At 70.6% G+C, this 44609-nt stretch carries 38 protein-coding genes and 1 pseudogene (1 of these 39 only partly in view); 23 read left to right on the forward strand and 16 right to left on the reverse strand.

Features of this window, described 5'->3' with window-relative positions:
- A protein-coding gene (locus tag IE075_RS13930) for a 4'-phosphopantetheinyl transferase family protein (protein WP_189457678.1) crosses the window boundary here: on the reverse strand, positions 1–77 show its start. 493 nt of this gene lie to the left of the window's left edge; the window shows 77 of its 570 coding nt (coding positions 1–77); its start codon is at positions 75–77; its stop codon lies off the left edge, out of view.
- Between the two features lie 109 nt (positions 78–186).
- Here IE075_RS13930 and IE075_RS13935 point away from each other — a divergent pair, with 109 nt between their 5' ends.
- Both IE075_RS13935 and IE075_RS13940 read left to right on the forward strand, forming a co-directional pair.
- Complete coding sequence (locus IE075_RS13935; protein WP_189457680.1) at positions 187–1551, forward strand: AMP-binding protein; 1365 nt, start codon at positions 187–189, stop codon at positions 1549–1551.
- Between the two features lie 138 nt (positions 1552–1689).
- Positions 1690–1962, forward strand: a complete 273-nt coding sequence (locus IE075_RS13940) for a GlsB/YeaQ/YmgE family stress response membrane protein (protein WP_189457748.1) — start codon at positions 1690–1692, stop codon at positions 1960–1962.
- A 69-nt stretch (positions 1963–2031) separates the two neighbouring features.
- On the opposite strand, the gene xth is transcribed toward IE075_RS13940, so the two are convergent.
- Complete coding sequence (xth, locus tag IE075_RS13945; RefSeq protein WP_189457682.1) at positions 2032–2808, reverse strand: exodeoxyribonuclease III; 777 nt, start codon at positions 2806–2808, stop codon at positions 2032–2034.
- A gap of 76 nt (positions 2809–2884) precedes the next feature.
- On the opposite strand from xth, the gene IE075_RS13950 reads away from it, so the two are divergent.
- From IE075_RS13950 to IE075_RS13990, 9 genes are all read left to right on the forward strand, one after another.
- A complete protein-coding gene (locus IE075_RS13950; protein WP_189457685.1) occupies positions 2885–3844 on the forward strand; it encodes an alpha/beta fold hydrolase in 960 nt (319 codons plus the stop codon).
- A 13-nt stretch (positions 3845–3857) separates the two neighbouring features.
- Positions 3858–5531, forward strand: a complete 1674-nt coding sequence (oleC, locus tag IE075_RS13955) for an olefin beta-lactone synthetase (protein WP_189457687.1) — start codon at positions 3858–3860, stop codon at positions 5529–5531.
- A gap of 33 nt (positions 5532–5564) precedes the next feature.
- Positions 5565–6557 (forward strand): 2-alkyl-3-oxoalkanoate reductase, encoded by a 993-nt coding sequence (gene oleD, locus IE075_RS13960; protein WP_189457689.1) that lies wholly within the window; start codon positions 5565–5567, stop codon positions 6555–6557.
- Positions 6558–6633: 76 nt separating this feature from the next.
- Positions 6634–7278 carry a ubiquinone biosynthesis accessory factor UbiJ gene (locus IE075_RS13965; RefSeq protein ID WP_189457692.1) on the forward strand — a complete coding sequence of 215 codons (645 nt, stop codon included), beginning with the start codon at positions 6634–6636 and terminating at the stop codon, positions 7276–7278.
- Positions 7275–8966 (forward strand): ubiquinone biosynthesis regulatory protein kinase UbiB, encoded by a 1692-nt coding sequence (gene ubiB, locus IE075_RS13970; protein WP_425489380.1) that lies wholly within the window; start codon positions 7275–7277, stop codon positions 8964–8966. The genes IE075_RS13965 and ubiB overlap by 4 nt, the downstream gene beginning before the upstream one ends.
- Positions 8967–8992: 26 nt before the next feature.
- On the forward strand, positions 8993–9730 hold the full coding sequence (locus IE075_RS13975) for a pseudouridine synthase (protein WP_229792544.1): 738 nt from the start codon (positions 8993–8995) through the stop codon (positions 9728–9730).
- 107 nt (positions 9731–9837) lie between these two features.
- A complete protein-coding gene (gene arfB / locus IE075_RS13980) occupies positions 9838–10257 on the forward strand; it encodes an alternative ribosome rescue aminoacyl-tRNA hydrolase ArfB (RefSeq protein ID WP_229792537.1) in 420 nt (139 codons plus the stop codon).
- 62 nt (positions 10258–10319) lie between these two features.
- The gene (locus tag IE075_RS13985; RefSeq protein WP_189457749.1) at positions 10320–10871 is read left to right on the forward strand and encodes a lysophospholipid acyltransferase family protein; all 552 of its coding nucleotides are present in this window, start codon (positions 10320–10322) and stop codon (positions 10869–10871) included.
- Positions 10872–10943: 72 nt separating this feature from the next.
- A complete protein-coding gene (locus tag IE075_RS13990) occupies positions 10944–12179 on the forward strand; it encodes a glycosyltransferase family A protein (protein ID WP_189457701.1) in 1236 nt (411 codons plus the stop codon).
- Here IE075_RS13990 and IE075_RS13995 read toward each other — a convergent pair.
- Complete coding sequence (locus IE075_RS13995) at positions 12149–13108, reverse strand: LysR family transcriptional regulator (protein ID WP_189457703.1); 960 nt, start codon at positions 13106–13108, stop codon at positions 12149–12151. The genes IE075_RS13990 and IE075_RS13995 overlap by 31 nt on opposite strands.
- A 118-nt stretch (positions 13109–13226) precedes the next feature.
- Here IE075_RS13995 and aceB point away from each other — a divergent pair, with 118 nt between their 5' ends.
- From aceB to IE075_RS14010, 3 genes are all read left to right on the forward strand, one after another.
- Positions 13227–14864, forward strand: coding sequence for a malate synthase A (aceB, locus tag IE075_RS14000; protein ID WP_189457705.1), 1638 nt, complete (start codon positions 13227–13229; stop codon positions 14862–14864).
- 153 nt (positions 14865–15017) lie between these two features.
- On the forward strand, positions 15018–16343 hold the full coding sequence (gene aceA, locus IE075_RS14005) for an isocitrate lyase (RefSeq protein WP_189457708.1): 1326 nt from the start codon (positions 15018–15020) through the stop codon (positions 16341–16343).
- Positions 16344–16668: 325 nt separating this feature from the next.
- Positions 16669–17682: a GGDEF domain-containing protein gene (locus IE075_RS14010; RefSeq protein ID WP_189457710.1), complete on the forward strand. Its 1014-nt coding sequence runs from the start codon at positions 16669–16671 to the stop codon at positions 17680–17682.
- Positions 17683–17787: 105 nt separating this feature from the next.
- On the opposite strand, the gene IE075_RS14015 is transcribed toward IE075_RS14010, so the two are convergent.
- Positions 17788–19299, reverse strand: a complete 1512-nt coding sequence (locus IE075_RS14015) for a YifB family Mg chelatase-like AAA ATPase (RefSeq protein ID WP_189457712.1) — start codon at positions 19297–19299, stop codon at positions 17788–17790.
- Between the two features lie 10 nt (positions 19300–19309).
- Positions 19310–19600, reverse strand: a complete 291-nt coding sequence (gene ubiK, locus IE075_RS14020; RefSeq protein WP_189457714.1) for a ubiquinone biosynthesis accessory factor UbiK — start codon at positions 19598–19600, stop codon at positions 19310–19312.
- A gap of 174 nt (positions 19601–19774) precedes the next feature.
- Here ubiK and IE075_RS14025 point away from each other — a divergent pair, with 174 nt between their 5' ends.
- Entirely contained in the window at positions 19775–20113 is a 339-nt protein-coding gene (locus IE075_RS14025; RefSeq protein WP_189457716.1) for a P-II family nitrogen regulator, read from the forward strand.
- A 248-nt stretch (positions 20114–20361) separates the two neighbouring features.
- On the opposite strand, the gene IE075_RS14030 is transcribed toward IE075_RS14025, so the two are convergent.
- The 3 genes from IE075_RS14030 to speE form a co-directional block, all read right to left on the reverse strand.
- Positions 20362–22362, reverse strand: coding sequence for a GGDEF domain-containing protein (locus IE075_RS14030; RefSeq protein WP_189457717.1), 2001 nt, complete (start codon positions 22360–22362; stop codon positions 20362–20364).
- Entirely contained in the window at positions 22359–24179 is a 1821-nt protein-coding gene (locus IE075_RS14035) for a GGDEF domain-containing protein (RefSeq protein WP_189457718.1), read from the reverse strand. Before IE075_RS14035 ends, IE075_RS14030 begins: the two co-directional genes overlap by 4 nt.
- A 170-nt stretch (positions 24180–24349) precedes the next feature.
- Positions 24350–25204, reverse strand: coding sequence for a polyamine aminopropyltransferase (speE, locus tag IE075_RS14040; protein ID WP_189457719.1), 855 nt, complete (start codon positions 25202–25204; stop codon positions 24350–24352).
- Positions 25205–25387: 183 nt separating this feature from the next.
- Between speE and speA the strand changes: the two genes are divergently transcribed.
- Positions 25388–27298 carry an arginine decarboxylase gene (gene speA, locus IE075_RS14045; RefSeq protein ID WP_189457720.1) on the forward strand — a complete coding sequence of 637 codons (1911 nt, stop codon included), beginning with the start codon at positions 25388–25390 and terminating at the stop codon, positions 27296–27298.
- A gap of 141 nt (positions 27299–27439) precedes the next feature.
- Complete coding sequence (locus tag IE075_RS14050; protein ID WP_189457721.1) at positions 27440–28294, forward strand: NAD(P)-dependent oxidoreductase; 855 nt, start codon at positions 27440–27442, stop codon at positions 28292–28294.
- A 9-nt stretch (positions 28295–28303) separates the two neighbouring features.
- On the opposite strand, the gene IE075_RS14055 is transcribed toward IE075_RS14050, so the two are convergent.
- The 4 genes from IE075_RS14055 to radC all read right to left on the reverse strand — a co-directional run bounded on the left by IE075_RS14055 (position 28304) and on the right by radC (position 32035).
- The gene (locus IE075_RS14055) at positions 28304–28768 is read right to left on the reverse strand and encodes a hypothetical protein (RefSeq protein WP_189457722.1); all 465 of its coding nucleotides are present in this window, start codon (positions 28766–28768) and stop codon (positions 28304–28306) included.
- Positions 28765–29565 carry an SPOR domain-containing protein gene (locus tag IE075_RS14060; protein ID WP_189457723.1) on the reverse strand — a complete coding sequence of 267 codons (801 nt, stop codon included), beginning with the start codon at positions 29563–29565 and terminating at the stop codon, positions 28765–28767. Before IE075_RS14060 ends, IE075_RS14055 begins: the two co-directional genes overlap by 4 nt.
- The gene (gene argS, locus IE075_RS14065) at positions 29566–31254 is read right to left on the reverse strand and encodes an arginine--tRNA ligase (protein ID WP_189457724.1); all 1689 of its coding nucleotides are present in this window, start codon (positions 31252–31254) and stop codon (positions 29566–29568) included.
- A 106-nt stretch (positions 31255–31360) separates the two neighbouring features.
- Positions 31361–32035, reverse strand: coding sequence for a RadC family protein (gene radC / locus IE075_RS14070; RefSeq protein WP_189457725.1), 675 nt, complete (start codon positions 32033–32035; stop codon positions 31361–31363).
- A gap of 194 nt (positions 32036–32229) precedes the next feature.
- Here radC and coaBC point away from each other — a divergent pair.
- The 3 genes and pseudogenes from coaBC to IE075_RS14085 all read left to right on the forward strand — a co-directional run bounded on the left by coaBC (position 32230) and on the right by IE075_RS14085 (position 36397).
- Positions 32230–33464 (forward strand): annotated as a pseudogene (gene coaBC / locus IE075_RS14075) (bifunctional phosphopantothenoylcysteine decarboxylase/phosphopantothenate--cysteine ligase CoaBC).
- Positions 33465–33516: 52 nt separating this feature from the next.
- The gene (dut, locus tag IE075_RS14080) at positions 33517–33984 is read left to right on the forward strand and encodes a dUTP diphosphatase (RefSeq protein WP_189457726.1); all 468 of its coding nucleotides are present in this window, start codon (positions 33517–33519) and stop codon (positions 33982–33984) included.
- 37 nt (positions 33985–34021) lie between these two features.
- Positions 34022–36397, forward strand: coding sequence for a phosphomannomutase/phosphoglucomutase (locus tag IE075_RS14085; protein ID WP_189457727.1), 2376 nt, complete (start codon positions 34022–34024; stop codon positions 36395–36397).
- Positions 36398–36492: 95 nt separating this feature from the next.
- Here the strand turns inward: IE075_RS14085 and IE075_RS14090 are convergent, their stop codons facing one another.
- Both IE075_RS14090 and pyrE read right to left on the reverse strand, forming a co-directional pair.
- On the reverse strand, positions 36493–37161 hold the full coding sequence (locus IE075_RS14090) for a hypothetical protein (protein WP_189457728.1): 669 nt from the start codon (positions 37159–37161) through the stop codon (positions 36493–36495).
- A gap of 108 nt (positions 37162–37269) precedes the next feature.
- On the reverse strand, positions 37270–37935 hold the full coding sequence (gene pyrE / locus IE075_RS14095) for an orotate phosphoribosyltransferase (RefSeq protein WP_189457729.1): 666 nt from the start codon (positions 37933–37935) through the stop codon (positions 37270–37272).
- A gap of 136 nt (positions 37936–38071) precedes the next feature.
- Here pyrE and IE075_RS14100 point away from each other — a divergent pair, with 136 nt between their 5' ends.
- On the forward strand, positions 38072–38854 hold the full coding sequence (locus IE075_RS14100; RefSeq protein WP_189457730.1) for an exodeoxyribonuclease III: 783 nt from the start codon (positions 38072–38074) through the stop codon (positions 38852–38854).
- Positions 38851–40164: an AmpG family muropeptide MFS transporter gene (locus IE075_RS14105; RefSeq protein WP_189457731.1), complete on the forward strand. Its 1314-nt coding sequence runs from the start codon at positions 38851–38853 to the stop codon at positions 40162–40164. Before IE075_RS14100 ends, IE075_RS14105 begins: the two co-directional genes overlap by 4 nt.
- Positions 40165–40382: 218 nt before the next feature.
- Here the strand turns inward: IE075_RS14105 and IE075_RS14110 are convergent, their stop codons facing one another.
- Entirely contained in the window at positions 40383–41543 is a 1161-nt protein-coding gene (locus tag IE075_RS14110; protein WP_189457732.1) for an anhydro-N-acetylmuramic acid kinase, read from the reverse strand.
- A gap of 3 nt (positions 41544–41546) precedes the next feature.
- Positions 41547–42992, reverse strand: coding sequence for a peptidoglycan DD-metalloendopeptidase family protein (locus tag IE075_RS14115; protein ID WP_189457733.1), 1446 nt, complete (start codon positions 42990–42992; stop codon positions 41547–41549).
- 174 nt (positions 42993–43166) lie between these two features.
- Between IE075_RS14115 and tyrS the strand changes: the two genes are divergently transcribed.
- Entirely contained in the window at positions 43167–44405 is a 1239-nt protein-coding gene (gene tyrS, locus IE075_RS14120; protein WP_229792538.1) for a tyrosine--tRNA ligase, read from the forward strand.
- The last annotated feature ends 204 nt before the right edge of the window (positions 44406–44609 follow it).

Genomic DNA, 44609 nt, shown 5'->3' on the forward strand with positions numbered 1-44609 from the left:
GCGACCGGCTCGGCCGCGGCCGGCGCGCGGTGTTCGAGCACGGCCGCGGCGACGGGCAGGTCGCCGATTGCGGGCATGGGGGGCGGGACAGGGGCGGGCGCGTGCATTGCGAGACGTGCGTGGGCCGGACGCGCGAGCGTAAGCTACCCACGGGGCGCGGCCGAAGCCGCCACGCACGGCATCGACATGTCCGCTGTCATCGATCTCAGTCCACCTGTCGTCACGCCCGCGCGGCCGGCCCTGGCGCCGCTCGTCTACGGCGATGGCGCCCGCATGATCGCGTTTGGAGGCGGCCACGCTGTTTCGCGCGCCCAGTTCGAAGCCGAGGTGCGCGCCGTGGCCGCCGGCCTGCCCGATGCGCGCCACGCGGTGAACCTCTGCGACGATCGCTACCGGTTTCTCGTCGCGTTCTGCGCCGCCGCGTCGCGCGACCAGATCACGTTGCTCCCGCCGTCGCGCGCGACCGCTGTCGTCGGCGACACGCTCGCGCAGCACGCGGCCTCGTACTGCCTCGCCGACACCGCGCTCGACCCCGAGCCGCCAGCGCTGCACCGGTTGCCCGCGTGGCTGCCCGCGCTCGACGGCGCGGCGCTCGCGATCGACGATGCGGCCTGCGCGGCGATCGGGTTCACCTCCGGCAGCACCGGGCAGCCCAAGCCGAACCCAAAGACCTGGGCCGGCTTCCGCACGAGCACGGCGCAGAACCTGGCTGCACTGGCCGACCTGCTGCGCGCGCCGGTCACGCCGCTCGTCGCGACGGTGCCGCCGCAGCACATGTACGGCATGGAGATGTCGGTGCTGCTGCCGCTGCTGGCGCCGTTTGCGGTGCATACCGCGCGGCCGTTCTTTCCCGACGACGTCGCGCGCGCGCTCTGCGACGCGCCGACGCCGCCGCTGCTCGTCACCACGCCGGTGCACCTGCGCGCGCTCGTCACCGCCGGCGTCGCGCTGCCGCCGCTCGCCGGCATCGTATCGGCGACCGCGCCGCTGCCGGTCGAGCTCGCGATTGAGGCCGAAGCGCGCTTCGGTTGCGAAGTGCGCGAGCTGTTCGGCTCGACCGAAACCTGCGTGATCGCGCGCCGTCGCACCGCGGTGGAAACGGCATGGACGCCATTGCCCGGCGTTCTGCTCGCACCGCAGCCCGACGGCACCGCGGTGCACGCGCCGCACCTGCGCGAACCGATCGCATTGGCCGACCTCATCGAGCTGTTGCCCGACGGCCGCTTCGAGCTGCGAGGGCGCCACGCGGATCTGCTCGAAATCGCCGGCAAGCGTGCGTCGCTCGGCGACCTCACGCGCAAGCTGCTGGCCGTCCCGGGCGTGATCGATGCCGTGGTGGTGCAGCTCGATGCCGCCGACGGCGCCGGCGTGCGCCGCATCGCCGCACTCGCGGTCGCGCCGGGTCTCGTGCCCGAGGCGATCCTGCATGCGTTGCGCGCGCAGATCGATCCGGTGTTTTTGCCGCGGCGCCTGCGTTGCGTCGATGCATTACCGCGTAACGAGACCGGCAAGCTGCCGCGTCACGCGGTGCTCGCGTTGCTCGGCCGTTGATGAATGTGCAGCGCGCTCCCCGCAATTCCTGACACGTCCGTCACGGTTTGCGGCCGAGACTGATCCCGCCCCATCCAGGGGTGCGCGGATGACCGCGGCATGATTCACCTCTGACCGATCGCAGGAGACGCGGACATGATGGACATCATCGTTTGGCTGATCGTCGGCGGCATCATCGGCTGGCTTGCCAGCAAGATTATGCGGACCGATGCGCAACAAGGGCTTTTCCTCAACATCGTCGTCGGCATTGTCGGCGCGTTCCTCGGCGGCTGGCTGGGCGGCATGCTCGGCGTCGGCGGCGGCGACATCAACCAGGGCGATTTCAGCCTCTCCGGGCTGCTGATGTCGCTCGTGGGCGCGGTCGTGCTGCTTGCCATCGTCAATATGTTCCGCCGCGGTCGCGTGCGCTAAGCATTGCGACAAGCGTCGACGCAAAAAGGCCCGGCATTGCCGGGCCTTTTTCGTTGGGGCAAACGCGACTCAGTCCGCGAGTTCCACCCACGCCGGCGTGTGGTCGCTCGGGCGTTCCCAGGTGCGCGGCTCGCGGTCGATCCCTGCTGCAACGCAGCGCGCGCGCAGTGCGTCCGACACGAGCGTGAGATCGATACGCAGGCCGTTGCCGCGCCGGAACCCGCCCTGCCGGTAGTCCCACCAGCTGAACATGCCCGCCTCGTCATGGTGCAGGCGGAATGCGTCGTGCAGGCCGAGCGCATACAGGCGCTGCAGTGCAGCACGTTCCGCCGTCGAGGTCAGGATGTGGCCGTCGTGCCAGACCTTCGGGTCGTGCACGTCGCGCTCGTCGGGCGCAATGTTGAAATCGCCGAGCACGACCATGTCCGGATGCGCGCGCAATTCGCTTGCAAGCCAGTCGTGCAGCGCCTCGAGCCAGCGCAGCTTGTATTCGTACTTGTCGCTGCCGACCGACTGGCCGTTGACCACGTACAGGTCGACGATGCGCACGCCGCCGACGGTGGCCGCGATCACGCGCTTCTGCTCGTCCTCGAAGCCGGGGATGCCGATCTGCACGTCGTCGATCGCCAGCGGCATGCGCGCGAGAATCGCGACGCCGTTGTAGGTCTTCTGCCCCGCGAACACGCTGCGGTAGCCGGCGGCGGCGAGTTCGGCGTCGGGAAAGCGCGCGTCCTCGAGCTTGGTTTCCTGCAGCGCGACGACGTCGGGCATGGCCTGTGCAAGCCAGGCCTCGAGGTGCGGCAGGCGCACATTGAGCGAATTGACGTTCCAGCTGGCGATCTTCATGCGGGCAGTCTAGCCGGCGGCGCGTGCGGGTCGGTGCGTAGAATGCGCGGCCCCTTCGCGCGCGTGCGCACGACCGATGCCGATCCCGACTGCACTGCCCGATTACCCGTTCACGCCGCGCCGGATCGAGGTGCGGCCGGGCATCGCGATGAGCGTGGTCGACGAAGGCCCGCGCGACGGCGAAGTCATCGTGATGCTGCACGGCAATCCGTCGTGGAGCTACCACTGGCGGCGGCTCGTTCTGGGCTTGCGCGATCGCTACCGCTGCATCGTGCCCGACCACGTTGGCATGGGGATGTCGGACCGGCCCGACGACGCACCCGACGCATCGCCGCGCTACGAGTACACGTTGCAATCGCGCATCGACGATCTCGAGACCGTGCTCGCCGAGCTCGGCGTCGCCGGCCCGGTGACGCTCGCCGTGCACGATTGGGGCGGCATGATCGGCTTCGGCTGGGCGCTCAAGCGGCGCGAACGCGTGCGCCGGCTCGTGATCCTCAACACCGCGGCGTTCCCACTGCCGGCCGCGAAGCCGATGCCGTGGCAGCTTTCGCTGGGCCGCGATTCGCGCGTCGGCGGCTTCATGATCCGCGCGTTCAACCTGTTCGCGCGCGGCGCGGCGCACTTCGGCACCACACGGCCGTTGCCGCCCGCGGTGCGCCGCGCGTACGCCGCGCCGTACGACGGCTGGCGCGATGCGATCGCGACGCTGCGCTTCATGCAGGACATCCCGCTGCACGAAGGCGATCGCGCCTGGCCGCTCCTCGAAGCAGCGGGACGCGCGCTGCCGGAGTACGCCGACCGCCCGGCGTTCATCGGCTGGGGCCTGCGTGACTTCGTGTTCGACCGGCATTTCCTTGAAGGTTTCAAGAATGCGTTGTCGCAGGCCCAGGTGCACGCATTCGAAGACGCGGATCACTTCGTGCTCGAAGACAAGCACGAGGTGCTCGTGCCGGCGATCCGTGCGTTCCTGGATGGGAATCCGCTCGATGCACGTCCGTTCGATGCGGCACGCCCGCGCGCTGCGGGCCAGTGACCCATTCGATGCGATGAGCGCCGACATCTGCAACATCGCTGCCGCATTGCCACGACTCGCGCGCGAGGCGCCGGACCGCGTTGCGATGCGCTGCCCCGGTCGGCGTGGCCGCGATGGCCTCGCGCGTTACGACGTCACGCTGACCTATGCGGAGCTCGACGCGCGCAGTGACGCGATCGCGGCGGGACTCGCCAAGCGAGGCGTCGTGCGCGGCACGCGCGCGGTGGTGATGGTGCGGCCGACGCCGGAGTTCTTCCTGCTGATGTTCGCGCTGTTCAAGGCCGGCGCGGTGCCCGTGCTCATCGACCCGGGCATCGATAAGCGCGCGCTGCGCCAATGCCTCGATGAGGCGCAGCCGCAGGCGTTCATCGGCATCCCGCTCGCGCACGTCGCGCGCATGCTGCTCGGCTGGGCGCGTTCGGCGCGCGTGCGCATCACGACCGGTGCGCGCGCGCGGCTCGCCGATGCGACGCTTGCGCAGGTCGAACGCGACGGCGCCGACGCAGGCCCACAACTCGCCGACACGCAGCCTGACGACGTGGCGGCGGTTTTGTTCACGAGCGGCTCGACCGGCGTGCCGAAGGGCGTCGTGTACCGGCACCGGCATTTCGTCGCGCAGATCGAACTGCTGCGCGACGCGTTCGGCATCGCGCCGGGCGGTGTCGACCTGCCGACGTTTCCACCGTTCGCGCTGTTCGATCCCGCGCTCGGGCTCACCTCGGTGATCCCCGACATGGACCCCACGCGCCCCGCGCAGGCCGATCCAAAGCGCCTGCACGATGCAATCGCGCGTTTTGGTGTCGATCGATTGTTCGGTTCGCCTGCGCTGATGGCCGTGCTCGCGCGCCACGGCGCGCCGCTGCCGGGCGTACGCCACGTGACCTCGGCGGGTGCGCCGGTGCCGGCCGAGGTTGTCGCGCGCATGCGCGAGTTGCTGCCGGCCGATGCGCAGTTCTGGACGCCGTACGGGGCCACCGAGTGCCTGCCGGTCGCGGTCATCGAAGGGCAGGAACTCGAGGCCACGCGCGAAGCGACCGAAGCGGGCGCCGGCACCTGCGTGGGCCATGCGGTCGCGGCAAACACCGTGCGCATCATTGCGATCACCGACGAGGCGATTGAGCACTGGCGCGACGTGCGCGAGCTGCCGGCGCATGCGGTTGGCGAGATCACCGTCGCCGGCCCGACCGCAACGGACACCTACTTTGAGCGCGAGGCGCAGACGCGGCTATCGAAGATCCGCGAAGCGCTGCCGGGCGGCGACGAGCGCATCGTGCATCGCATGGGCGACGTGGGCTATTTCGACGATGCCGGGCGGCTGTGGTTCTGCGGGCGCAAGTCGCACCGCGTCGAGACCGCGCGCGGGCCGCTGTACACCGAACAGGTCGAGCCCGTGTTCAACGCACATCCGCAAGTGCGCCGCAGTGCGCTCGTCGGCCTCGGCGTGCGCGGCGCGCAGCGGCCGGTGCTGTGTGTCGAACTCGAGCCGGGCACATCGCGTGCGCAGTGGGTGCGCATCGAGCAGGAATTGCGGGCGCTGGGCGCCGCGCATGCGCACACCGGCGGCATCGATGCGTTCGTGCGACACCCGCGGTTTCCGGTCGACATCCGCCACAACGCGAAGATCGGCCGCGAGGCGCTCGCGACGTGGGTCGCGAAGCGCTTTCCTGCGCTCGTGCCGCGAGCCTGACCGACCCATGTCGCTGACCGGGAATCCGGACCTATGAAGCTTCTCGTCACCGGCGGCGGCGGTTTTCTCGGCGCTGCGATGTGCCGCCTGCTGCGTGCGCGCGGGCACGAGGTCGTGAGTCTCGCGCGCAACCGCTATCCCGCGCTCGATGCGCTCGGCGTCGCGCAGGTGCAGGGCGATCTGGCCGACCGCGATGCGGTGCTCGCGGCGGCGGCCGGCTGCGAGGCGGTGATCCACAACGCCGCAAAGGCCGGTGCCTGGGGCGCATACGCCGACTACGAGCGCGCGAATGTGCTCGGCACGCGGCACGTGATCGACGCATGCCGCTCTCTTGGCATCGAGAAGCTCGTGTACACCTCGACGCCGAGCGTCACCCACCGCGCGACGCACCCGGTCGAAGGCCTGGGCGCCGACGCCGTGCCGTACGGCGAGGACCTCAAAGCGCCGTATGCGCGCACGAAGCGCATCGCCGAGGAGCTCGTGCTCGCGGCGAACGGTGCGTCGCTTGCCACGGTCGCGCTGCGACCGCGGCTGATCTGGGGCCCCGGCGATCCGCACCTGCTGCCGCGGCTTGCGCAGCGCGCACGTGCGGGCCGGCTGCGCCTCGTCGGCAGCGGCGACAACGTCATCGACACGACCTACGTCGACAACGCCGCGCAGGCGCACGTCGATGCGCTCGAGCATCTTGAGCCGGGCGCCGCATGCGCGGGCCGCGCGTACTTCATCAGCAACGGCGAGCCGCGCACGATGCGCGACACGCTCAACGCGCTGCTCGCCGCGGCCGGCGCGCCGCCGGTCACGAAGACCGTGCCGCTGCCGGTCGCGTACGCGATCGGCGCGGTCTGCGAAGGGCTGTGGCACGCGCTGCCGATGCGCGGCGAGCCGCCGCTCACGCGCTTTCTCGCCGAGCAGCTCGCGACCGCGCACTGGTACGACATGGGCCCGGCGCGCCGCGACTTCGGTTACGTGCCGCAGGTGACATTCGACGAAGGGCTGCGGCGGCTGCGGGACGCCCACGAACGCTGACGCCGCAAGCGCGGCCGTCGGGCGCTGCCGCGCGAGTGTCCCGCGCCTTTTTCGCCCGCCGTCCTAGAATGCCGCGATGAACGATCAACGCTCACCGCTGGACGCGCTCAAGCCGCTTGCCGGACGCACGCTCGAGTCCGCGCTCAACCGCGCGCTCGCCCTCGACCCCGAAACCCGCGACGGCCTGCGCGCGCTCGACGGGCGTCGCGTCGTGGTGCGCATCGCCGCACCGGCGCTCGCGCTGCAGATCACCGTCGACCGCGATCAGCTGCGCGTCGGCCCCGTCGACGACGGCGCCGAGCCCGACCTCGCGGTGCGCAGCACGCTCGGCGGTCTCATCTCTCAGCTGCCGTTCCTGCGACGCGACGACGCGCCGCCGGTCGGCAAGCTGCGCATCGAAGGCGATGCCGACCTCGCGCGCCGCCTGCAGCGCCTCGCCGAACGCTTCGACCCGGACTGGCAGCAGCCGTTCACCGCCGTGTTCGGCGACGTGATCGGCGTGCAGGTCGCGAAGGCGTTCGCGGCCGCATTGCGGCAGGCGCGTGTCGCCGCCGGCACGGTGGCTGCGAGCGCCGCCGAGTACGTGACCGAGGAATCGCGCGACGCGGTCGCGCGCGGCGAGCTCGAGGCGTTCTACGACGACGTCGACGACGTGCGCGACGGTGTCGAGCGATTGGCCGCGCGCATCGCGCGGCTGCAGCGCGGGGCGGGCGGCGGATGATCGGCCCGGTGCGGTCGACCGCGCGCGCGTGGCGCATCGGCCGCGTGCTGCTGCGCTACCGGCTCGATTCATTGCTCGATGGCACGCCGGCCGAGCGCTGGTTGCGGCTCGCGCGCCCGTTCGTGCCGCGTGCGTCGGCCGACATCGCCGCGCAATCGCGCGGTGCGCGGCTGCGGCTGGCGCTGCAGGAGCTCGGCCCGATCTTCGTGAAGTTCGGCCAGATCCTGTCCACCCGCCGCGACGTCGTCGCGCACGACATCGCCGAGGAGCTGGCCGCGCTGCAGGACCGCGTGGCCCCGTTCGACGGCGAGGAAGCGCGCCTGATCGTGGAGGCCACGCTGGGCCGGCCCGTCGCGGAGGCATTCACTTCCTTCGACACCACGCCGCTCGCATCGGCGTCGATCGCGCAGGTGCATGCAGCCACGCTCGCCGCACGCGACGGCGAGCCCGCGCGCGAGGTGGTGGTCAAGGTGCTGCGGCCGGGCATCCGCCGGCAGATCGCAGGTGACATTGCGCTCCTCAATGCGGTCGCCGCACTCGTCGAGCGCACGCACCCGGCTGCCGACAAGATCCGCCCGCGCGCGGTCGTTGCCGAGATCGAACACACGCTCGCCGCCGAGCTCGACCTGCAGCGCGAAGGGGCGAACGCGAGCGTGCTGCGCCGCTTCTGGCAAGACAGCGACGATCTGTACGTGCCCGAAGTGATCTGGTCGCACACCGGCGAGCGGGCGCTCACGCTCGAGCGCGTGCGCGGCATTCCCTCCGACGACATCGCCGCGCTCGACGCGGCGGGCATCGATCGCCATGCGCTGGCCGCGAAAGGCGTGCGTGTGTTCTACACGCAGGTGTTCCGCGACAACTTCTTCCACGCCGACGCGCACGCCGGCAACATCTGGGTCGACGCCGACCCGGCCCGGCGCGACAACCCGCGCTTCATCGCGCTGGATTTCGGGATCATGGGCCAGCTCTCGACCGAGGATCAGTACTACCTCGCCGAGAACTTCATGGCGATCTTCAACCGCGATTACCGCCGCATCGCCGAACTGCACGTGCAGGCCGGGTGGATGCCGTCGTACATCCGCATCGACGAGCTCGAAGCCGCCGCGCGCGCGGTCTGCGAGCCGTACTTCACGCGGCCGCTCAGCGAGATCTCGCTCGCCGAGGTGCTCGTCAAGCTGTTCCGCACCGCGCAACGTTACGAGCTCACGCTGCAGCCGCAGCTGATCCTGTTGCAGAAGACGCTGCTCAACATCGAGGGCATCGGGCGCCTGCTCGATCCGAAGATCGACATCTGGGCGGTGGCGCGACCGGTGCTGCAGCGCATCCTCATCGAGCGCTACAGCCCCAAGCGCCTGCTCGGTGAGTTCCAGAAGCAGTTGCCGGAGCTCGTGACGCGCGCGCCTGAGATGCCGCGGCTGCTGCATGCGTGGCTGAGCCAGCAGGTCGCCGGCGAGCAGCGGCTGCAGATGCAGTCGACCGACCTGCGCGAGCTCGGCCGCTCGGTGCGCGACCTGCAGCGGCGCATGGTCGCCTCGATCCTCGGCACCGGCCTGCTCATCGTCGCCGCCGTGCTGTACGGGCTCGATGCAGGCGGGCCGCAGCTGTGGTCGATCCCGGCGCCGGCCTGGGTGGCCGGGCTCGGCGGGCTTGCGACCTTGCTCGCGGCGTGGCCGCGGCGCGGCGCATGAGCGAGGCGGATTTGATCGGCGATCCGATGATCGACACGACGGAGGCCGCGCCGGCGCCGCTGCGCGTGCTGTTCGAAGACGAGGCGCTCGCGGTCATCGACAAGCCCGCCGGCCTGATGGTCCACGACAGCGCGCTCGCGCGCGGCGAGACGGACTTCGCCGCCGACCGGCTGCGCGAGCAGTTCGGTCGGCCGATCTTTCTCGTGCACCGGCTCGATCGCGCGACGAGTGGCTGCTTGCTGCTCGCTTTCGATCGCGACACTGCGTCTGCGCTCGGCAAGGTGCTGATGTCGCACGAGGTCGAGAAGACCTACTGGGCCGTCTGCCGCGGCTGGCCCGAGGCCGAGTTCACGATCGACCACGCGCTCGACGGCGGGCCCGGCAAACCGGTCAAGAAGCCGGCGGTCACGCAGTTCTGCACGCTTTCGACCTGCGAGCTTGCCTGGCCGTCGGCCGGGTTCGAAACGTCGCGCTATGCGTGGCTCGAGGCGCGGCCGCTGACGGGGCGATTCCGTCAGATCCGCCGCCATCTCAAGCACGTCTCGCATCATCTGATCGGCGACACCAGCCACGGCGACGGCCGCCACAACCGCGCGTTCCGCATGCAGGGCATTCACCGCATGCTGCTGCACGCGCGGCGGCTCGCGTTCGTGCATCCGCATCGGGGCGATGCGGTCGAAGTCGAGGCGCCGGTCGATGCCGAGTTCGCACGCGCTCTCGCGTTGTTCGACGTGGCGGCGGACGCGACTCCGTCGATCGACTGATCAATGAGTACGTCGCGCGGCAACGCGCGGCGCCGACCGTGACGGGGATGCACGCGAGTCCCGCCAGCTCGGCCGTAGAATCGGTCGGTCGTTTCAGCCGTCTGCCCATGTCCGAGTCGTCGCCCTCCATTGCGATCCCAGAAAGCGAGCTCGTCGAGCGCTTCGTGCGCGCGACCGGGCCGGGCGGGCAGAACGTCAACAAGGTCGCGACCGCGGTCGAGTTGCGCTTCGACGTCGCGCAATCGCCGAGCCTGCCCGAGCCGGTGCGCGCGCGGCTGCTCGCCAAGCGGGATCGGCGGCTCACCGACGACGGCGTGTTCGTGATCAACGCGCAGCGCTTTCGCACCCAGGACCGCAACCGCCAGGACGCCCGCGAGCGGCTCGCGGCGTTCATCGACAGCGGCCTGCACGCGCCGGTGCCGCGCATCGCGACCAAGCCCACGCGCGCCTCCAAGCGGCGCCGGCTCGACGCCAAGCGCGAACGCGGGTCGATCAAGCAATCGCGCACGCGCAAGGACTGGGACTGAGCGTGCACCCGCCGTTCCACGGCGACGACGCGGTGCCACCGCTGCCGCCGAACGCGCCGCGCATGCGGCCCAACCGTTTCGCCCGCGGACTCGGCCGCGCGGTGCTCCGGCTCGGCGGCTGGCGCGTGGCCGGCGCGTTCCCGGACCTGCCGAAGCTCGTGCTGATCGGCGCGCCGCACTCGTCGAACTGGGACGGTGTCTGGGGCATCGCCGTGAAGCTCGCGCTCGGGCTCGACGTGCGCATCCTCGGCAAGCACCAGCTGTTCTGGGGGCCGCTTGGCCCGCTGATGCGCGCGCTCGGCGTGATTGCCGTGAACCGCAACGCGGCGCGCGGCGTGGTCGATCAGGTCGCGGCGCGCTTCCACGCATCGGACCGGTTCTGGATTGGTATCGCGCCCGAGGGCACGCGCAAGCCCGTGGAGCGCTGGAAGACGGGCTTCTGGAAAATTGCTCACGAGGCGGGCGTGCCGGTGTTGCCGGTGTACTTCCACTACCCGGACCGCGTGATCGGCATCGGGCCGCCGTTTCAGACCGGCGACGATCTCGAACACGACCTCGCGCAGCTGCGCGCGTTCTACCGGCCCTGGCAAGGCAAGCACCACGGCACGCCTTAGCGGCACTGGCACGCATCGTGCGTCTATCCGGCGGTCGCGCCGCAGGCGCTGCGCTCCGGAGTGCCGCCGCCCATGCCATCGCCTGCCGCTTCCGCGCGTTTCGTGCTCGCGCCGGCCGCGCTCGCCGGGGCGGCCGGCTGGCTGCGCCGTGCGGCCGCCACGATGCCGGTCGATGCCTCGGCGGTGCAGGTCGATGTCGTGATCCACGCCGGCCGCGACCGCGCGTCGATCGCCTACTGCCTGGCCGGCCTGTGCGCGCAGACGTTGCGGCCACGCCGCGTGCGTCTGGTCGAAGACGCGGCCGTGCTGCAGGACGGCACGGCCACGATCGCGCGCGAGTTCGCGCGCATGCACGGGCTGCGGCTGGAAACCGTGGCGCTCCACGGCGCCGGTGGAGCGGTCTCGATCGCCGGGCTGCAGGCGAACGCGCTCGACGGCGACGTGCTCGTGGTGCTCGATGCGCGCACCGTGCTCGATTCGCCGGACTGGCTCGCGCGCTGCGTGGACGCGCTGCAGCGCGATCCCCGCGCCGCGGCCGCGTGCGGCGTGCGGCTGCCGCTGGGGGACGCGGATCGCCGCAGGTGGGCGCAGAGCGACCCGTTCCGGCGCTGGCTCGGCGGCGATGACTGGCGCGATCCGCTCGCCGCGCGCGATGCATTCGCCCGGGTGTCGCGTCGCCTCGCCGACGCCCACGGCGAGTGCGCCGGCCTCGTGCAGCGGCGCTTCGTCGAAGTCGGGCACGCGCGGCTGTTCGGCGGCATCGGCCGGCCCAGCGGCGCGGTCGCGTACCGGCGCCGCGCGCTCGCGGCGGTCGCCGCATCGATGCCGCACGCCGCGGTCGATGCGTTCTCGCTCGGTGCCGCGTTTGCGAGCGCCGGCCTGCGCATCGTGCCGGTGCCGGGCGCGGTCGCCCGCGAGCACGGCGCGCATGGGTGCATGGGAACGATGCGCGCGCGGTATCAGGACACCCAGGCGCTGCTCGGCGCCGTGTGGCCGCCTGCACGGCGCGCACCCGGCCGCGGCGTGCTGCGCGCGCTCGCATTTGATCGCATCGCCGTGCCGGCGGTCGCGCTCGCGTTGCTGCTGGCGGGGCAGGGCGCGCTGCTCGTCGCGCTCATGGCCGTCGAGGCGACGGTCTGGCTTGCGGCGTTGGCCGTCGTTGTGAGCGGGCCGCGCCGTCGTGCGCTCGCGGCCGGGCTCGCGGCCCTGCCGCTGCGGTGGCTCGACCTGGCGATCGACTCGGTGGCGGCCGGCGCATTCGCCTGTCGCCGGCTGCGTCAGCGCTCGGAGTGGCCGGTGGCGTCATAACCCCGGCGCACGAACAGCTCGGGTTTGATGAGCTCCGTAAATGCGCGAGCTTGGGGTGAGAGGTACTTGCCCTTGCGCACGACCACGCCGTAGCTGCGCGACGGGAAGTACTGCGCAAGCGATCGCGCCGCGAGTCGTGCACGGTCGGCCTCGCCGAGGCAGATCGCGGTGACGATGCTGATGCCCAGCCCCATCGCGACGTACTGCTTGATGATCTCCCAGCCACCCACCTCGAGCGCGACGGTGTACGGCACGCGCGCGCGCTGGAACACCAGATCGACCATCCGGTACGTCGTGAGCCGCTGCGGCGGCAGGATCAGCCCGTACGGCGAGAGGTCCTCGAGCGTGAGCTCGGGCTTGGTCGCGAGCGGGTGGTCCGGCGGCGTGATCAGCATCGGCTCGAAGCGGTAGACCGGCGCGTAGTCGAGGTCGGCCGGCACGTCGAGCATGGAGCCGACCGCAAGGTCGACGCCGTCGGACCGCAGCAGGTCCAGCCCGCCCGCGCCGGTCACGTTGTGCAGGCTCACGCGCACCTTCGGATGCGCCTCGCGGAACGCTTCGATGATCTTCGGCAGGAGGTAGAGGATGGTCGAGCTGCCGGCCGCCACGTTGAGCTCGCCGGCGTCGAGCCCGCGCACGCGCTCGCGAAAGGTGGTCTCGAGGTTGTCCATCCCCTCCACGAGTGGCCGAGCCAGCTCGTACAGCGTCTCGCCCTCGCGGGTCAGCGTGAGGCGGCGACCGCTGCGCTCGAGCAGCCGCGCGCCGTATTCGCGCTCCAGCGCCTGCAGCTGCAGGCTCACCGCGGGCTGGCTCAGGAACAGCGCCTCGGCCGCTCGCGACACCGAGCCCAGCCGTGCGACCTGGCAGAACGCGCGTAAAGGCTTGAGCCGACTGCCTTTATACGAAAAACGAGGGGTTGCATAAGTCATTCTGGGGGTGACGGCCGCGTGTATTTGAGGAACTTATAAAGAGCATTGACAAATCTCGTTTGTCGTATAGCACACGGCAGCGCATGGTCGACGCAACCGACTTTGCAGGAGCGTTCGCATGGCAGCTGTACTCGAACTGGATTCGGACCCGCAGCGCGGGGCCACCCTTACCGCGGCGCAGGGCGCCCCCGGCGATCTGCTCTCGCCGGCGGCGATGGACTTCCTCGCTGCGCTGCACCGCACGTTCGAGCCCGTCCGCCAGGCCCGCCTTGCCGCCCGCCGCGAGCGCCAGGCGTTCTTCGACGCCGGCCATCTCCCCGACTTCCGTTCTGACACCGCCGCGATCCGCGAAGGCGGCTGGCGCGTCGCGCCGCTGCCGGAGGCCCTGCTCGACCGTCGCGTCGAGATCACCGGCCCGGTCGACCCGAAGATGGTCATCAACGCGTTGAACTCGGGCGCGAAGGTCTACATGGCCGACTTCGAGGACAGCACCACGCCGACCTGGGACAACCTTGTGGCCGGCCAGCAGGCGCTGCGCGGCGCGGTCGCCGGCACGCTCACGTTCGACGCGCCGAACGGCAAGCACTACGCGCTCAAGCCGTTCGACGAGCAGGCCGTGCTCATGGTGCGCCCGCGCGGCTGGCACCTCGACGAGAAGCATGTGCTCGTCGACGACGTGCCGATGTCGGGCAGCCTGTTCGACGCGGGCCTGTTCGCGTTCCACAACGCGCACGCGCTCGCGGCGAAGGATCGCGGCCCCTATCTCTACCTGCCCAAGCTGCAGTCGATGGAAGAGGCGCAGCTGTGGAACGACGTGCTCGGCTTCATCGAGCGCGCGCTCGGGCTCAACCCCGGGCAGATCAAGGTCACCGTGCTGATCGAGACGCTGCCGGCCGTGTTCGAGATGGACGAGATCCTGCACGCGCTGCGCAGCCGCATCGCCGGCCTCAACTGCGGGCGCTGGGACTACATGTTCAGCTACCTCAAGACGTTCCGCGCCCACCGCGACAAGGCGCTGCCCGAGCGCAGCCAGGTCACGATGACGCAGCCGTTCCTGCGCGCGTACACCGACCTGCTCGTGCAGACCTGCCACAAGCGCGGCGCGCATGCGATGGGCGGCATGGCTGCGGTGATCCCGGTCAGCGGCGACGAGGCCGCGACCGAAGCCGCGTTCGAGAAGGTGCGCGCCGACAAGCTGCGTGAGGTTCAGGCCGGCTGCGACGGCACCTGGGTCGCGCACCCGGCGCTCGTGTCGGTCGCTCGTGACGTGTTCGACGCGCACATGCCGACGCCGCACCAGCACCACGTCACCCGTGACGAGGTGCGTGTCACCCAGGCCGAGCTCGTCACCCCGCCGCGCGGCACGATCACGCGCGCCGGGCTCGAGAACAACGTCGAGGTGTGCGTGCGCTATCTCGCGGCCTGGCTCGACGGCCTCGGCTGCGTGCCGATCCACGGCCTCATGGAAGACGCGGCGACCGCCGAGATCGCGCGCGCGCAGCTGTGGCAGTGGATGCACCACACGAATCCGCCGACGCCCGATTGCCCGAGCGGGCTGTGCCTCGACGACGGCACGCCGGTCGATGAGTGCCTGTTCGAGCAGGCGCTGATCGGCCTGCCGAGCCGGCTGGCCGCGCAGCCGAACCTGCCCGGTTCCGGCCGCGTCAACGAGGCGATCGAACTGCTCGACACGCTCACGCGCGCTGACACGCTCGAGGACTTCCTCACGCTGCCGGCGTACGCGCGACTCGAGTAACGCCGCACCGGGCCTGCCGCCTCAGGCCCTCCTGTCCCCGATTCGCCCTGCGGCTTCGCGCCGCAGCGGCCCGCTGCACCCGCGTTTTCTCAGATCCGGCCGCCAACGGCCATCCAATCCCCGATACGACTACCCATACGAAAGGAGTTCGCCATGACCACTTCCCTCCCGACCGCCGAACAGCTCGAACAGCAGTGGGCCAACGACGCCCGCTGGAGCGGCATCACGCGCCCGTACTCGGCGGCCGACGTCGTGCGCCTGCGCGGCACTGTGCAGATCGAGCATTCGCTCGCCAAGCTCGGCGCGCAGAAGCTCTGGAATTCGCTGCACACCGAGGACTTCGTCAACGCGCTCGGCGCGATGACCGGCAACCAGGCCATGCAGCAGGTCAAGGCCGGGCTCAAGGCGATCTATCTCTCCGGCTGGCAGGTCGCGGCCGATGCGAACATCGCCGGCGAGATGTACCCCGACCAGTCGCTGTACCCGGCCAACTCGGTGCCGCAGGTCGTCAAGCGCATCAACAACACGCTGCTGCGCGCCGACCAGATCCAGCAGGCCGAAGGCACGGGTGACATCGACTTCCTGCAGCCGATCGTCGCCGACGCGGAAGCGGGTTTTGGCGGCGTGCTCAACGCGTTCGAGCTCATGAAGGCGATGATCGAGGCGGGCGCCGCGGGCGTGCATTTCGAAGACCAGCTCGCGTCCGTCAAGAAGTGCGGCCACATGGGCGGCAAGGTGCTTGTGCCGACGCGCGAGGCGGTCGACAAGCTCGTCGCCGCGCGCCTGGCCGCGGACGTGTCCGGCGTGCCGACGCTGATCGTCGCGCGCACCGATGCCGAGGCCGCGGACCTGCTCACGTCGGACATCGACGACAACGACCGCGAGTTCTGCACAGGCGAGCGCACGGCCGAAGGGTTCTACAAGACGAAGAACGGCCTCGACCAGGCGATCAGCCGCGGCCTCGCGTATGCGCCGTACGCGGACCTCGTGTGGTGCGAGACCGGCAAGCCAGACCTCGAATTCGCGCGCAAGTTCGCCGAGGCGATCCATGCGAAGTACCCGGGCAAGCTGCTCGCGTACAACTGCTCGCCGAGCTTCAACTGGAAGAAGAACCTCGACGACGCGACGATCGCGAAGTTCCAGAAGGAAATCGCGACCTACGGCTACAAGTTCCAGTTCATCACGCTCGCGGGTTTCCACGCGCTCAACTACGGCATGTTCGACCTCGCGCACGGCTATGCACGCCGGCAGATGAGTGCGTTCGTCGAGCTGCAGGAGCGCGAGTTCGCCGCGGCCGATCGCGGCTTCACCGCGGTCAAGCATCAGCGCGAAGTCGGCACCGGCTACTTCGACACGGTGACGCAGACGATTCAGGGCGCGCAGTCGTCCACCGTCGCGCTCAAGGGCTCGACCGAGGAAGAGCAGTTTGACGAGCGTCCGGCAGCGAACGCGGGCTCGGCGGCGCGCGCGGCGGCCTGAAGCGCGCGTAGGTGACTCATGCCCGATGCGGGGCCGGTCGAAATGGCCGGCCCCGCATCGGCATTTGAATCAAGCAAGCGGTGCGCCCGCTGGGCCACGCACACCGTGGACACGGCCGCGTCCGTCTGAGGAGCGCGACAGCGCGGCCATTGACGCGCCGGGATCCGTATCGCGCGCCTCATGCGCGTGTCTGCGCCGCGCGCTTATCGACCTTCCACGACGCATGCAGTGTTCGGCCCAATCGCGCCGACAGTTACGAGCGCACCGCGGCCGGCGCCTTCAGGGCCGGTTGTTATGCTCGCGCTTCCGCTTCAGCGCCGTCGGCATGCCCTTGCACTCGATCGATCCTTCTTCCGAGTCCGGCCCGCCCAGCGGCTCTCTTGGCGTCCGGTTGACGGCAGCGGAGCACGCGCTGTTTCTTCGACACGGGCGACCGCGCCAGGTGTGGCCGGGGCACGTGGTGTTCCAGCGCGGCGAACCGTGCCGCACGCTGTTCGTCATCACCGCGGGCGAGCTTGAAGTCGAGCTCGACGACGGCGGCGCCACCGAGCGGGTGGGGGCGGGAAATGCCGTGTGCGAACTCGGCCTGCTGTCGGGCGACGTCCCGTGCCCGGCCACGGGCAGCGCCCTCTTCGAAAGCACGCTCGTCGAACTCGACGGGCGCGACTTCGGCCGACTCGTCGCGGACGACGCCGCCACGCTGTGCGGTTTTCTGCAGCGCACGTTCTCGCAGGCCGTGCAGCGCGAGCATGTCCTGGGCCAGCGGCTGCGCATGCACAACGCGACATTGCAGGCCGCGCTCGATCGGCTGCAGTCAACTGCCGAACAACTCGGCCGGGCCGAGGTGCTGATCGGCACCGACGAACTCACCGGACTGCCGAACCGCCGCGGCCTCGAGCGCCACCTGGCCGAGTTGCGCGAGACGCGCCCGCTCGACGGGCTCGGCCTGTTGCTCGTCGACTGCGACCGCTTCCGCGCCGTCAACAGCGTGCACGGCCACGCCGCCGGCGACCGCCTGCTGCAGGCCGTAGCGCATCTGCTCGTGTCGGTGGCCGGCACCGATGATTTCGCATGCCGGCTGGGCGGGGACACGTTCTGCCTGCTCGTGTCCGCGCCGGAGCGCGCGAACGTGCTCGCGCACGCGGACTGCGTGATCGCCACGGTCCAGGGCCTGCTGCAGGTGCCGCGCACGCCGCCGTTGATCTGCCCGCTGAGCATCGGCGCGTGCCTGATCGATCCCGAGGGCGGATGGCGCAGCGCGCACGCCCAAGCCACCGAGGCGCTCGCCCGCGCAAAACGCCGCGGTGGCAATCGCGTCGAGTGGGCGGACGCGCGATAGGACGCTCGGCCGCTTCGGCCCTCGACCTGCGGTCGCATGTCGGCGATCCGTCGCCGCGCATCGATATGGGCCGTCAGTGGCGCCTGTCCTGTGAGTCGCCCGCGCCTACGCCGCGTGCCGCTCGCCACGATCGAGCTGGCGATAGCTGATCGCTTCGGCGAGGTGCGCGGTGGCGATGGCGTCGCTGCCGGCGAGGTCCGCGATCGTGCGCGCGACGCGCAGGATGCGGTGCATCGAACGCGCTGACAGATGCAGCGCATCGACCGCGCGTTCGAGCAGCGCACGATCGCCGTCGGTGAGGCGGCAGTGCGTGGCGAGCGCGGTCGGCGTGAGCCGTGCGTTGGTCATGCCGCTCCGCGCGTGCTGGCGTGTGCGGGCGTCGACGACGCGCTCGCGCACGGCCGCGCTCGATTCTCCCGGCGGGCCGTCGGGGCGCAGCTCACTCGGCGGCAGGCGCGGCATCTCGACATGCAGGTCGATGCGATCGAGCAGCGGCCCGGAGATCTTCGCGCGGTATCGGCGCACGGCGTCGGGGCTGCAGCGGCACCGCCCGGAAGGGTCACCCGCCCAGCCGCAGGGGCAAGGGTTCATGGCCCCGACGAGTTGGAAACGGGCCGGGAACTCGCAGCTGCGCGCCGCGCGCGAGACGGTGACGACGCCGGATTCGAGCGGCTCGCGCAGCACCTCGAGTGCGTGGCGTTGCCACTCGGGCAGCTCGTCGAGGAACAGCACGCCGCGGTGCGCGAGCGAGATCTCGCCGGGCCGTGGCTGCGCACCGCCGCCGACGAGCGCGACCGCGCTCGCGGTGTGGTGCGGCGCACGGAACGGGCGTTCGCGCCAGCGCGCGGCGTCCAGGCCGCGGCCGCTGACCGACGCGATCGCGGCGGCCTCGAGCGCTTCGTCCTCGCTCGCTTCGGGCAATAAGCCCGGCAAGCGCGAGGCGAGCAGGGTCTTGCCGCACCCCGGCGGCCCCACGAGCAGCAGGTGGTGTTCGCCGGCCGCTGCGATTTCCAGCGCCCTGCGAGCATGCGCCTGACCGCGCACGTCGGCGAGGTCCGGGCCCGGCTCGCGCACGGCCTCGACCGCTTCTGCGCGCGGCAGCGCCCGGCGGCCATCGAGCATCGCGCAGACCTCGAGCAGCGTCCGCGCAGTGCGCGCTTCGGCGCGTCCGGCGAGCGCCGCTTCGGCGCCGTTGCCGGCGGGCACGATGAGCCGGCGGCCGTCGCGGCCGGCGGCGAGGGCGGCCGGCAGCACGCCGTCCACGGCGCGCAGCTCGCCGGTCAGCGCGAGCTCGCCGAGGAACTCGCAGTCGGCCAGCGCATCGAGCGGCACCTGTCCGCTCGCCGCGAGGATGCCGAGTGCGATGGCGAGGTCGAAACGCCCGCCGTCCTTCGGCAGATCCGCAGGCGCGAGGTTGACCGTGATTGCGCGCGCCGGGAACTCGTACTGTGCGCAGACGATCGCGGCGCGCACGCGGTCTTTCGCTTCGCGCACCGCCGCTTCGGGCAGGCCGACGATCGACATGCGCGGCAGACCGCCGGCCAGGTGCACTTCGACGCGGACCGCGGGCGCGTGGACGCCCGCTCGCGCACGGCTGTGCACGAGGGCGAGGTTCATGGCGGGCCGCTCAGCGCGGCGGGGCGTTGGGCGAGTCGGGCGCGCCCGCGCGCGCTTCGAGCTCTGCGACGGTGCGCTGCAGTTCGTCGAGCTTCTGGCGCGTGCGCAGCAGGACGGCGCGCTGCACCTCGAACTCCTCGCGGGTCACGAGGTCGAGCTTGCCAAGTCCCGACTGCAGCACGGCGCGGAAGTTCTGCTGCAGCTCCGAGCGCAGTTCCTGTGCGGAATCGCCCCGCAGGCCGGCAGGCACGAGCCCGCTGAGGCGGCGGGCGAGGTCGTCGAGTTGGGCGAGGTCGATCATGGCGGGCTCCTGCAGCGGGTGCCCAGCATGCGATGCACCCGGGCACGGCGCCGTCGGCGCGAGCCGCGCGGCGGTGTCGGACAAATCCGACGGACGCGCACTCTACCCCGGCCACAGGCCAAAGCCACACACGCGCCGCGTTATCCTGCCGCGCTTGCCCGAGGAAACGTCCCGATGAAGATGGTCATGGCGGTGATCAAGCCGTTCAAGCTCGACGACGTGCGCGAGGCGCTGGCCGAGGTCGGCGTGGCGGGCATCACCGCGACCGAGGTCAAGGGCTTCGGGCGGCAGAAGGGGCACACCGAGCTGTACCGCGGCGCCGAGTACGTCGTCGACTTCCTGCCGAAGATCAAGCTCGAGGTTGCGGTGACCGACGACCAGGTCGAGGCCGTGGTCGAGACGATCATCAAGGCCGCGGGCACCGGCAAGATCGGCGACGGCAAGATCTTCGTCTGGGACCTCGGTCAGGTGGTGCGCATCCGCACCGGTGAGCTCGACGCAGACGCGTTGTAATCGGGCTGTGCAGGTCGCGCGATCGGCACCGCGGCGGCGCGGAGATCGCGGGCGTCGCGGGCGTCGTCATGACCGCGGTCGCGGGCCGATCAGGTGTGCTGCGCGGCACGGGTTGACCGCGCCTACGCGCGTGATGCCGTCGCAGCCAAGCGTGGACTGCAAGGTCGTCGAAGGCCGGCGGACGCCACGAGCACTCGCGGCCAGCCGCCTGTCGAACACGTCCCGCGCCGAAACCGGCGCAAGCGCCCCTAGGTGGCTGCGGCCGAGGCCCCGATCGGAGTGGCCGGCGCCGGCGGCATCGGTCGAGCGGACGCGCCGCCGTCGTCGTCATCGGCGTCGCACTCGACCCGATCGCGGCCGCGGCGCTTGGCGCGGTACAGGGCGCGGTCGGCGCGCTGCACCACAGTGCGGAAGTCCGTGTCCTGCGCGCACTGCTCAGCAACGCCGAGGCTTGCCGTGATCGTCAGGCCCAGTGCGGTGTCGCCGAAGTCGAGCCCGGCCACGGCGGCGCGCAGTCGCTCGGCGACGCCGCGCGCGGCCTCGCGGCCGATGCCCGGCAGGACCGCCACGAATTCCTCACCGCCGGTGCGGCCGAGCAGGTCGGCCTGGCGGAGCTCGCGCCGGCACGCGGCGGCGACCTCACGCAGCACGGCGTCGCCCGTGGCGTGGCCGTAGCGGTCGTTGATGCGCTTGAAGTGGTCGACGTCGAGCGCGAGGACGCTCAGCGGGCGCGGCGGCGACCGGCAGTCCGCGATTGCCAGCGCGGCAAACCGCTCCAGGCTGCGACGGTTCGCAACGCCGGTGAGCGGGTCGGTCATCGCGAGCGTCTGCAGCGTGCGCCCGCGGCGCACCTGCCGCAGGCCGAGGACCGCAAGCAGCAGGACGAGCACGACGCTCGCGACGAGCGTCACGCTGCGCCAGTGGCGCGCCCGGTGCTGAGCTGCAAGCTGCTGATCGCGCAGCGTGCGATCGGCGGCCAGGCGCCGGTGTTCAAGCTCGTGCCGCTCGATGTCGAAGCGGTGCCGCATGAGCACCTCCTGCTGCGCGCGCGCAAGCGCATCGAGTTCGGTCTGGGCGGCGAGCACGCGGCGGTAGCCGTCGAACGCATCGGCGTGCCGACCGACGGCTTCCAGGCTCACCGCGCGCGCGCGGTGGAGCATCGTGATGTAGCGCGGGTTGTCGCTGTCGCCGAGTTCGGCCATCACGCCGTCGAACTCGGCGACGGCTTCGTGGTGACGGCCTAGCCCGGCCAGTGCTTCGCCGCGGCGCAGATGCACGAGCATATCGACGCCGCCGCCGTGCGCCTCGCTGCCGAGCCTGGCCTGAGCGCGCTCGACCGACGCCAGCGCTTGCGTATGGTTGCCGATCCGGACCTCACTCGCGGCGAGCGCGGCGAGCGCGTACGCCACGTTGCCTGGGTCGCGCTGGCGCTCGGCAATTGCGAGCGCCTGCCGCAAAGGCCCGATTGATTCGGGGTACGCGCCCCGGTCGAACAGCAGGTAGCCCTGCTGCAGCAGGGTCGTATACGTAGTCTCAAGGTCGCTGCGCCGGCGCGCGGCATGCTCGGCGCGCACGAGATGATCAAGCGCGGCGTCGAACTCACCCATGCGTCGGTAGGCCACTGCGAGCCCGAGCAGGTTGCGCTCGGCATGCGTGGTCTCGCCGGTGCGCTCGTATTCGCGCTGGGCCTCGGTGAGGTCGATCAACGCGACCGCGTGCTCGCCGATGGCCGACAGCGTGGCCGCGCGAAGCGCCAGCCCTTCGCCGTGCAGCACGACCAGGCCGGCGCGCCTGGCGGCCTCGATGCCCTGTGTGTAGTCGGCGATCGACGTACGTTCGTCGTGCTGCGCCGATCGCGCATTGCCCAGGCAGTAGTAGGCCCGCGAGAGTGCATATCCGTCGTCGCGCCGGCGTGCGCGCTCGACGAGCGCCTGGGCCTCGACCCCAACCCGGGCGGCGTCTTCATAGAGCCCGACGCCGCACTGCAGCGCATCGACGCGCAGCAGGCGGGATTCATCGCCCGGCGGCACGAGCGCGCGCAGTCGGGTGAACTCCGGCATGCGCGCGCGGGTGTCCGCGTGATCGCGGGGCTGGGCATCAATCGTCGAAAACAGCGTGTCGAACGCCGCAGGCGACGGCGCCGGCAGCGCCTCGTGGCCCTCCTGGGCGGTGGCCGGGATGGCGACCGCGCAGGCAGCCGCCACGAGCATGCCGACCCACCGGGCCGGGCCGCGCACGCGCCGGCTCATGCCTCGATCTCCACGCGGTTGCGGCCGCTTTGCTTGGCGCGGTAGAGCGCCGTATCGGCGCGGCGCGTCAGCGGTTCGAGCGCCGTCTCGTCGGCCCGCAGCGTGGCCGCGCCGATGCTCAGCGTCAGGCGCAGGCCGGGCGCGAGGTCCTCGAACGACAGCGCCTCGGCCTGCTGGCGCAGACGCTCGGCGATCGGCAGGGCCGCCTCGAGCCCGGTGTCGGGCAGCAGCACGAGGAACTCCTCGCCGCCGGTGCGGCCGAGGCGGTCGAACTGGCGCAGCGTCCCCTGGCAGGCGCGCGCAACGCGCGCCAGCGCCTCGTCCCCGGCGCAGTGGCCGTAGGTGTCGTTGATGGCCTTGAAGCGGTCGATGTCGAAGGTGAGCGCGGTCAGCGGCGCGCCGCTGCGGCGCGCGGCGGCGATTGCATCCTCTGCCGCCAGCTCGATGCTGCGGCGATTCGCGACGCCGGTGAGTTCGTCGGTCAGTGCGAGCACGCGAAGCCGTCGCGTATGCGCGAGCTGGCGGTGCATGAGCACGCCGAGCACGATCACGAGCGCCGCGATGAGCGCGAGCGCCGCGGTCTGCCAGGCGCGCGCGGCGGCGAGCACGCTCGACTCCTGCGCCCGCAATTCGTTTTCCTTGGCAAGTCGGCGGTTCTGGTCGTCGCGGCGCTCGGCATCGAAGCGGTAGCGCAACACCTGCGCGCGCTGGTCGCCGAGCTTGGCTTGCAGTGCTTCACGCACAGCGAGGTGGTGCTTGAAGTCGCGCACCGCCTCGGCGTGGCGACCGAGCGCGTGCAGGCTTGCCGCCCGCTCCGGGTAGGCGAGCTCGAGGTAGCGCTCATTCGCACTGCGCTCGAAATCGAGCACCGCCCGGTCGAAATGCGTCAACGCCCGCCCGTGCCGGCCGAGGCCCGCGTGCGCCTGGCCGACGTAGAGCTCGATCATCCCCTCGTTCGACACGTCACGAAGCGCCGCAAATTCGCGGCGCGTGCGCTCGGCCATCGCAAGGGCCTCGTCGAAGCGGCGCTGCATCACGAGCGCGCCGGTCATGCCAAGGTAGGCCGCGCCGACGTCGTAGCGGGTAGTGTGCTTGCGCGCGATGTCCTCGGCTTCGCGGTACATCGCCATCGCGCGATCGGGCTGGTGCAGGCCTTCGTAGGCGAACGCGGTCTGCAGCAGGTCGAGCACGAGCGTGCTCCAGTCGCCTGCGGCGCGTGACGCCACACGCGAGGTGGCGAAGTGCTCGATCGCCTTGTCGAACTCGCCCATCCGACGGTATGCGATCGCGATGCTCTGCAGGTTCATACGGGCCGATTGGCGGTAGCCGCCGGCCTCGTAGCGCCGCTGCGCTTCGAAGAAGTCCTGCAGTGCGAGCCCTTGGTCGCCGAGCAGCGAGCGTACGTGGCCGCGCGAGGCGAGCCCGTCGGCGATCAAGCGCGAATCGCCGGTGGCCTCGGCCAGGCGCAGCGCGCGCGCGTACTCGTCGAGCGCTGCCTGCGAGGTTTCCGACAGTTCCCGGTGATTGCCGAGGCAGTAGCCGAGGCGGACCTCCGCGACTCGGTCTTCGGCGCGACGCGCGCGCGCGAGCGAGTCGTGGGCGAACGCGAGCCCAGCCTGCACATCGTCGTGCTGGGACCAGCACGCCAGGGCGCGCCACCGCAATTCCCGGGCGGTGTCGCCCGGCGGGATGAGTGCCCGCAGGCGGTTGTTTTCCTGACGGCGCTGCTCGATGGACAGCACCGTCGCGTCATCATCGAGATGGGCCGCGAGCCGATCGAACGCCGCCGCCGGCAGCGACTGGGCGTGCAACGGCACGGCGCAGGCAAACGCCGCCGCGAGCACGGCGGTCGCACGCAGCCTTCGATGTCCCCCCAGCACCCGCATGACGTCCCGCCTCGACAAGAGCCGGCGGGTTCACGGACGCAGCGCCGTTCAGCACGCGCGTCCGTGGGCCGGCCAGGGCGGCCGGCACGGGTGTGCCGGATTCAGCCCAGCGCGCGCGCCACGAACGGCGGCAGCGTCTGGGCCCCCCGGTGGATATCGGCACTGTAGTAGTCGGTCTTGAGCCCGTCCGTGCGTGCGTCACGTTCGCGGAAGGAAAAGTTCGCACCCGCGGACTTGCGCGCCATCGTGCAGCTCCACCAACCCGTCGGGTAGCACGGCTGCGGGAATGGCAGGGTCTGGAACGACTGGAAGCCGGCCTTGCCCATCTCCGCGCGCATTTCCTTGATCAGCTCGATGAGCATCAACGGCGATTCGGACTGCTGAACCAGGATGCCGTCCTCGCGCAGCGCGGCGAAGCAGCTCTCGTAGAACGACTTGTTGAACAGCCCCTCGGCCGGGCCGACCGGGTCGGTCGAGTCCACGATCACGATGTCGACGCTGTTCGGGGCGCAGTTCTTCATGTACGCCACGCCGTCATCGAACAGCAGCTGCGCGCGCGGGTCGTGGTTCGACTCGCACAGCTCCGGGAACCACTTCTCGGCCATGCGCGTGACCTGCTCGTCGATGTCGCACTGCACGGCCGTCTCGACGCCGGGGTGCTTGAGCACTTCGCGCAGCGTGCCGCAGTCGCCGCCGCCGATGATCACCACGTTCTTCGGGGCGTCATGGGTGAACAGCGCCGGGTGGGACATCATCTCGTGATAGAAGAAGTTGTCCTTCGTGGTCAGCATCATCGCGCCGTCGATGAGCATCAGGTTGCCCCAGTCCGTGCTCTCGAAGATCTCGATCTTCTGGAACTCCGACTGCACCTCGTCGAGCTTGCGCGTGATGCGGTAGCCGATCGCCGAACCGGTCGGGTCGAAGTTCTCGTAGTGCCAGTTCGTCTCGCTGCTCATGCCAGTTCGTCCGGTGCGGCCGCCACGTGTCGACCCCGGCGTATCGCTCGGCGGTCGCGCATCAATGGGGCCAGGTGAAAGGGGCGCGAATTGTAGCGGCCGCGTGGGTGAGAACGCCGTGTCCGGTCGGAGCGGATGCGGGCGCTAGAATGCGCGTCCTTCACGCAACCGGACGCACCGCCGATGGCCGAGTGGTCGATCGAACAGGCCCGCAGGACGTACTCGATCCCGCCCTGGGCCGAGGGCTATTTCGACGTCGACGACGCCGGCCGCGTGATCGTGCGTCCGCGCGGCACGGACGGCACCGCGGTCGCGCTGCCGCAGGTCGTCGACGAAGCGCGCGCGAACGGCGCGAAGCTGCCGCTGCTCGTCCGCTTCCCCGACATCCTCGGCGACCGCCTGCGCAAGCTGCAGAGCGCGTTCGCGCAGGCGATGGACGACACCGGCTACTCGGGCGGCTACACCGCCGTGTACCCGATCAAGGTCAACCAGCACCGCGGTGTCGCCGGCACCCTGGCCGAGCGCGGCGCCCGCGACGGCGCACCGGCCGGCACGCAGTTCGGCCTGGAAGCCGGCAGCAAGCCCGAGCTCATGGCCGTGCTCGCGCTGTCGCAGCCGGGCGGGCTCATCGTCTGCAACGGCTACAAGGACCGCGAGTACATCAGGCTCGCGCTGATCGGTCGCAAGCTCGGGCTCGAGACGTTCATCGTCGTTGAAAAGCCCTCCGAGCTCACGCTCGTGCTCGAAGAAGCCAAGGCCCTCGACGTCACGCCCGGGCTCGGCGTGCGCATGCGCCTGGCGAGCCTCGGCGCCGGCAAGTGGCAGAACAGCGGCGGCGACAAGGCGAAGTTCGGCCTGAGCCCGCGCCAGGTGCTCGACCTGTGGCAGCGCCTCAAGGACGTCGGCATGGCCGATGCGCTCGGCCTGCTGCATTTCCACATGGGCTCGCAGATCTCCAACGTGCGCGACATCGCGAACGGCATGCGCGAGGCGACGCGCTACCTCGTCGAACTCTCGCAGCTCGGCGCGAACGTGCGCTACATGGACGTCGGCGGCGGCCTCGGCATCGATTACGAGGGCACGCGCTCGCGCAGCTACTACTCGATCAATTACGGCATCTCGCAGTACGCGCTCAACATCGTGCAGCCGCTCGCCGAGGCCTGCGCCGAGCACGGGCTCACGCCGCCGCGTATCGTCACCGAATGCGGCCGCGCGATGACCGCGCACCACGCGATGCTCATCGCGAACGTGTCCGAAGTCGAGCGTGCGCCTGAAGGCGCGGTGCCGCCGACGAGCGACGACGAGCCCGCGGTGCTGCGCCACCTGCGCGCGGTGCACGACGAGCTCGACGCGCGTCCGGCCGTCGAGCTGTTCCATGAAGCCGTGCACCACCACAGCGAAGGCCTCGCCGCGTATGCGCTCGGCCAGATCGACCTCGTCGCGCGCGCGCGCCTCGACGATCTGTTCTATGCGGTCGCGAACGCGGTGCGCGCACGCCTGAGCCCGAGTCAGAAGAGCCACCAGGCCGTGCTCGACGAGCTCAACCAACGGCTCGTCGACAAGCTGTTCGTGAACTTCAGCGTGTTCGAGTCGATGCCCGATGTCTGGGCGATCCAGCAGGTGTTCCCGATCGTGCCGATCGAGCGCCTCGACGAAGCGCCCGACCGGCGCGGTGTGATCGCCGATCTCACCTGCGATTCGGACGGCCGCATCGACACCTACGTCGAGCACGAGACGCTCAACACCTCGATGCCGGTGCATGCACTGCGCGCGGGCGAGAGCTACCGGCTCGGCTTCTTCCTCGTCGGTGCGTACCAGGAAATCCTTGGCGACATCCACAACCTGTTCGGCGACACCGATGCGGTCGAGGTGCGCCTCGACGGCGACGGCTACGCGCTCGAGCAGCAGCGTCGCGGCGACACCACCGACGTCATGCTCGACTACGTCGGCTACCGCCTCGACGAGCTGCGCGCCGCGTACCGCGCGCGGGTCGCCGGCGCGGGACTGCCCGCCGACGAGGCCCAGCGCCTCGACGCGGCGCTTGAAGCCGGCCTCACGAGTTACACCTACCTCGACGATACGCCGCTCGACTGAGCCAGGCCGCGGGGCGGCGGGCGGGCTTGTTGCGCCGCCCGCACGCCGCGTATGCGCGCTGTTTCGTCAACTGCCTATTCGTCCACCATGTGACGCCACGACGGCCGCGGGCCGCCGTGCCGGGTTCGCCAGGAGTTCTGCATGAAAGTCGGTCTGATCGGTCTGGGTGCGATGGGTGCGCCGATGGCGCGGCACCTGCACGCGCGCGGCCTGCTGTGCGCGGTCGGTAACCGCACGCAGTCCAAGGCCGATGCGCTCGCGGCCGAACTCGGCGTCCGCGCCGCGCGCTCGGCGTCGAACTTCGCCGACTGCGACATCGTCGTGCTGTGCGTCTCGCTCGATGCCGACGTGCTTGAGAACGTCACCGCGCTTGCGGATGTGCTCAAGACCGGCGCGCTCGTCGTCGATCATTCGACGATCGCGATCGACACCGCCAAGCGCGCCGCCGCGAAGCTCGGCACGCACAACATCGGCTTTCTCGACGCGCCGGTCTCGGGCGGCGCGGAGGGCGCGCGCAACGGCACGTTGTCGGTGATGGTCGGCGGTGATGAAGCGCTGCTCGAGCGCGCCCGCCCGCTGCTGGAAACCTACGCCGCGCGCATCACCCACATGGGCGCGACCGGCGCCGGCCAGGCGGCCAAGGCCGTGAACCAGGTGCTCGTGGCCGGCATCAACGAAGCCGTGTGCGAAGGCCTCGCGCTCGGCGAGGCGCTGGGGCTCGATGCCGAGCGCCTGCTGCCCACGCTGATGGCCGGCGCGGCCGGCAACTGGTTCCTCGACAAGCGCGGCGCGACGATGCTGCGCAGCGAGTTCGCGCCGGGCTTCAAGTGCGCGCACATGCTCAAGGACCTGCGCATTGTCGAGGCGATCGTGCGCACCGCGGGCGTGCGGGCCTCGACCGTTGCCCAGGCGCGTGCCGATTACGCCGAACTCGTCGAACGCGGTCTCGGCGAGGCCGACACCTCGGCGCTGATCGAGCTCAAGCGCCCGCTCTGAGCGGGCTGTTCAGCGGCCTGCAGCGGCGCGTCGACGCGCCAGCCGCTCGCCTGCCCACGCGCCAAGGCCCGCGGCAAGGAGGCTGGCGACAAACGCGAGCGCGTTGTGGCGCAGCACCTCGCCGAGCGGCAGCGGCGACGCGACGCTGCCGCCCGGCGCGAGATACAGCGCGGCAACAATCGAGATCCACACCACGGCCTGCAGCACGACGGCCACGATGCGGAACCGCGCGCTGCGGGCGAGCAGCCCGCCGGCAGCCATCGCGACGAACGCGGTGAGCACGTCCGCGAGTGACAGCGCGCCGATCGGCGTGGCGACCTCGCGTGCAAGCGTGGCCCCCACGATCTGGACCATCAGGCTGGCGGCAATCATGACCACGAGCGCGACCAGCGCCGCGGCCAGCAGGCGTGCGGCGCTGCCGTCGGCGCCGAGCGCCGCGGACAGCGTGCGCGGCGGCGGGCGACGCGGCGTCATTCGACCTTGATCGCCATCGCGGGCAGGCCGCCGGTGGCGAGCTTGCGCTTGGCTTCCGCCAACTCGCTTGCGCTGCCGTACGGCCCCATGCGCACGCGGAACACGGTCTTGCCGCCGATCTGCGCGGACTCCACGCGGGCGCCGACGCCGAGCATCGCGATCTTCGCCTTGAGCTCTTCGGCCTGGCCCGACGCGGCGAACGCACCGGCCTGCAGCAGGTAGCGCGTGGTGTCATCGGCAGGCGCGGGCTCTGCGGCGGACGTCTCGGTCGCGGCCGGCTCGGCGGTGCGCGCCGGGGGCGTCGTCGGTGCGGTCGCCGGCGGGGCCGTCGCCGGGCGCGCGGTGTCCTCGACCGGTGCCGGCAGCGCGGCGTCACGCGCCGGTGCCGCAGCGGCCGCGTCGGCGGCTGCAGTGGCCTTCGCGTCACGGGCAGCTTCCGCGCGCGCAGTCTCGGCGAGTTCGGCGTCGCTGAGCGGCACCTCGCGTCCCGGCAGCAGCGTGTAGAAATCGAAGTCGGTCTGCTTGCGCGCAGGCGCGGCATCGCGCTTCGGCTCGGTCGCCGCGCGCTCCGTCGCCTCCGGCGCGCCGAGTTCGTCGTCCGCGGTCTCGACCGGGGCCGGCTGCGCATCCGGATTAGCACGCGGGCGCAGGAAGCCGTCGCCGTCGTCCTTGAGCACCTTCGGCGCCGCGAGGATCAGCACGATGCCGACGATGAGCCCGAACACGCCCCAGGCCCAGCCGGGCAGGCCGCCGTTGCCATCATTGCGACGCGCCTGCGTCTTGCCACGCTTGGTCACTTACATCACCTCGGGCGCATGCACGCCCAGTAGACCCAGGCCGTTCGCGAGCACCTGGCGCGTCGCAAACGCGAGCGCGAGGCGGGCGTTGCGGACGTCGGCGTCGTCGACGAGGAACTGGTGTTCGTTGTAGTACGTCTGGAACGTCTGCGCGAGTTCGAGCAGGTAGGCCGCGATCTGGTGCGGCTCGAGGTCCCGCCCTGCGGCTTCGACCACGTCGGGATACCGCATCAGCGTGACGATGAGTTCGCGCGCGGCGACGTCGTCGAGATCGAGTGCCTGCGAAAGACCGGCATCACGGTCGAACGCAAGCCCGCGCTCGCGCAGCTGGCGCTCCAGCCCGTGCATGCGCGCATGCGAGACCTGCACGTAATAGACCGGGTTGTCCATCGACTGGCTGCGCGCGAGGTCGATGTCGAACGTGAGCTGCGAATCGGGCTTGCGGGCAATCAGGAACCAGCGCACCGCGTCGCGGCCGACCTCGTCGACGAGGTCGCGCAGCGTGAGGTAGCTGCCGGCGCGCTTGGAGAGCTTCACTTCCTCGCCGCCGCGCATCACGGTGACCATCTGGTGCAGCACGTATTCGGGCCAGCCCTTCGGAATCCCGACATCGAGCGCCTGCAGGCCGGCGAGCACGCGGGCGAGCGAGCCGTGGTGATCGGCGCCGAGCTCGGTGATCGCGCGCTCGTAACCGCGCTGCCACTTGCTGAGGTGGTACGCGACGTCGGGCACGAAGTAGGTGTACGAGCCGTCGGACTTGCGCATCACGCGGTCCTTGTCGTCGCCGAAGTCCGTCGTTCGCAGCCACAGCGCGCCGCCGTCCTCATACGTGTGCCCGCACTCGGTGAGCCTGCGCACGGTCTCTTCGACCTTGTCGTCCGCGTACAGCGAGGACTCGAGGAAGTACACGTCGAACGACACGCCGTACGCGGCGAGGTCGCTGTTCTGTTCGCGGCGCAGGTAGGCGACCGCGAAGCGGCGGATCGCGTCCAGATCGTCCGGATCCTTCGCGCCGGTGACCGCGTGGTCCTCGAACTCGACGGTGTCGCCGCGCAGGTACGCCTCGGCGACGTCCTTGATGTAGTCGCCGCGGTAGCCGTCTTCGGGCCAGCCCGCATCGTCCGGGCCGCGGCCCTGCGCACGGGCCTGCACCGAGATCGCGAGGTTGTTGATCTGCGCGCCGGCGTCGTTGTAGTAGTACTCGCGCGCCACTTCCCAGCCGTTCGCTTCGAGCACGCGCACGATGCAATCGCCGATCACCGCTGCGCGGCCGTGGCCGACATGCAGCGGGCCGGTCGGGTTAGCCGACACGTATTCGACGCCCGCGCGGTGGCCTTCGCCGGACGCGTTGCGGCCGTAGCGCTCGCCCTGCGAAAGCACCTCGCCGAGCTGGCGGCGCCAGGCGCCTTCGGCCACATGGAAATTGATGAAGCCTGGGCCGGCGATCTCGACGCGCGCGATCTCGTCGTTCGCGGGCAGGGCGTCGACGAGCGCCTGCGCGATCGCGCGCGGGTTGGATTTCGCGGGTTTGGCGAGCAGCATCGCGGCGTTCGTCGAGAAGTCGCCCTGCGCGAGGTTCTTCGGGCGCTCGATGACGAAGTCGGGGGCGACGAGGTCGGCCGGCAGCGTGCCGGCGGCGCGCAGCGAGTCGATGGCCTGCGCGACGAGCGCGCGAACGGTGGATTTCACGATGATTCCGGGCCCAGCAAGGGGCAGGCATTGTACGCGAGCGCCTGGGCGCGGCCGCTCCGGGCGCGGGCAGGGTCGGGGTTCGCGTTCGGGTTTGGCGGCGCGGCTACACCCAGCCGCGCGCGGCCATCGACACCGGCGGCCCGTCGCCGATCACGAAGTGATCGAGCAGGCGCAGATCGACGAGCGCGAGCGCCTGCTTGAGGCGGGCGGTGACCGCGCGGTCGGCCGCGCTGGGCTCCGGGTTCCCGCTGGGGTGGTTGTGGCCGACGATCACCGCCGCGGCGTTGTGCGCAAGCGCGCGCCGCGCGATTTCGCGTGGGTGCACTTCCGCGCCGTCGATCGTGCCGCGGAACAGCTCTTCGAACGCGATCGTGCGGTGTCGCGTGTCGAGAAACATCGCCGCGAACACCTCGTGCGGCAGCCCGCGCAGGCGCTGGGCGAAGTAGAGCCCGGCCGCGTGCGGATCGGTCAGGGCGGCGCCGCGCTCGAGCTGCGCGCGCAGATGGCGCTGGCCAAGCTCGAGCGCAGCCGCGAGCGCGCAGGCGCGAGCGGGGCCGAGGCCCGGCAGTTTTGCAAGCTGCGCAGGCGGGCAGTCGAGCAGGACGCGTAGCGGGCCGTGCGCCGCGAGCAGTTCGCGTGCGGTCGACACCGCATCGCGGCCGCGCAGGCCCGAGCCGAGGAAGATCGCGATGAGCTCGGCGTCCGAGAGCGCCGCCGCGCCGCGGGCGAGCAGCTTCTCGCGCGGACGCTCGTCGGCGGGCCAATCGCGGATGTGCATCAGGGGCTCCGGGGCGTTCGAAGTAACGGGCGGCCGGTTGCGCACGGGCACGGCGCAATAGGCCTTCGGTGCGCCCGATGCCCGCGGCGTTGCGGGCGGTCCGCGGTGCGATCGGCGTGTGGGCAGCATGCCGCCGCGTCCCGGCACGCGGCATCGGGCAATACGAACGCTTCGGGTAAGCTGTCGCCCGCTCGCTGCGTCGGAATTTTCTTCAAGTGACGGCCCTGCACGGTCAGAACCTCCTGCTCTGCGTCTGCGGTGGCATTGCCGCGTACAAGGCCGCCGAACTCGTCCGCCGCCTGCGCGACGCGGGCGCGACCGTGCGCGTCGCGATGACCGAAAACGCCGGCCGCTTCATCGGGGCGGCGACGCTGCAGGCGCTCAGCGGCGCCCCGGTGCGCGACGATCTTTGGGACGAAACCGCCGAGGCCGCGATGGGCCACATCGAACTCGCGCGCTGGCCCGACCGCATCGTCATCGCGCCGGCCACCGCGAACACGATCGCGAAGCTCGCGCACGGCTTTGCCGACGACCTCGTCAGCACGCTGTGCCTCGCCACGCAGGCGCCGATCGCGATCGCGCCGGCGATGAACCGCGTGATGTGGGCCCACCCGGCGACGCAGGCGAACGTCGCCACGCTGCGCGAACGCGGCGTCGCCGTGTTCGGCCCGGCTGCCGGCGAGCAGGCCTGCGGCGAGGTCGGCGAAGGCCGGCTGCTCGAACCCGAGGCGATCGTGCGCCTGCTCGAGGCCATGCCATGACCGCGCGCGGCCTGGATTTCGCCGAACGCCGCGTGCTCATCAGCGCCGGGCCGACGTTCGAAGACATCGACCCGGTGCGCTTCATCGGCAACCGCAGCAGCGGCAAGATGGGCTTTGCGATCGCGCATGCGGCCGCGCGTCGCGGCGCGCGCGTGATGCTCGTCGCCGGCCCGGTCTCGCTGCCGACTCCGGACGACGTGCAGCGCATCGACGTGCGCTCGGCCGCGCAGATGCACGCCGCCGTGCTCGGCCAGCTGCCCGCTGATGTCTACATCGGCGCCGCTGCAGTCGCGGACTACACGCCGCGCGAGCCGGCGGCGATCAAGCTCAAGAAGCGCCCGGGCCAGGACACGCTCACGCTCGAACTCGTGCGCACGCCCGACATCCTCGCCGAGGTCGCCGCGCATGCGCAGCGCCCGCGGCTCGTGGTCGGCTTCGCGGCCGAGACCGACCGCGTCGCTGAGTACGCGCGCGGCAAGCTCGTCGCAAAGAAGGTCGACCTCATCGCCGCGAACCGCGTCGGCGTCGCCGGCTGCGGCTTCGAGAGCGACGACAACGCGCTGTCGGTGCTGTGGCCCGATGGCGGCTGCGAGCTCGGTCCGGCGCCGAAGGGCGAGCTCGCCGACGCGCTGCTCGATGTGATCGCTCGCCACTGGGCGTCGCGCTGAGGCCGTCGGCGACGACGCCGCCTGCATGGCGATCTGCGAGACTCGACCTCCAATGACCGCCTCGCACCGAACGCTCGAACTCAAACTGCTCGATCTGCGCTTTGGCGCGGAATGGCCCTTGCCGCAGTACGCGACCGACGCGAGCGCCGGTCTGGACCTGCGCGCGGCGCTCGATGCGCCACTCGCGCTCGCGCCCGGCGATGCCGCGCTCGTGCCGTCGGGCTTTGCGCTGCACATCGGCGATCCCGGCCTGTGCGCGGTCGTGCTGCCGCGCTCGGGGCTCGGGCACAAGCACGGCCTCGTGCTCGGCAACGGCACCGGGCTGATCGACGCCGACTACCAGGGCCCGCTCCTGATCAGCATGTGGAACCGCGGCCGCGAGGTTTATACGATCCAGCCGGGGGACCGCATCGCGCAGCTCGTCGTGCTGCCGATCGTGCGGGCGCGGCTGCAGGTCGTGGACGAATTCGAGGCGAGCGCGCGGGGCGCGGGCGGCTTCGGCCACACCGGCGTGCGCTGATGCGCGTCGGCCCCGTCAGGCATCACGGAGTGCATCGATGGTCGATCTGAACAACGCGCGTCCACGCTTGCGGCCCGAGCAGGTGCGCCTGCTGCTGGGCGCGCTCGCTGCGCTGTGCCTGCTGCTGGCCGGCTGGTTTGCCTGGAGCGCGTGGGAGCTCCACCGCGCCGAGACGCGCCGCGCCGATGTGCAGGCCGCGCGCGATGCTGCAGTCGACGCGGCCCGCACCGCGTTGGTGGCCGACAAGCGCCGGCTCGCCGAGCGCGTGGCGCAGCCCGCACTGCGCGTGGCGGTCGAGCGAGGTGACTTAGAGGCCGCCGGTCGGCTGCTTGTGCAGGACTGGCCGGGCGCGACGCAGGGCATCGTGATGGCGCCCGATCTCGCGCCCGCGTACGCGCCACTCGCAGGCGGTCAGCCGCCGCGCGGCGCGTACGGTCGCCTGAGCGTGCTGGAAGCCGCCCTCGTCGAGGACGGCCCGGTGTCGGCCATCGTCCACGAAGGCAGCGCCCCGAAGCTCGCACTCGCAGCACCGGTGCGCATCGGCGCCGGCGATCTGCTCGGCGGCGTGGCGCTCGTCGAACTGCCGCTCCAGCGCATGAGCGGCGGCCTGGACGCTGCGACGGTCCCGGACGGCGGCTACCTCGCGCTGCGGCAGGGCACGGCGAGCGTCGTCGAAGTCGGCGACGCGACGCTCTCGAACGGCGCCGAGGCGCTCGCGCGCAAGATCGACGGCAGCGACCTGCGCGTCGCCGCCGCGGTGCCCGACACCGCCGGCGGCCCGCTCGGGCTCGGTGCGCTCGGCAGTGCGATCGCGGCGCTCGTGCTGCTCACGCTCGCCGCCGCGCTGGGGCTCGGCCCGCGCATGCTCGCGCGTCGCCGCGGCGAGTCGATCGAGGGCGACGGCCCCGGACACACGCTTGCCGAGGCGCTGCAGCTTGCGGCCGCGCAGGCCCCCGCAGCGACGCGCAACATGCCGGCCGGCGCGCCGCCGGCCACGCCCGAAGACCGCGCGGCCGAGCCGGACGCAACGGTCTCGAACGTCGACCGCGGCATTTTCCGCGCGTACGACATCCGCGGCATCGTCGGGCAGAACCTCGATGCCGACGTCGCCGAACGCATCGGCGAGGCAATCGGCACGGTCATGCACGAGCGCGGCCTGCGCGAGATCGTGGTCGGTCGCGACGGCCGCCTGTCGGGGCCGGCGCTCATCGAAGGCCTGATCCGTGGCCTGCGCACGACCGGGCGCGACGTGATCGACATCGGCCTTGCGCCGACGCCGCTCGTGTACTTCGGCGCGTACCAGCTCAACGCGGGCTCGTGCGTGTCGGTGACCGGCAGCCACAACCCGCCCGATTACAACGGTTTCAAGATCGTCATCGGCGGCGAGACGCTGTCGGGCGATGCGATCGTCGAGCTGTTCCATCGCATCGCCGGTGATCGCGTGCACCGCGCGAACGCGGCCGGCGCGCTGCGTCATCAGGACATCGGCGAGGACTACGTGCAGCGCATCGCCGCGGACGTGCAGATCGAACGCCCGCTGCGCGTGGTCGTCGACGCCGGCAACGGCGTGGCCGGCGACATCGCGCCGCGCGTGCTGCAGGCGGTCGGCGCCGACGTGATCCCGCTGTACTGCGAGATCGACGGCACGTTCCCGAACCACCACCCCGACCCGAGCGAACCGCACAACCTCACCGACCTCATCGCGGCGGTGCGCCGCGAGGGCGCCGACCTCGGCGTCGCATTCGACGGGGACGCCGACCGGCTCGGCGTGGTCACGCGCGACGGGAACATGATCTACCCCGATCGCCTGTTGATGCTGTTCGCGGCCGACGTGCTGGAGCGCAACCCGGGCGCGCTCGTGATCTTCGACGTCAAATGCACCGGGCGGCTGCCGGGCCACATCCTGCGCCACGGCGGCAGCCCGCTGATGTGGAAGACCGGACACTCGCTGATCAAGGCGAAGATGCGCGAGACCGACGCCGAGCTCGCGGGTGAGATGAGCGGCCACTTCTTCTTCAAGGAGCGCTGGTACGGCTTCGACGACGGCATCTACGCCGCCGCGCGCCTGCTCGAGATCCTCGCCGCGCAGCCCGGCACGCCGTCGGACACGCTCGACGCCTTGCCGAATGGCATATCGACGCCGGAGATCAAGGTCGACGCACCGGCCGGCAACCCGCATGCATTCGTCGAGCGTTTCCGCGGCGAGGCCGTATTCGAAGGCGCGCGCCTGTCGACGATCGACGGGTTGCGCGTCGACTGGCCCGACGGCTGGGGCCTGGTGCGCGCGTCGAACACGACGCCGGTGCTGGTCATGCGCTTCGACGCGGACTCCGAGGCGGCGCTTGCCCGCATCCAGGGCGTGTTCCGCGAGCAACTGCTGAAGCTGCAGCCGGATCTCGTGCTGCCGTTCTAGTCGGCCGCGCGCCGCCGGTCCCCGGAAACGCAACAGGCCCGCAGTGCGGGCCTGTTTCATGTGCGCTGCCGGAGCCCGACGCGACGCCCGGTGCCTCAGCCGCCGTTGCCGCCGGCCGCTGCGTCCGCCGCGGAGATCTTGAGCGCGCGGTAGCGCGCGAGCGTGTCGGCAAACTCGCCCTGGACCTCCGCCGCTTCGCGCTGGTGGTCCGTGAGCAGGCGCTGCTGGCGTTGCAGCTCGGCGTGCTGGGTGCGGATGTTATCGCCGAGCGGCTTTGCGACCGGCTTGCCCATGAGCTCGGCCTCGCCGGCCCGGCGCAGCAGGCTCAGCAGGCTCTGGCGCAGCCCCGTGACCGCCATCCGCGACGACTGCAGCGTGCCCTGGCTCAGCGACAACCGATGCTCGTACGCCCGCCGCAGTTCCGCCTCGGACGCGTAGGACTCGACCATCGCGAGTTCGCGCCGTTTCTGCGCCTCGGCCGCCAGTGCAGCTTGGCGTTCGGCCTCCGCGCGCGCGGCCGCCGCGGCGCGCTCATCGGCGCTCAGGGCGCGGTCGACGCGTCCCGTCGCCAGGCCGCTGCGGGCACTGATCTCGGTGCGCGCGCTGTCGACGGCGGTCGCGGGCAGCGCATCGCCGCAGACCTTGCTGCCGTTCTCGTTCCAGCAATACAGCTTCTTCGCTGCGCCGTCGCCGTTTCGTTGCGCGGCGGCAGGCCCGGCCAGCGCGACAAGCGCGGCGGCGGTCCACCACAGGGTTCGATGCATCGGCCCGGTCCCCCTTGAACAGGTCGTCTCGCGATCGTCAACCGATCGCTTCACAGATTCAAGCCGGCCGCGCGCCAACGCGGACCGGCGACACAGTCTGAGGCGGCGTCAGCCGCCGCTGCCGTAGCGCGCGCGGTAGGCGAGCAGCGCCTCGCGCTGCGCCGCCAGGCCGGCATCCGCCTCGGCGAAGCCGAGCAGGTCGTCGAGCGTCGCGACCGCCACGACCGGCAGGCCGTGCTCGTGGGCCACGGTCTCGGCCGCAGAGCGGCGCGCGCCCGGCGCGATGTCGACCCCGCCGGCCGCTTCCTGCCGGTCGAGCGCGATCACGATGCCGGCCGCGGCGCCCCCGGCGTCGCCGATGAGCGCGAGCGCCTCGCGGATCGCAGTGCCCGCGGTGATCACGTCGTCGACGATCAACACGCGCCGGCCCTCGAGCGGAGCGCCGATCAGTCGGCCGCCCTCGCCGTGCGCCTTCGCCTCCTTGCGGTTGAACGCCAGCGGCAGATCGCGCCCGCGGCGCGCGAACTCGCACGCGAGCACGGTCGCCAGCGGAATGCCCTTGTACGCCGGGCCAAACAGCAGGTCGTACTCCACGCCGGCCGCGTCGACCGCGTCGGCGTAGCACCGCGCCAGCTCGGCCAGCGCCGCGCCCGAGTCGAAGCGGCCGGCGTTGAAAAAGTACGGGCTCGTGCGGCCGGACTTGAGCGTGAATTCGCCGAAGCGCAGCGCGTCGGCGCGCAGTGCGAGATGCAGGAAGCGGGTGCGATGGTCCATCGGCTTGAAGCTCGGGCGTCCAAAGCCGGCATCGTAAAGCAGGGCCCGCGTCACATGCGCGGGTCGGATCGCGATCACGGATCGGATAGGCTGCACCGTCGCTCGCGACCGCTTTCCCCCAATCGATCCAGGCTTCATGCGCATCATCAGCTTCAACGCCAACGGCCTGCGTTCGGCCACCAACAAGGGCTTTTTCGACTGGTTCGCCCAGCAGCACGCCGACGTGCTGTGCGTGCAGGAGACGAAGGCGCAGGAGCACCAGCTCGCCGACGCCCGCTTCCGGCCGGACGGCTACCACGTCGCGTTCCGGGATGCCTCGACGAAGAAGGGCTACAGCGGCGTGGCGATCTACAGCCGCCGCGAGCCCGACGAGGTGCGCACCGAGATGGGCTGGGCCCCGTTCGACGAAGAAGGCCGGTACATCGAGGCGCGGTTCGGCAACCTCAGCGTGGTCTCGTTCTACATCCCGTCGGGCTCGTCTCGCGAGGATCGACAGGCGTTCAAGCTGCAGGTCATGGACTGGCTGCGCGCGCACCTCGATGAATGGCTCGCCTCGGGCCGCGAGTACGTGCTGTGCGGCGACTGGAACATCGTGCGTTCGAAGCTCGACATCAAGAACTGGACGAGCAACCAGAAGAACTCCGGCTGCCTGCCCTGCGAGCGCGACTGGCTCAACGGCGTGTGCTGCGACAAGACCGGCTGGATCGACAGCTACCGCGCGCTGCACCCAACCGGCCAGGACTACACCTGGTGGAGCAACCGCGGCGCGGCGCGCGCGAACAACGTCGGTTGGCGCATCGACTACCAATTTGTAACGCCGGGCCTGCGCGAGCGCATCCGCGCCTGCGCGATCGAGCGTGAGCGGCGTTTCTCCGACCACGCCCCGTTCATCGTCGACTACGGAATCGAACTGCCATGAGCACCGCCGCCCACGCCGACGACGCGCCCACTTCATACAAGGGCTGGGCCGGCATCAAGCGTGCGTTCGGTACGCCGTCGGCGCTGACGATGATGCTGCTCGGCTTTGGCAGCGGCCTGCCGTTCTTGCTGATCGCCTCGTCGACGCTGTCCACTCGCCTGCGCGACGTCGGCCTCGACCTCGGCAGCATCGGCCTGATCAGCCTTGCGAGCTTCTTCTACCTGCTCAAGTTCGTCTGGGCGCCGCTGATCGACCGCTACGCGTTCCCGCTCACCGCGTTCCTCGGCCGTCGCCGCTCGTGGCTGCTGGCCGCGCAGGTGCTCGTAACGCTGAGTCTCGTCGCGCTCGCATACGAGCAGCCGCAGTTGGGCGTCGGCGGGCTTGTGCTCTGGGTGCTCATCGCCTCATTTGCGGGTGCGACGCAGGACTCGGCGGTCGACGCCTACCGCATCGAGATCGCGCCGCCGTCGGCGCAGGCCGCGCTCGCGGCGACCTACACGCTCGGCTACCGCATCGGCCTGATCTGCGCGGGCGCGGGCGCGTTGTATCTCGCCGAGTTCGGCGGCTGGACGCAGGCCTATCTCGTCATGGCCGGACTGATGGCGTTGCCGATCATCGCGACGCTGCTGAGCCGTGAACCGGTCGCGCCGGTTTCGACCGTCGAGCGGCGCATCGATTTCGTCGGCGCGTTCTGGCAGCCGTTCACGAGCTTCTTCAGTGCAAACGGGCTCGCGCTCGGCCTCGCGCTTCTCCTGTTCGTCGGCCTGTTCAAGTTCCCCGATCAGGTCATCGGCGTCATGGCCGGCCCGTTCTACCTCGACTCGGGCTACACCAAGGCCGACATCGCAACCGTGTCCAAGCTCTACGGCGTGTGGACCGGCATCCTCGGCGCATTCGCAGGCGGGCTTGCAGTCGCCGCGTTCGGATTCCGGCGCATGCTGTTCGTCGCCGCGATCGCGGTCGCGCTGTCGAACATCGCGTTTGTGCTGATGGCGCAGAACCCGTCGGAGATCTGGGCGTTCTACGCCGCGATCACCGCCGACAACCTCTCGCAGGGCTTCGCCGGGACCGTGCTCGTCGCATTCATGTCCTCGTTGACCGATCGCAACTTCACCGCGACGCAGTACGCGCTGCTTGTCTCGCTCGCGAACTTGCCCGGCAAGTTCGTCGGCGGTGTGTCGGGCTTCATGGTCGAGGCGACGAGCTACACGACGTTCTTCGTGTTCAGTGCGCTCACGGTCGTGCCGACGCTGCTGCTGCTCGCTTGGCTGTGGCCGCGCATCCGCGAGGCATCGGCCGACCACGCGTAATCCTCGAGCGCGGCGGCGGCTTTTCGAGGCATCGCGGCCCGCGCGGCCTACGTGCCTGCCTGAGCCGTGCCGGGTGCGGCGTCGGGCGCAGTCAACGGGTGTCCGACGCGTGTCGATCGAGCAGGCGCTGGGCTGTACACGGGCAAGGGCAGGGCGGCGCAGCCGTGTCGCCTTTTGTTGCCGCCAACCATGATCGGTGGCGAGTGTTTCCTGGGTGCTCAGGCCCGGTGCAGTGCCCCAAGCACGCGCAACCCCCGCGCCCCCGTGACCGCAAGCAGGTTCCCCGGCCGGCCCAGCAGTGTCTGCCGCGCGAGCCACGCGAACGCCATCGCCTCGACAAAATCCGGATCCAGCCCGTGCGCGGCCGTCGATTCGATCGCAACGCCCGGCAGCCGTGCGCCGATGCGCGCAAGCAATGCCGGGTTGCGCACGCCGCCGCCGCAGGCCAGCACCCGACGCGTCGTCGGTTGCGTCGCACGCAGCGCATCGGCAATCGTCGCCGCACTGAGCTCGAGCAGCGTGGCCTGCACGTCCGCCACCGCTTCGTCGCCGCGCAGCCGGGATGCGAGCCAGTCGAGGTGGAAGTGCTCGCGCCCGCTGCTTTTCGGCGGCGGCTGCGCGAACCACGGCTCGTCGAGCAGCCGCGCGAGCAATGCCCCGTCGATGCGGCCGCTTGCGGCCAGCGCGCCGCCCTCGTCGTAGGGCCGGCCGGTGTGGCGCAGGCACCACGCATCGAGCAGCGCGTTCGCCGGGCCGGTGTCGAAGCCGCGCACGTCGCCGCTCGCCGGCAGCAGGGTGAAATTGGCGATGCCGCCCAGGTTGAGCACCGCGCGGTCTTCCGCGCTGTCGTGCAGCAGCGCGGCGTGGAAGGCCGGCACCAGCGGCGCCCCCTGGCCGCCTGCGGCAATGTCGCGCCGGCGGAAATCGGCCACGGTGTCGATACCCGTGCGCTCGGCGATCACGCTCGCGTCGCCGATCTGCCATGAGAACGGATACCGGCCGTCAAACGCGGCGCCGGCCGGGCGATGCCGGACGGTCTGACCGTGCGAGCCGACGGCCACGATCCGGGCGGCCTCGACGCCTGCGCCGTCGATGACCTCGCGCGTGGCTGCGGCGAATGCTTCGCCCACCTGCACGTCGAGCGTGGCCAGTTCCTCAAGTGAGCGCGCGTCGCCGCCCTGTCCCAGGTCGACCAGGCGGGCGCGCAGCGCCGGTTCCCACGGGGCCGTCAGCGCGTGCACGAGCTCGCAGCGCAGCGCGTCGTCGTCATGCTCATCGAACCGCACGAGCGCGGCGTCGATGCCATCGGCGCTGGTGCCGGAAATCAGCCCGACGAACAGCCCCGCGCGCGCGCGCTCGGGTGCATCGCCGCGCTGCATGGATCAGGCCTTCGGACGCGGCTTGGCGCCGTCCGTCTTCTTCGCGACACGCTCGTTGGACTTCGACTCGTCGCCGACGTCTGCGTAGATGATGTTCTCGACTTCGCGGATCCGCTCGAGCGCCGTGCTCGTCTGGGTGCGGAACTGCGCCAGCGCCGCGCCGCTGAGCGGCTCCGGCGGCGGCATCGTGATCGACAGCGGGTTGCGGTGCACGCCGTTGACGCGGAATTCGTAGTGCAGGTGCGGACCGGTCGACATGCCCGAGCTGCCGACATAACCGATCACCGCGCCCTGCGAGATGCGCTGGCCGGCCTTGTAGTTGCCGAACTTCGACATGTGCCCGTAGAGCGTCGTGTAGCCGCGGCCGTGATCGAGGATCACCGCGCGGCCGTAGCCGCCCTTCCAGCCGACGAACTGCACGCGCGCATCGCCTGCGGCCATGATCGGCGTGCCAGTGCCGGCCGCGTAGTCGACGCCCTTGTGCATGCGCGACGTGCCAAGCACCGGGTGGCGGCGCGTGCCGAAGCCCGAGGTCAGGCGCGCGTACGGGATCGGCATGCGGATGAAGCTCTTGCGCAGCGAACGGCCGTCCGCCGTGAAGTACTCGGGCTTGCCGTTGCGCTCGAAGCGAAAGCCCGAGTGCAGCTTGTCGCCGGTCGTGAACGTGGCCGCGAGCACAGGGCCCGTGCGGATCAGCTCACCCTCGCGCCAGGTCTGCTCGACGACCACGCTGAAGCGGTCGTTCGCGCCGACGTCTTCGCGGAAGTCGATGTCGTACTTGAACATCTCGTCGGTCAGCGTGTTGACGTGCGAACCGGTGAGCCCGAGCTTGCGCGCCGAGCGGTACAGCGAGCGGCCGACCTTGCCGCTGATCACGACCGTGCGCGTCTCCGTCGGGCGCTCGATAACGGTTTCGCGCACTTCGTCGCCGACCAGCGTGAGTTCGACACGGTGCGAGTCGTCGCGGTCAAAGCGCAGCGCACGCAGTCCGCCGTTGACCGGCAGGTCGAGCCCGAGTTCAGTGCCCGGCTTGAGGCGGGTCAGCGCCGGCTTAACGCCGGGATGCTCGAGCAGCAGATGCATCGTCGATGCGGGCACGCCATGTTCTTCGAAGATCTTGCCGAGCGTCTGGCCGCGCTGCACATGCACGATCTGCCAGCTGTCGCCGTGCTGCCCGGTCCGACGAGCCGTGGGCAGCGGCGGCAGCGGCAGCGCCATCGAGTAACGCGTCACTTCGACCGTCGCCGGTGCCTGCGGATTGAAGCCCGGGACAATCGCAGCCACGAGCATGCCGATCGTGGCGAACAGGCTCGCCTGCGCCCACTGTCGACGCGACCAGCGGCCGGTGAATCCATCCGAAAGGTGGCGCGCGATCACGGGACGATGCAGCGCAGCCTCGCGCTTGGCCCGTAAGCGCTCGCGACGCTCGATGTCGGAATGGGTGTTCATTGGTGGACTTCCCCGTACGCGAAGATGTGTAGGTGGCGTAACGGGGCTAACATAGACACGCGAGCAAGTCGCGTCAAACCCTTGAGGCGTCAGGTTTTTTTGATTACGTCTCAGTTTAACGACGCTTTAACTTGTAATTCCGCATAACGTCGCATTCATATTCCGAGCCTGCCCGTGCCTCCTGCTATTTCGACCCCAGATTCCGCTGCAATTTCCGATGCGCTCGAGCTAATTGCGCGGGGTGCCGATGAAATTCTCAAGCGCGAGGAGCTCGAAGCGCGTTTGAAGCTCGGCCGTCCGCTGCGCATCAAGGCCGGCTTCGATCCGACCGCCCCTGATCTGCATCTCGGTCATACGGTCCTGCTTAACAAGCTGCGGCAGTTTCAGGACCTGGGCCATCAGGTGATCTTCCTGATCGGCGACTTCACCGGAATGATCGGCGACCCGACCGGTAAGAACATCACCCGCAAGCCGCTTACCCGCGAGGACGTGCTCGCCAACGCGCAGACGTATGCCGAGCAGGTCTTCAAAGTGCTGGACCGCGAGCGCACGGAAGTGCGCTTCAACTCGGAATGGTTCGGCCAGATGACGGCGTCCGACATGATTCGGCTGGCTGCGCAGCACACCGTGGCCCGCATGCTCGAGCGTGACGATTTCGCCAAGCGGTACGCGGCCCAGCAGTCAATCGCAATCCATGAGTTTCTATACCCGCTCGTGCAGGGCTACGACTCGGTTGCGCTCGAGGCCGACGTCGAGCTCGGCGGCACCGACCAGAAGTTCAACCTGCTCATGGGGCGTGGGCTGCAGGAACACCACGGCCAGCCGCCGCAGGTTGTGCTGACGATGCCGCTACTTGAAGGCCTCGACGGCGTGCAGAAGATGAGCAAGTCGCTCGGCAACTACATCGGCATCAATGAGCCCGCGATCGACATCGTCACCAAGACGATGAAGATCGACGACGCACTCATGTGGCGATGGATCGAACTGTTGAGCTTCGAGATCTCGATTGCCGACGTTGCACGCCTGCGCAAGGACATCGAAGCGGGCCAGCTCAACCCTCGTGACCTCAAGCTGCGGCTGGCGCGCGAGCTCACCACCCGCTTCCACGGAAACGCAGAGGCCGAGCGCGCCGTCGAAGGCTGGAACGCCGCGGTCCGGGGCCAGGGGGACACCAATGCTCTGCCGCTCACCCGGCTCGTGGTGCCGACCGAGGGCCTGCGGATCGCTGCATTGCTGACCCAGGCCGGCCTGACGCCAAGCAACTCTGAGGGCAACCGCAAGCTTAAGGAGGGGGCGGTCCGCATCGACGGCGAGGTACTTGAGGACGCCCAGCGCATTTTCATGCCGGGCTTTGAAGGCGTCCTCGCCGTCGGCAAGCGCAGCTTCGCCCGCGTCCGCCTCCAGGAAGCCTGAACCCTTCATCGCAGCGTGGCTTGCTGTTGAGCTGCTACCCCTTTTCAAACGCCCATGATCTGCGCACAATGCGCGCCCGCTCTCGCTGCGGCCCGCTGGTAAGGGGGGGCGCAGTTGAGGCAGGTTCACCGGGTGGTTAACGGAGGGGCTTGCAAGGCGGCTGCAACATCCGCATAATGTGCGGCTCGCTGACGAGAAAGCCTA

Origin of the sequence: Cognatilysobacter bugurensis (assembly GCF_014652095.1) — a bacterium.
In the GTDB taxonomy this organism is placed as follows: domain Bacteria; phylum Pseudomonadota; class Gammaproteobacteria; order Xanthomonadales; family Xanthomonadaceae; genus Cognatilysobacter; species Cognatilysobacter bugurensis.

Coding starts and splice junctions, on each gene's coding strand:
- IE075_RS13940 (WP_189457748.1), top strand. CDS start 1,690: ATGGACATCATCGTTTGGCTGATCGTCGGCGGCATCATCGGCTGGCTT.
- IE075_RS14010 (WP_189457710.1), top strand. CDS start 16,669: ATGCCCTTGCACTCGATCGATCCTTCTTCCGAGTCCGGCCCGCCCAGC.
- IE075_RS13935 (WP_189457680.1), top strand. CDS start 187: ATGTCCGCTGTCATCGATCTCAGTCCACCTGTCGTCACGCCCGCGCGG.
- oleC (WP_189457687.1), top strand. CDS start 3,858: ATGAGCGCCGACATCTGCAACATCGCTGCCGCATTGCCACGACTCGCG.
- pyrE (WP_189457729.1), bottom strand. CDS start 37,935: ATGGACCATCGCACCCGCTTCCTGCATCTCGCACTGCGCGCCGACGCG.
- ubiK (WP_189457714.1), bottom strand. CDS start 19,600: ATGATCGACCTCGCCCAACTCGACGACCTCGCCCGCCGCCTCAGCGGG.
- dut (WP_189457726.1), top strand. CDS start 33,517: ATGACCGCCTCGCACCGAACGCTCGAACTCAAACTGCTCGATCTGCGC.
- IE075_RS13965 (WP_189457692.1), top strand. CDS start 6,634: ATGAACGATCAACGCTCACCGCTGGACGCGCTCAAGCCGCTTGCCGGA.
- arfB (WP_229792537.1), top strand. CDS start 9,838: ATGTCCGAGTCGTCGCCCTCCATTGCGATCCCAGAAAGCGAGCTCGTC.
- aceA (WP_189457708.1), top strand. CDS start 15,018: ATGACCACTTCCCTCCCGACCGCCGAACAGCTCGAACAGCAGTGGGCC.
- IE075_RS14105 (WP_189457731.1), top strand. CDS start 38,851: ATGAGCACCGCCGCCCACGCCGACGACGCGCCCACTTCATACAAGGGC.
- xth (WP_189457682.1), bottom strand. CDS start 2,808: ATGAAGATCGCCAGCTGGAACGTCAATTCGCTCAATGTGCGCCTGCCG.
- IE075_RS13985 (WP_189457749.1), top strand. CDS start 10,320: ATGCGGCCCAACCGTTTCGCCCGCGGACTCGGCCGCGCGGTGCTCCGG.
- radC (WP_189457725.1), bottom strand. CDS start 32,035: ATGCACATCCGCGATTGGCCCGCCGACGAGCGTCCGCGCGAGAAGCTG.
- IE075_RS13975 (WP_229792544.1), top strand. CDS start 8,993: ATGATCGACACGACGGAGGCCGCGCCGGCGCCGCTGCGCGTGCTGTTC.
- aceB (WP_189457705.1), top strand. CDS start 13,227: ATGGCAGCTGTACTCGAACTGGATTCGGACCCGCAGCGCGGGGCCACC.
- IE075_RS14110 (WP_189457732.1), bottom strand. CDS start 41,543: ATGCAGCGCGGCGATGCACCCGAGCGCGCGCGCGCGGGGCTGTTCGTC.
- ubiB (WP_425489380.1), top strand. CDS start 7,275: ATGATCGGCCCGGTGCGGTCGACCGCGCGCGCGTGGCGCATCGGCCGC.
- IE075_RS14090 (WP_189457728.1), bottom strand. CDS start 37,161: ATGCATCGAACCCTGTGGTGGACCGCCGCCGCGCTTGTCGCGCTGGCC.
- IE075_RS14015 (WP_189457712.1), bottom strand. CDS start 19,299: ATGAACCTCGCCCTCGTGCACAGCCGTGCGCGAGCGGGCGTCCACGCG.
- IE075_RS14115 (WP_189457733.1), bottom strand. CDS start 42,992: ATGAACACCCATTCCGACATCGAGCGTCGCGAGCGCTTACGGGCCAAG.
- oleD (WP_189457689.1), top strand. CDS start 5,565: ATGAAGCTTCTCGTCACCGGCGGCGGCGGTTTTCTCGGCGCTGCGATG.
- IE075_RS13990 (WP_189457701.1), top strand. CDS start 10,944: ATGCCATCGCCTGCCGCTTCCGCGCGTTTCGTGCTCGCGCCGGCCGCG.
- speE (WP_189457719.1), bottom strand. CDS start 25,204: ATGAGCAGCGAGACGAACTGGCACTACGAGAACTTCGACCCGACCGGT.
- IE075_RS14085 (WP_189457727.1), top strand. CDS start 34,022: ATGGTCGATCTGAACAACGCGCGTCCACGCTTGCGGCCCGAGCAGGTG.
- IE075_RS14100 (WP_189457730.1), top strand. CDS start 38,072: ATGCGCATCATCAGCTTCAACGCCAACGGCCTGCGTTCGGCCACCAAC.
- IE075_RS13950 (WP_189457685.1), top strand. CDS start 2,885: ATGCCGATCCCGACTGCACTGCCCGATTACCCGTTCACGCCGCGCCGG.
- IE075_RS13995 (WP_189457703.1), bottom strand. CDS start 13,108: ATGACTTATGCAACCCCTCGTTTTTCGTATAAAGGCAGTCGGCTCAAG.
- speA (WP_189457720.1), top strand. CDS start 25,388: ATGGCCGAGTGGTCGATCGAACAGGCCCGCAGGACGTACTCGATCCCG.
- IE075_RS14030 (WP_189457717.1), bottom strand. CDS start 22,362: ATGAGCCGGCGCGTGCGCGGCCCGGCCCGGTGGGTCGGCATGCTCGTG.
- IE075_RS14055 (WP_189457722.1), bottom strand. CDS start 28,768: ATGACGCCGCGTCGCCCGCCGCCGCGCACGCTGTCCGCGGCGCTCGGC.
- IE075_RS14050 (WP_189457721.1), top strand. CDS start 27,440: ATGAAAGTCGGTCTGATCGGTCTGGGTGCGATGGGTGCGCCGATGGCG.
- IE075_RS14025 (WP_189457716.1), top strand. CDS start 19,775: ATGAAGATGGTCATGGCGGTGATCAAGCCGTTCAAGCTCGACGACGTG.